Below are 53,474 nucleotides of genomic sequence, written 5' to 3'. Positions count from 1 at the left end.
GCGGTCCGATGACAGCCACACCACGTCGCGCTGGTGCGCCGCATCCTCGTCGAACGCTTCCAACAGGCGCGTGGCGGTGTCGTGCACTTCTTCCAGCTGGGAGCGCGCGAGCTTGCGTGCCGTCGCCTCGTCGACGTCCTCCTTGCGGTCCGACCCCAGCGCGCTGACGCAGGCGTGGGCCGCGTCGCGGATCGAGGTCACCGCCCCCGCAAGCGCTTTCGGCAGGGTGTCCATCCGGCCGGGCGGCAGGTCCTCGAGGATCATCGCGAGGCCTTCGCTCGACTCCTGCAGCCGGTCGGCGATGTCGGCGTCGATCAGCTTCCCGCAGCGGCGGACCGCGATCGCGACCATCGGCGCGGTGAGCTCCCCGGTGGCCACCGAGGTGACCCTGTCCACCAGTTCGTGCGCCTCGTCGACGATCACCAGGTCGTGCTCCGGGAGCACCTGGTAGCCCTGCAACGCGTCGATGGCCAGCAGGGCGTGGTTGGTGACCACCACGTCGGCCCGCCCGGCCTCGGCGCGGGCGCGCTCGGCGAAGCAGTCCGTGCCGACGGGGCAGCGGGCAGCGCCGAGACATTCCTTGGCGGTGACCGAAACCTGGCGCCACGCCTGCTCGGTGACCCCTGGCACCAGCTCGTCGCGATCCCCGGTCTCGGTGTCCGACGCCCACTCCCGCAGCCTGCCGACCTCCTTGCCGAGCCGCGACACCGCGAACGGGTCGAACAGGCCCGGATCCTCCGGCTCCTCGGGGGCGCCGCTGTCGAGCCGGTGCAGGCACAGGTAGTTGCGGCGGCCCTTGAGGATGGCGAACGTCGGCGTGCGGCCGAGCGGCTTCTTCAGCGCCTTGGTCAGCCGCGGCAGGTCCCGGTCGACCAGCTGCCGCTGCAGCGCGATGGTGGCCGTGGAGACGACGACCGTCTTGTCCTTGGCGACGGCGTGCCGGATCGCGGGCACCAGGTACGCCAGCGATTTCCCGGTGCCGGTGCCGGCCTGCACGGCCAGGTGCTCGCCGGTGCGCAGCGCCCGCCCGACGGCCTCGGCCATCCGCACCTGACCCGGCCGCTCGGCACCGCCGAGCGCCTCCACCGCGTGCGTGAGGAGTTCGTTGACACCGGGGAGGTCACGGGAGGACGGCACGGAGACCAACGGTACCGGGCGGCACCGACAACCTCCGCGCCCTCCTCGGCGTGCCATGTCTCCGAGATCCACTCGTAAGGGTGGTATCCGCCCGGGTGGCTCCAGCTCGGCGATCACCCGGCCGATGTCGAGGGCGGAATTCTGTTCGCGTCGAAGGGAGAACGCAGATGGGCAGGTCGACGCGGATAGCGGCGATCGCACTGTGCCTGGCGGCCGTGCCCGCCACGGCGAGCGCGGACCAGATCTCGGGCAGCGGTGCGGGATCGATCGGTGCGGTGGACATCGCCGTCGGGCAGCAGACGGCACACCAGGACCCGATCGCGCCGTGCGCGGTGGGCTCGACGGCCGACAACCGCAACGACCCGGTCACGGTCGGCACCACCACGAAGTTCGGGCTGGGCACCACCAGCTGCAAACGCAACGACGACGGCACGGTGAGCGTGCAGGTGTCCGGGAACCGGTTCGAGACCACGATCCTGAAGCAGTTCGGCGGTCCGGCGATCACCGCGCGTACGTTCAAGTCGGGCTGCAACAGCACCGCGAACGGCAGCAACGGCTCGATGGAACTCGGCGCCGTCACCGGGTTCACGGTGCCGTCCAGCATCCCGCCGAACTACACGGTGACCATCCCGGGCGCGAACGGTGCGCCCCCGCTGGCCGACATCGTGCTCAACGAGCTGGTCGTGCCGAGCCCGGCCGACGGCAGTCTCGTCACGCACGCGATGCACATCAAGCTGTTCCCGCAGGGTGGCCCGGCCTCCGGCGACATCCTCGTCGGCACCGCGGCCTGCGCGCCCTACGGCGGCTGACCCACCAGTGCGGGGCCCTCGGGCCCCGCACTGGTCAGGCGAACTTCGCGGCGAGCGCGGCCAGTTGCGAGGCGCGGTGGTCCAGCTTGTCCAGCCTGCCGCCGCTGAGGGAATCCCCGACCAGTGAGCAGCCCGCGCCGACGGCGAAGGCGCCGGCGCCAAGGTAGGCGTCCACCTCGTCCAGTTCGATCCCGCACGCGGGCACCAGCGGGATCTCGGGCAGCAGCCCGTGCACCGCGCGCAGGTACCCCACCCCGCCGATCGCGCCGACCGGCAGCACCTTCACCACGGCGGCGCCGTGGCGCCAGGCCGAGTCCACCTCCGTCGGCGTCATCGCCCCGCAGGCGACGGGCAGCCCGTAGAGCTGTGCCCGGTCCAGCACGTCGGCCGAAAACGTCGGCGTGGCAACGAAGTCCACCCCGGCCGCGGCGCAATTGTCCACATCGGACACTGTCCGGACGGCGCCCGCGCCGATCATCGTGTCCGCCCCGAGCTCGACCTGCAGCAACCCGATCGCGTCCAGCGCGCCCGGGGTGGCCAGCGAGACCTCGATCATCCGCAGCCCGCAGTCGTGGAGCACGTGCGCCACGTCGGGCAGGAACTCGGTGTCCTCGCCGCGCACCAGCACGATCACCCGGCCGGCGGCCAGCCGCTCGCGGAAGCGGATGTTCTGCTTCTTCAACGCCGGCCGCATCAGCCGACCCGCGGGTTTCCGGTGAGCTCCACGCCCGCCTCGCGCAAGTCGCCGAGCGCCTTGTCCACGGTCTCCCGCGCGACGCCCGCCGTCAGGTCCAGCAACACCCGCACGGTGAAGCCGGCCTTGACCGCGTCCAGCGCGGTGGCGCGGACGCAGTGGTCGGTGGCGATGCCGACGACGTCGATCGTTCGCACGTCGTGCTCGCGCAGCCACCGTGCGAGCTCCGCGCCCGACTCCGTATGCCCCTCGAAGCCGGAATAGCCGTCGCTGTACTGGCCTTTCGAGAACACCGTCGAGATCGGCCCGACGTCCAGCGCGGGGTGGAAGGACGCGCCCGGCTTGCCCGCTTCGCAATGCCTGGGCCATGAGCGCACGTAGTCCGGGTTGTCGCTGAAATGCGCGCCCGGATCGATGTGGTAGTCGCGGGTGGCCAGCACGTGCTCGTACCCGCCGCGCGCGAGCAGCCCGGTGATGTCGGCGGCCACCTGCGCGCCGCCGGTAACCGCGAGGGAACCGCCCTCGCAGAAGTCGTTCTGCACGTCGACGACGATCAGTGCGTTGGTCATTTCCGCTCCTCGATGAAGACGGTGGGGATCGCGGGTTCGCCGTGGGACAGCTTCAGCCCCTCCCACGGCAGGCTCACCAGGCCCTGACGCAGCCGCTGGCGTCCGTCGTCCAGGGTGGGCAGGTCCGGCACCGGTTGTCCACCCGTCATCAGCGGGATCTGCAGCCGGCGGTCGTGCTCACCCGGCTCGGGCGCTTCGCCGTACGGGTACACGACTTCCTCGATCGCGGTGCCCGTCGGTTTGTGGCGGCGCAGCGCACCCTTGCGCCCGCCGCGGGAAGCCTTGTTCTCACTGCGTTTCGCGACCGGGCGGCCGTCCACCTCGACGAGCTTGTAGACCATGCCCGCGGTGGGTGCGCCGGAACCGGTGACCACCGAGGTGCCCACGCCGTAGGCGTCCACCGGTTCGGCGCGCAGCGCGGCGATCGCGTGCTCGTCGAGATCGCCGGAGACGACGATCCGGGTGTCCTTGGCGCCCAAGGAGTCCAGCTGCTCGCGGGCCTTGCGGGCGAGCACGCCGACATCGCCGGAGTCGATCCGGATGGCACCGAGCTCGGGGCCCGCGACGCGCACCGCGGTCTCGATCCCGGCGGTGATGTCGTAGGTGTCCACGAGCAACGTGGTGTCCGTGCCCATCTTCTCCACCTGCGCGGCGAAAGCTGCTGCCTCGCTGTCGTGCAGCAGCATGAACGCGTGCGCGACCGTGCCGCGGGTCGGGATGCCGTAGCGGCGCCCGGCCTCCAGGTTCGAGGTGGTCGCGAACCCGGCGAGGTAGCTCGCGCGGGCGGCGGCCACGGCGGCCCACTCGTGCGTGCGGCGGCCGCCCATCTCGATTATCGGCCTGCCGTGCGCGGCGCCCGCCATCCGCGCCGCCGCCGACGCGATCGCGCTGTCGTGGTTGAGGACCGACAGCAGCAGCGTCTCCAGCACGACGGCTTCGGAGAAGCTCGCGCGCACCGTCAGCACCGGGGAGCCGGGGAAGTACAGCTCGCCCTCGGGGTAACCCTCGATGTCCCCGGAGAACTCGTAGTCGGCCAGCCACGCCAGGGTGGCGTCGTCCACCACCGCGGTCGAGGACAGCTGCGTGAGCTCGGCGTCGGTGAACCGGAAGTCGGCGATCGCGTCGAGCACGCGCGCGGTGCCCGCGACGACGCCATAGCGCCGCCCGTCCGGCAGCCGGCGCGCGAAGACCTCGAACACGCACGGCCGGTCACCGGTGCCGTCGGCCAGCGCGCTGGCGAGCATCGTCAGCTCGTAGTGGTCGGTCAGCAGGGCCGTGCTGCCCTGTGTCTCGGGGAAACCCATGCGGGAAATCTAACCGCCGCGCCCGGCGTCACCGTTGCGGGTGGTCACGGGCGGTCGATAGGGCGATCAGGTGGTTCTTCCCGGACCGGCGTCACCCGAACGGCGGTGACCACCGGCTCACCCGGTACCGGTTCCGTGACAACATGGTGTCTATGACCACGCCTGTCGAATCCGCGCAGACGCAGGCCGAGGCCGCCGGGGCCGAGCAGGGCACTGGGGACAAACCGTGGCAGACCATCGTCTGGAATGACCCGGTCAACCTGATGTCCTACGTGACGTATGTGTTCCAGAAGCTGTTCGGTTACAGCCGGGACCACGCCACGAAGCTGATGCTCGACGTGCACCACAAGGGGCGGGCGATCGTGACTTCCGGTTCGAAGGAGAAGGTCGAGGCGGACGTGACGAAACTGCACGCGGCCGGGCTGTGGGCGACGATGGAGCAGTCGTGAAGAACTGGACGCGCAAGGGCGAGCGGGTGCTCGCCGGGTTCGAGCAGCAGGAGGCCGCGGTGCTGCGCGGTCTGGTCAGCCAGCTCGAAGACATGCTTCGCGCGCGCGGCGAGGAAACCCCGCAGGACGAGTTGTCGGAGCTGACCGGCATCCGGACCGGCCCTTCGGAATCGCCGAACGACCCGGTGCTCTCGCGGCTGCTGCCGGACTACCACCGGCTCGACCCGGACAACCCGACCCGCGAGGCTCTCGACTCCGCGGCGGCGCTGCGTTCGCTGCACGAGCCGGAGCTGCTCGACGCGAAGGTCGGAGTGGCCACGGTGGTGATGGAGACGCTGCCGCGCGATGGCGGGAACGTGCGGCTCACCCTCGAGCAGGCCGACGCCTGGCTCGCGGCGCTCAACGACGTCCGGCTGGCGCTGGGCACGGCCTTGGACGTCACCGAGGACATGCCCGACGAACTGCCCGAGGACGACCCGCGGTCCCCGCATCTCGGCGTGTACCACTGGCTGACCTGGGTGCAGGAAACCCTGGTCGAAGCCATGACCGCATGATCACCGACGTGCCGGGCGTGCTCGTCGGCCGGTTCGAGCGGATCGGCTCCGGCTGGGCGAGCGGGACGACGGTGGTGCTGACGCCGGCGGGTGCCACGGGAGCGGTCGACCAGCGCGGTGGCGCACCGGGCACGCGGGAGACGAACCTGCTGGAGCCGGAGAACCTGGTGCGGCGGGTGAACGGGATCTGCCTGTCCGGTGGAAGCGCTTACGGGCTGGCGGCGGCCGACGGGGTGATGCGCTGGCTCGGCGAGCGGGGACACGGGTTCCGCGTGGGCGCGCAGCCGCACGAGGTCGTGCCGATCGTGCCGTCGGCGGTGATCTTCGATCTGCCGCACAGCGAGTGGGGCAACCGTCCGGACGCGTCTTTCGGTTATGCCGCTTGCGAAGCAGCGAACGATGGCCCGGTGGCCCAGGGCTGCGTCGGTGCCGGGGCCGGCGCCACCGTGGGCTCGCTGAAGGGTGGCGTCGGCAGCGCCAGCGAGGTGGTCGGCGGCTACACCGTCGGCGGGCTCGCGGTGGTGAACGCCTCCGGTGAGGCGGTCAACGTGGAGACCGGGCTGCCGTTCGCGGCGGATCACGAGGTGGCGGGGGAGTTCGGGGTGCGCTGGCCCGATCGTCCCGGGGAGCTGTCCGTCGCGCCGAAGAAGCTGAACACGACGATCGGCGTGATCGCCGTGGACGCGGATCTGTCCAAGGCGGAATGCCGCAGGCTGACGGTCGCCGCGCAGGACGGGCTGGCGCGGGCGGTCCGGCCGGCGCACACGATGTTCGACGGGGACACGGTTTTCGGCCTGGCGACGGGAGAACGCGAGCTGCCCGCGGACGAACCGCAGCGCGTGGCGGTGCTGGATTCGCTGTGCTCGGCCGCGGCGCGGGTGTTCGCGCGGTCGGTCGTGCACGGAGTGCTGACCGCGGAGACCGTTGCCGGAGTGCCGGCATATCGCGATGTGTGGCCGGAAGCCTTTCCGGCGTAACACTTCGGGCGAAGTCGTAGATCAAGAGGCATGCGAAGCAAGGGGTCGTGGGCCGTGCTGCTGCACGCCGACGACGTGCACACCGACACGGCTGTGGCGTATGCCGTCCGAGAGGTCTGTGCCCTCCCGGCTGAGCGCTGTCTCGATTTGGCGCGGGAACTCGGCGAGTCGAGGACGGCCGAGCTGACCACGATCCCGGACCGGCGCCACGCCGAGGAAGTGGTGCGGCGGTTGCAGATCTTCGGGCTGCGGGCCACCCTGCGGCAGGCCGCCGATGTATGACTCGGTGCAGGCAGGCCCGGCCGGCGACTCGGTGCGGCTGGTCATGTCCGAGCCGGCGGCGCGGCGGTTCCGGGTGCTGATCATGGGTTTCCTGGCCTCGCTCGACTCGGTCAAGGACCGGCGGCTGTTCCCGGATGCCTTCGCGGACAAGGGAAACAGCAGTGGCTTCCGGGCCGCGCACGGTGCGGGTATGCGGGAGGAGCTGGCAGGCGCGGCGCGGCGGGTGCTCGCGGCGTGGCCGGACGCACCCGACGTGACGCTGCCGCCGGAGCTGGTGCGGGACTGGCTGATCGTGCTGAGCCACGCGCAGACGAAGTACCTCGGCCGGCGCCGGCACAAGCGTCGTCGGCTGGGCACTGGCGCGGAGTACGCGGACGTGCTGTGGCTGCGCGCCGCGCACGACCGCGTCGCGGCCGCCGCGCTCGGCGTGCGGCGGCCGCCGTTCAGCGGCCACTGGGCGGAGGCATTCGTGTCGACGACAGCAGCACCTTCGCGAACGTGATCTACGGAGCTGGCGATGGAGGTGCACACCCGCGGTGCCTGACGCGGCCCGCTGGCCGAGACGATCGAGCGGGCGCTCGCCACCGCCACCCTCGCGTGCTGAGTCTCACTCTGTGAACCCCGGGTGTCCGCAACGTAAGATGTCGGGCGTGCTTCGGATCCGCCGTGAACTCGTGGACGAGATCGTCGCGCACGCTCGCCGGGACCACCCGGACGAGGCGTGCGGGGTGATCGCGGGACCCGAGGGCTCTGACTCGCCCGAGCGGTACATTCCCATGCTCAACGCGGCCCGGTCGCCGACGTTCTACGAGTTCGACTCCGGCGACCTGCTCAAGCTCTACCGCGAGATGGCTGCCAACGACGAGGTCCCCGTCGTGATCTACCACTCGCACACGGCCACCGAGGCGTACCCGTCGCGCACGGATGTGTCCTACGCCTCCGAGCCGGACGCGCACTACGTGCTGGTCTCCACCCGCGACCCCGAAGAGCACGAGTTCCGCTCCTACCGCATCGTGGACGGTGTGGTCACCGAGGAGCCCGTCGAGGTCGTCGGCGGCACGGAATAAACCCGGCCGTCCCGAACGTCTGTCACTGAAGAGAGCAAGCGGAGGTAAACAAGCATGGCCGTGACCGTGTCCATCCCGACCATCCTGCGTACGCACACCGGCGGCGAGAAGTCCGTCGAGGCGTCCGGCAAGACCGTGCTGGAGGTCATCGACGACATCGAATCCCGCCACGGCGGCCTCAAGGCCCGCCTGGTCAAGGAGGAGAAGCTGCACCGGTTCGTGAACGTCTACGTCAACGACGAGGACGTCCGTTTCGCCGGTGGGCTGGACGCCGAGGTCAAGGACGGCGACACGGTGACGATCCTGCCCGCGGTCGCCGGCGGCGCGCGCTGAGCTGATGGCGCGCTACGAATCCCTGCTCGACGCGCTCGGCGGCACCCCGCTGGTGGGTCTGCCCCGCCTGTCCCCGACCGACAACGTGCGGTTGTGGGCCAAGCTCGAGGATCGCAACCCGACCGGTTCGATCAAGGACCGGCCAGCGCTGGCGATGATCGAGGCCGCGGAGCGTGAAGGCAGGCTGCGCCGGGGCTCGACGATCCTCGAGCCCACCTCCGGCAACACCGGGATCTCGCTGGCGATGGCCGCGAAGCTCAAGGGCTACGGCCTGGTCTGCGTGATGCCGGAGAACACCTCCGCCGAGCGCAAGCAGCTGCTGCAGGCCTACGGCGCGCGCATCGTGTTCTCGCCCGCGGCGGGCGGATCCAACGAGGCGGTGCGACGGGCCAAGGAACTGGCCGAGAAGAACCCGGACTGGGTGATGCTCTACCAGTACGGCAACCCGGCGAACCCGGAGTCGCACTACCGCGGCACCGGCCCGGAGCTGCTCAAGGATCTGCCGACGATCACGCATTTCGTCGGCGGGCTGGGCACCACCGGCACGCTCGTCGGCGTCGGCCGGTATCTCCACGAGCAGAAGCCGGACGTGCAGATCATCGCCGCCGAGCCGCGGTATGGCGAGCTGGTGTATGGGTTGCGCAACCTCGACGAGGGCTTCGTGCCGGAGTTGTACGACGCGGAGGTCCTCAACGGCCGCTACTCGGTGGGCGCGTACGACGCGTTGCGCCGCACCCGGGAGCTGCTGGAGCACGAAGGCATCTTCGCCGGGATTTCCACCGGGGCCGTGCTGCACGCGGCGCTGGCTGTCGCGGAAAAGGCCGCCGCTCGCGGCGAGCCGGCGGATGTCGCGTTCGTGGTGGCCGACGCCGGCTGGAAGTACCTGTCCACCGGCGCGTACAGCGGCACGCTCGACGAAGCGGCCGCGGCCCTCGACGGGCAGCTCTGGGCTTGAGACGACGAAGCCCCTCGCTCCGCGGAGCGAGGGGCTTTCTCGTGCTCAGACGCCGGTGGAAACGATCTCCTTCGACAGCGGGGCGACGGCGCTGATGATCGCGTCGACGATGTCCTGCGGCACCCCGGCGGCCTGCAGCGATTCGGTGAGATGCTTGGCGACCAGGTCGAACTCGTGCTGCCCGATGCCGCGGCCGCGATGCACCTCCTTCATCGAACGCCCGCTGTACTCCGGCGGCCCGCCCAGCGCGGCGGCGAAGAATTCGACCTGCATGCCCTTGAGCCGGGGCAGGTTGGTGCCCTCGAAGAACCCGGCCAGTCCGGGGTCGGCGAGCACCCGGACGTAGAAGTCGTCGACGACGGCGATCAGCGCTTCCTGGCCGCCGATCTGCTCGTAGATGCTGGTCACGGTTGTCCTCCGGCGTGTGGTGGGTTCCACACCAGCCAACCGCCGCGGTGTTTCCGCCGCGTTAGACCGGGATCAACGCCAGGCAATCGGGAGCTCACCGGGAGCTATTTGGCTTGCCGGGCGAGGTGTTGCTCGTGTTGGGTGCGGGCCGCGTCCCACAGCTTCGCCCACTCCGGTTCCGCGTAGACCCTCGGTTCGATGCCGAATACGTCGGCGACGGCGGCGCGCCAGTCCTTTTCGTTCTCCAGCAAGGTCTTCGACACTCCCGCGGCGTCCCGCCTGGTCAGCGTGAGCGCGCGCAGGATGTCGATCGCGTCGGCGTCACGACGCTGCACGGTGCACACTCGCACGAAGCCGGAATCGGGGGAGTGGGACAGGTGCTGGTGCTGTTCGGCGAAGACGTCCATCTCCACCTCCTCGGGCCCGAAATCCAGGGTGTTGAAGCTGCCCTGCCGGTCGTGTCCGAACTGCCAGCCGCCGGGCGCCACGACGGAACGCCGCAGCGTGAAATGGAACGGCCCCTGCTGGTACGCGCCTTCGGCGAGCGGGATCGGGGCGAACAGTCCGTCGCCGAGCCCGGCGTCCACCATCCAGCCGTCGTCGCCGAGACCGCTGACGGTGAGTGCCAGGTGGCCCCCGCGCACGTTCGGCGGCTCGTCGTCGCTCATGCTCGCGCCGCCCTTGTGCCGGGTGACCCGGTAGCCGAGCGCGGTGAGCAGGGCGGAGAACGCGCCGTTGAGGTGGTAGCAGTAGCCCGCGCGCGAATCCCGCACCACGCGCCGAGCCGAGCCGGCCGGATCGAGCGACGCCGGTTTGCCGAGCTGGATGTCCAGCGAGTCGTACGGGACCCGGGCGATATGCGCGGTGTGCAGGCGCCACAAGGCCTCCGCGCTCGGCGGCTCCCGCTCTGGAATGCCCAGCTGGCGCAGGTAGCCGTCCACGTCGATCATTTCCACCCGCCGAGACTACCGAGGCCGCGCAAGGCGAAATCAGGGTTTTTTCCCGAGGCCGGCGCTCCACCGGCGCCGTACCGTCGAGGTATGAGCACGTTGCCAACGCCACCCGCGCCGGTGGACCGGTCGAAGCGGATCCTGCCCGCCGCACCGAAATCGGCCGGTCTCGTCATGGTCGGCTTCACCGTGCTGCTCTACCTCGTCGAGCTGGTGGACGTGCTGCTGCACGGCACGCTCGACAGAGAAGGCATCGTGCCGCGCACGCTCGGCGGGCTGGACGGCGTCGTGTGGGCGCCGCTGCTGCACGGCAGCTGGGCGCACCTGTTCGCGAACACGATCCCGGTGCTGGTGTTCGGGTTTCTCGCGATGGCGGGCGGAATCGTCCGCTGGGTCGCGGTGACCGTGCTGATCTGGGCCGTCAGCGGCTTGGGCGTGTGGCTGACCGGCGACACGAACACCGTCACGATCGGCGCCTCCGGGCTGGCCTTCGGCTGGCTCGCGTACCTGCTGGTGCGCGGCCTGTTCAACCGCTCCCTGGGCCAGTTGACGGTGGCCGCGGTACTGCTCGTGATCTGGGGTGGCACGCTGTGGGGGCTGCTGCCCGGCCAGTCCGGAATTTCCTGGCAGGCACACCTTTTCGGCGCCATCGGCGGCATCGTCGCCGCATGGCTGGCCTCGCGGGCGGAGGGGTCCAAGCTGAAAAAGACGCCAGGTAATCTCGCGGTGTGATCACGCGAGAGTCCCCGATCGGTGTTTTCGATTCCGGCGTCGGGGGTTTGACCGTCGCGCGCGCCATTCTCGATCAGCTTCCCCGTGAACAGCTCCGCTACGTCGGCGACACCGCGCACAATCCGTACGGCCCGTTGCCCATCGCGCGAGCGCGAGAACTCGCGCTCGCCGCCCTCGACGAGCTCGTCGAGGGCGGAGTGAAGGCGTTGGTCATCGCGTGCAACACCGCCTCGGCCGCATGCCTGCGCGACGCGCGTGAGCGCTACGACGTGCCGGTGATCGAGGTCGTGCTCCCCGCCGTACGCCGCGCCGTCGCGGCAACCCACACCGGACGCATCGGCGTGATCGGCACCGAAGGCACGGTGCGTTCCCGCGCCTACGACGACGCGTTCAACGCGGCCCGCGACGTGCGGGTCACCAGCATCGCCTGCCCACGCTTCGTGGACTTCGTCGAGCGCGGCATCACCTCCGGCCGCCAGGTGCTCGGGCTGGCGCAGGGCTACCTGGAACCGTTGCTGCGCGCGGAGGTCGACACGCTCGTCCTCGGCTGCACGCACTATCCGCTGCTCACCGGCGTCCTGCAGATCGTGATGGGTCCGGATGTGACACTGGTGTCCAGCGCGGAGGAAACGGCGAAGGATCTGTTCCGCGTCCTCACCGAAGGCGACCTGCTCGCCGAGCGGGAGGACGAGCCGGCACACGAGTTCATCGCCACCGGATCACCCGAGCCGTTCGCCCGGCTCGCGCAGCGGTTCATGGGTTTCGCCCCCGGAGTCCTTTCGCCCGTGACCCGCTGACGTGGCAGGGTGGCGCACGTGCGACTGACGATCCTCGGCTGTTCCGGCAGCATTCCGGGCCCGGGCACCGCCGCCTCGGGCTACCTGCTCGAAGCCGACGGCTTCCTGCTCGCCGTGGAACTGGGCAACGGCACGTTCGCGCAACTGCAGGCGCGGCACGACCCGTTCGACCTGGACGCACTCGCCTTCACCCACCTGCATCCCGATCACTGCGCCGACTTCACCGCATTGACCGTGCTGCGTCGCTACCACCCGGCCCCGCCCTACGACGTGCACGAAAAGCGGCTGCCGGTGTACGGGCCGGAAAACGCGCCGCAGCGGCTGGCCAAGGCGTACGCGCCGAACGACACCGAGCTGGCCGAGACCGATCTGTCCGACGTGTACGAGTTCCACCCGATCGGCCGGTCCGCGAAGATCGGCCCGTTCGAGCTGAGCGCCGTGCCGGTGGACCATCCCACGGAAGCCTTCGGGCTACGGGTGCGCCACGGTGACCGGACGCTCGCTTATACCGGGGACACCGGGCCGTGCGCGGCTTTGGACGAGCTGGCCCGCGGCGCCGACGTCCTGTTGTGCGAGGCCAGCTGGACCGATGCCCCGGAACGACCCGATGGCGTGCACCTCTCCGGCAGGCAGGCCGGCGAACTCGCGCGGCGTGCGGGCGTGGGGCGGCTCCTGCTCACGCACATCGCCCCGTGGAGTGACCGCGGCGCCATCCTCGCCGAGGCCCGTGCCGAGTTCCCCGGTGCCGTGCTCGTCGAGCAGGGCACCGGATACGACCTTTGAGCCGGCGCGCAGCAGCAGCCAGCACACCAGGCCGACCGGGATGATCAGCCAGCACGACAGCATCCGGTAGACCAGCACGGCCGCCGCGCCCGCGGTGTCGGCCGCGCCCGCGGACACCAGCCCGGTCAGCAGGCTCACCTCGATCACGCCGATCCCGCCCGGGGTGAGCGGCACCTGCCGCACGATCTGCACCGCGAGGTAGATCGTCGCGAGCTGGAGCAAACCCACCTCGATGCCGAACCCGCGTGCGGCGGCGATCAGGCAGACCAGGTCGGTGAGCCAGTTGAGCACGGCCGCGCCGAGCGCGAGGGTCCAGTGCCGGGGCGCCACCGAATGGGCGGCTTGGACGGCTTCGGCGAGCGGACGCAGCAACCGCGAGCGCGGCATGGCGTGGGTGCGCGGTGAGTGCCGGCCGCGAAGCAGCCAGACGATCCCGCCCAGCAACACGGCGGCCGCGCCCAGCGTGATGAGCACCGGATGCGTGTGCCAGACCGCGGCGAGCGCACCCGTGGTGTACAGCAAAACCAGGCCCAGCATGGAAAGCAGGCCCGAGAGCACCATCACCGTCGTCGCCGCGACCCGGCTGGCGCCGCCCGCGCGGAACTGCCGGAAGGCGTAACCGGCGGACACCGCGGAGCCGGCGGGCAGGCTGATCGAGATCGCGGATCGACTGTAGGAAAGGGCGAGCGCGCGGCGGCGGGGCATCGTCACGCCGAACGCGATCAGCAGCCGTCGTTGCTGGCGGCCGAACATCGCCATCGAGATGAACTCGGCGACGGCAGCGACGATCAGCCAGCGCGGTTCCGCGTCGCGGAGCGCGGTGAGCATGTCGCCCGGCTGCGGCAGGCGGTCGCGCAGTGTGAACACCACGACCGCCAAGACGGCGGCTGTCCCCAGGATTCGTGCGAGACGCTTCATCGCGCACCCCCTTTTTCACCCTACGATGAATTATCCGCCGGGGCGGCGCGATGTCAACGTGCGTTGAATTACAGGGCCGCCAGGTAGTCCGCCCTCAGGTAGTCGCCGTAAGCGGCGGCCACCGCGATCAGATCCACCGCACCGGCCGGGGCGTCGAACAGGCCGGCGTCGTACGCGAGCGCGCCGCCCTTGCGCGTGGGTACGTCGTTGGTGACGTCGGTGAACCAGTCGAGGAAGGTCAGCTGCTTGCCACCGCGCACCGGCGGGGAAAGGAAGTCCAGCACCGCGGGACGGCTGCGCAGCACCCACCGGTAGAAGTCGGAGAACTGGTAGAAACGCTCCTCCGCCGCGCTCGGCCGCAGCCCGTGGACCTGTTCGGCGAGCACCACTCCGTGCTCCGTCGACGCCTGCTCGGCCTGGCTCCACGCGAGGTCGTGCGCGGAACGTCCGGACAGCCGCCCCGCCGCCAGCCGCGTCAGATAGCTCGCCCACAGCTCGGCGCCGGGGTTGCCGAACGTCTCGCTGCCGCGCCCGGAGGCGATCGCGATCCCGCGCTCGATGCCTTCCAGAATCCCGGCGTCCACGTAGGACACCCAGCTGCTGGGCGCGCCCATGTCGCGGTCGGTGAAGAACTCGATGATCCCCTCGATGTTGCCCCAGCGCGGCGCGTAGCCGGGGATGACTTCCGCCGCCGCCCCGGCGGAAAGCTCGCGGACGAAGTTCAGCCGGCCGGGCATCGACATCGTGTTGATGTCCTCCGCCGTGCAGTTCAGCGTGTCCGCGCAGGTGGCGATGCCGGCCTGGGCCGAGGAGGCGAGCGTGGCGCAGAGCAGGGCGGTCAGAAAGGTGACGAAGGCGGCGCGCATGAGAGGGCACACTAGCGGCGTTCTACGCTGCACGCGTGGCACGTAAAGATGGCAGGAACGACGACCAGCTCCGCGAAGTGAAGATCACTCGTGGGTTCCAGGACTGGCCGGCGGGCTCGGTGCTGATCGAGTTCGGCCGGACCCGGGTGCTCTGCGCCGCGAGCGTCACCGAAGGAGTGCCGCGCTGGCGGACCGGCTCCGGGCTGGGCTGGGTGACAGCCGAGTACGCGATGCTTCCCTCGGCCACCCACGACCGTAGTGACCGCGAGTCCGTCAAGGGCCGCATCGGCGGGCGCACGCACGAGATCAGCAGGCTCATCGGCCGCTCCCTGCGCGCGTGCATCGACCTGTCCGCGCTGGGGGAGAACACCATTCACCTCGACTGCGACGTGATCCAGGCCGACGGCGGCACCCGCACCGCGGCGATCACCGGCGGTTACGTGGCACTGGCCGACGCGGTCACCTGGCTCGCGGCAGCGAACCGGCTCGCCGACCCGAAACCGTTGTCGGCGATGGTGTCCGCGATCAGCGTCGGCGTGGTCGACGGCCGGGTCCGGCTGGACCTGCCGTACGAGGAGGACTCGCGCGCGGAGGTGGACCTGAACGTGGTCGCCACCGACGCCGGCGCCCTCATCGAGGTGCAGGGCACCGGTGAAGGCGCCACCTTCACCCGGTCCACTTTGGACCAGATGCTGGACATGGCGGCCGCGGGTTGCGAGGAGCTGACCCGCAAGCAGACGGCCGCGCTGGCCGAGCCGTACCCGGGTGAGCTGCCGGAGCCGCAGCCGGGCAAGAAGTCGAAAGGCTCGAAGTGACCAAGGTTCTGCTGGCCACCCGCAACGCGAAGAAGCTCGGCGAGCTGCGCCGGATCCTGGCGGCCGAGAACGTCTCCGGCATCGAGGTGCTCGGGCTCGCCGACGTCGACGAGTTCGAGGAGGCGCCGGAGACCGGTGCCACCTTCGAGGAGAACGCGCTCGCCAAGGCGCGCGACGCGGCGGCGGCCACCGGACTCCCTTCGGTGGCCGACGATTCCGGCATCGCGGTGGACGCGCTCAACGGTATGCCGGGGGTGCTCTCGGCGCGCTGGGCCGGCGGGCACGGGGACGACCAGGCCAACCTGGAACTGGTGCTGGCCCAGACCGGCGACGTTCCCGACGAGCGGCGCGGCGCGGCGTTCGTCTGCGCGGCGGCGCTCGTCGTCCCCGGCGGCCAGGAGCACGTGGTGCGCGGGGAGTGGCGGGGCACCCTGCTGCGGGAATCGCGTGGTACCAACGGTTTCGGCTACGACCCGATCTTCCGGCCGGAGGGTGAGCAGCGGTCCTCCGCGGAGCTTTCCCCGGCGGAGAAGGACGCGGCCTCGCACCGGGGCCGCGCCCTGCGCGCGCTGCTGCCGTACTTGCGTGCGCTCGCCTGACCGGTTTCGTCGCGGTCAGGTAGCCGGCACCGTCCGCTGCACCACCCGGAACGTCATCGCCTGGCCCGGACACGCCTGTGCGACAACCGGAAGGTCTTCGCTCACCACCACGGCTATCACCGGGTAGCCACCGGTGACGGGGTGGTCGGCCAGGAACAGCACCGGCAACCCGGACGGTGGGACCTGGATCGCGCCGATCACCATGCCTTCGCTCGGCAGTTCCTCCTGCCGGTCCCAAGTCAACTTCGGCCCGTCCAGCCGCACGCCCACCCGATTGCTCTCCGACGTCACGGTGTACCGCGAATTCCCCAGGACCTGCAGCGCGCCTGGAGTGAACCAGTCGTCGCGCGGTCCGGGCAGTACGCGTACCGATAGTCCGGTACGGGGCGGGTCGGCGACGGGCGCCACCGAAACGGCGGGCAGCGGGCCGGTGATCGCGCCGCCGACGGGCAGCACGTCGCCCGCGGACAGGGCGGGCGGGCCCAGCCCGGAAAGCAGGTCGGTGGCCCGTGATTCCAGTGTCGGCTCCACGCCGATCCCGCCGCGCACCGCGACGTACGTGCGCAGGCCGGAAGACGGCGGGCCGAGCACCACGTCCTCGCCGGGCCCGACGGTGAACGGCGCGTTCATCGCCTCGCCCCGGCCGTTGCGCGTGATCGGGCAGGGTGCCCCGGTGATCGCCACGTGCGTGCGATGCCGGAACCTCAGTGCCAGCCCGCCGAAGGTCGACTCCAGACAGGCCGCGCCGTCGGGGTTGCCGACGAGCCGGTTGGCCAGCGAGGCCGAGCGGCGGTCCGCCGCGCCCGAAGCGCCGACGCCCAGCGCGGCCAGCCCCGGTCTGCCCATGTCCTGCACGGTGGTCAGCGGTCCCGGCCGCAACACCTCGATCTCGTTCACGCCGCCACCGCCTCGAAGCGCACCTTGGTCCCCGGCGCGAGCAGTGCCGGGGGTCGTCTTTCCGTGTCCCACAACGGAATTTCCGTGCGGCCGAGCAACTGCCAGCCGCCGGGGGACGAGCGCGGGTAGACCCCGGTGTACTCGCCGGCGATCGCCACCGAGCCCACCGGCACCTTGGTGCGCGGCACCGAACGCCGCGGCAGGTGCAACCGGGGATCAAGCCCGGTCAGGTAACCGAACCCCGGGGCGAAACCGCCGAAGGCCACGATGTACTGGGTCGCGGTGTGCGCCGCGATCACCCCGGCCACCCCGAGCCCGGTGGAATCGCCCACCTCACCGAGGTCGGGGCCGTCGTAGATCACCGGCACCACCACCTCGCCGCCGCGAAGCGACTGCGCGGGCACCGGTTCGATGCCCGCCAGCCGCGCCGCGAGGGTTTCCGGGTCGGTCACCCGGGGGTCGAACCGGACCAGCAGGGTCGTCGCGGCGGGCACCATCTCCGTGATGCCCGCCGGCAGGGACTCCGCCAGCGCGGCGTACAGACCGAGGACGGCGTCGATCCCGTCGACCTCGGCCAGCAGCGCCTGGTCCCCGAAGGGCCTTACCCTCATGCGAAACTCCGCAACTCCACGCCGGCCTCCCGCAACGCGGTGCGGGCCGCACCGGCCAGTGCGACCGCGCCGGGGGTGTCGCTGTGCACGCACAGCGAACCCGCCCGCAACTCGACGACACTGCCGTCGACGGCCACCACTTCTCCTTCTGTCACCAGCCGCACGCACCGCTTCGCGACCTCCTCGGGATCGGTCAGTACCGCGCCCGGCATGTTCCGGGGCAGCAGCCGCCCGTCCGGGCTGTAGCCGCGGTCGGCGAACGCCTCCGCCACCGTGGTCAGCCCGGCCTCCCTGGCGTGTGCGAACAGCCGCGACCCCGGCTGCCCGAGGATGGGCAGCTGCGGGTCGTACTGCCACACTGCTTCCACCACCGCGCCGGCATGGCCGTCGTGGGTGGCGATCGCGTTGTAGAGCGCGCCGTGGGGTTTGACGTAACGGACCTCGCCACCCGCGGAACCGGCGATCGCGTCGAGTGCGCCGAGCTGGTAGAGCAGATCGTCCACCAGCTCGCCCGGGGCCACGTCGAGGAACCGGCGGCCGAACCCGGCCAGGTCCCGGTACCCGACGTGGGCCCCGATGGTGACTTCGTGCTTGACCGCCGATTCGCAGACCTCCCGCATGGTCCGCGGGTCCCCGGCATGGAACCCGCAGGCCACGTTGGCGGCGGTCACGACGCCGAGCAGCGCCTCGTCGTCCGCGATCCGCCAGGCGCCGAAGCCCTCGCCGACATCGCAGTTGAGGTCGATCGTCGTGACCATGCCCATCGTCGTCATGGCTACACTTCCGCCGTGGCGACCGCGAGGGTCTCGATCTGCTCTTCCTCGGGGTGCGGGGTCTTGCGGGCGAGGAGCACACCGACGAGGGTCAGCACCGCGGTGAAGGTCACGTACAGTGCGACGACGACCCAGCTGTTGAAGCCGGACAGCAGCGCGGTGAAGATCAGCGGCGCCACGGCGCCACCGAAGATCCCGGCCATGGTGTAGGCCAGCGAGCTACCGGTGAAGCGCAGCCGCGGCGAGAACTGCTCGGTGATCATCGCGGCCTGCGGGCCGTAGAGCAGTGCGTGGATGGCCAGCGCGACGACCACGCCGACGATGATCGCGAAGAACGACTTCGTCGAGGCCAGCGGGAAGAACAGGAACGGCCAGACGGCGGCGAGGATGGCGCCGGCCAGGTACATCGTGCGGCGGTTGAACCGGTCGGACAGCGCGCCGAAGGCCGGCATCAGGAACAGCTGGAAGCCCGAGCCGATCATCACCGCGATGGTGCCCTGGCTCTTGGGCATGTGCAGCTTGGTGGTCATGTAGGTCAGCACGAACACGGTGAACAGCGAGTAGAGCACGTCCGGGGCGATGCGGATCAGGATGCCGGTGATCAGCGCGCGCGGCTCCTTGGTGAAAACCTCCTTGAGCGGGGCCTTCGGCTTCTCGCCCTTCGCCTGCAGCTCCTTGAAGACCGGGGTCTCTTCGAGCTTCATCCGCAGCCACAGACCGAACAGCACCATCACGGCGGAGAGCAGGAACGCGATGCGCCAGCCCCAGGACTCGAACTGCGCGGTGGTGAGGATGGCGGCCAGCAGGGTCAGCACGCCGTTGGCGAGCAGGGTGCCGGCGGGCGGGCCGATCTGTGCCGCCGAGGCCCAGAACCCTCGTTTCTTCGGATCGCCGAACTCGCTGGACAGCAGTACCGCGCCGCCCCATTCGCCACCGACACCGACACCCTGGGCGAATCGCAGGATCACCAGCAGCACCGCGGCCATTCCGCCCATCGCCGCGTGCGTGGGCAGCACGCCGATCAGGAAGGTGGAGATACCGGTCAGCAGCAGGGTGGCCACCAGGACCTGCTTGCGGCCGATGATGTCGCCGAGGCGGCCGAAGATGAACCCGCCCAGCGGGCGCGCGGCGTAACCGACCGCGTAGGTGGAGAACGCCAGCATCGTGCTCGCGAGCTCATCCGAGGACGGGAAGAACAGCTTCCCGAGGATGGTCGCCGAGGCCACCGAGTAGACGGCGAAGTCGTAGTACTCGAGCGTCGTGCCGGACAGGCTGGCCGCGAAGGCGCGTGCCAGCGACTTCTTGTCCGGCGCCTGAGCCGTGGTGGTTTCGGTCATCGGGGGGATCCGATCTTTCAGGGGCTTGTGATGTGAGTCTCGAAGATAAGGATTGTTGAACGATAGGTCAATACTTTTGCGTGACGAGACTTCAAATCGTCATGCGACACGTTGAACCTGCGCCGGATAGGCTGGTTAACTGGGTGTTACAAGCACCAGCTGTCAACCCTGGGGAGGGCGCGTTGAGCACGGACGCCATGTCCATCGATGCCATCGCTGGATTGGAGTCGGACCGCCTCCTGCTCGGCCGGACCAGCACGGCCGAGCGGCTGGCCGACGTGCTGCGCAGCCGCATCACCGAGGGCTATTTCGAGCCCGGCACCCGGCTGTCGGAGGAGGCGATCGGCGGCGCGCTGGGCGTCTCGCGGAACACCCTCCGGGAGGCCTTCCGGCTGCTCACGCACGAGCGGCTGATCGTGCACGAGCTCAACCGCGGGGTCTTCGTGCGCATGTTGAGCGTGCAGGACGTCGAGGACCTGTACCGGGTGCGGAAGCTGATCGAATGCGCCACGGTCCGCGCGGTGACCGAGCCGCCGGGGGAGCGCCTAGCCCCGCTAGTGGCGGCGGTCGAAGCGGGGGAGGACGCGGCCCTGCGCCGGTCCTGGCGTGAGCTGGGCACCGCGGACATCCGCTTCCACCAGGCGCTCGTCACGCTCGCCGGCAGTCCGCGGACCGACGAGGTGATGCGCGGGCTGCTGGCGGAGCTGCGGCTGGTCTTCTACGTGATGGTCGAACCGGAGCCGTTCCACGAGCCGTACCTGACCCGTAACAAGGAGATCCTGGCCGCGTTGCGCAATGGTGACGGCCGCGGCGCGGAGCTCCTGCTCGAGTCCTATTTGGACGATGCGGAGCGGCAGCTCACCGCGGCCTACAAAGCGCGTGCCCGGTAAGGGAAATCGCGCTAACGGGCGGCGCCGAGATAGGTGAGCACGGCCCGGACCCGGCGGTTGGTGTCGTCGTCGGCGGCGAGGCCCAGCTTGGCGAAGATCGTGGTGGTGTACTTGCTGATGGCGCCCTCGCTGAGGAAGAGCCGGGCGGCGATGGCGGCGTTGGAAAAGCCTTCGGCCATCAGCGCGAGCACGGAAAGTTCCCGCTCGGTCAGCGTGCCGAGCGGGTCGGTATGCCTTGGCCTGCCGAGGAGTTTCGCCACCACCGTCGGATCGAGCGCCGTGCCGCCGCCGGCCACCCGCTCGACGGCGCCCATGAACTGAGCGGCGTCCAGCACGCGATCCTTGAGCTGGTAACCGACCCCGCCGTGCCCGTCGGCGAGAAGTTCGCGCGCGTAAAGCTGTTCCACGTGCTGCGAGAGGATGAGCACGGGCAGCCCGGGCACTTCCCGGCGGGCGGCGAGCGCGGCCTGCAACCCTTCGTCCGAGAACGTCGGCGGCAGCCGCACGTCGACCACGGCGACATCAAGTTTGTTGCCCAGCAACGCTTCGAGCGCGCCCGGTCCATTGTCGACGGCCGCGACCACCGAATGCCCGTGCGCCTCGATGAGGCGGACCAGCCCCTCGCGGAGCAGGAAGAGATCCTCGGCTACGACAACGCGCATGGCACCGCCACAGTGACTCGAGTCGGGCCGCCGGCCGGACTGTCGATTTCCAGTTTTCCGCCGAACGCCGCCATCCGGCGTTCGACCCCGTGGAGCCCCGAGCCCGCCGACGCGGTCGCGCCGCCGATCCCGTCGTCGGACACGACAGCGGTCAGGATCCCCGCTGTGTAACCGAGTTCGATCATCACGCCGGTGGCGTGCGCATGCTTGGCCACGTTCGTCAGCAGTTCCGCGACGGCGAAGTAGACCGCCGCCTCCACCGGATGTTCGGGCCGCGAAGGCACCGTACTGCGGACGGTGGTCTCGACCGCGGCGTCGAGCGCCAGCGCCCGGACGGCGTCCACCAGTCCGCGTTCGGTGAGCACGGGCGGGTTGATGCCGCGCACCAGCGAACGCAACTCGGCCAGCGCGGCGGCCGACGAGGCGCGGGCCTCGGCGAGCAATGCTTTAGCGGCTTCGGGGTCGGCGTCGACGAGTTGCTCGGCGGCGCCCATGGACATCCCCATCGCGACCAGGCGAGCCTGCGCCCCGTCGTGCAGGCCCCGCTCGATCCGCTCCAGTTCGGCCGACTGGGCCTGCGTCAGGTCCGCGCGGATCTCTTCCAGCTCCGCCACCCGCGAGCGCGGAGCGGGCGCGAGGAACGGGGCTGCCACCGGCCGGAAAACGCGCCACGCGAAGGGTGCGGCGGCGAGCCCTGCGACGATCAACGCGATCCCGATCCCGAGCAGACCCTGTTGCGGCGTCAGGTAAATCCCGCCGGCGAGCGCGAGTAACGGGAGAAGTGAAACCGGCAGCACGGTCACCCCCGCGACCAGCGCCCACAGGCCGTCCCAGTGCAGTTGCGGGTCATGGAACCGGGCGTGCACCTTCGCACGACGGCGGGCTTCCCGCTCGGACTTGTGGTACTCCGCGCCGTCCCACCAGTAGCCCGTGGCCATCCGGGTGACCGCCGGAACGGCACGGTAGGTCACCTCGATCCGCAACCCGAACCAGCGCTGCGCGAGCCGGCGCGCGGCCCGGCTGAGCGCGCGGCTGGTGAATGGGTGGACGATCCAGAGCGCCGCCGCGACCCACACCGCCACCAGCAACGTCTCGCCGACCGTCGCGAGCAACCGGACGATCGTGGGCGCGACCAGTCTGCCGGACCAGGAGTAGGCGAACCTGGCGCCGCCCCACCCGACAGCCACGCCGACCGCCGGCAGCGGGCAGGTCAGCAAGGCGAGCATCGCGGACCGGTACAGCCCTCGCGCGATCTCGGCGGGCCAGCGAGCCGGCTTCGTCATCTCTGCTCCGATCCCAGGCGTTTTCCGTCCGACATCGGAAAAGCTATGGCCGACGGGCCGTGCCTGGTATCCCGCTGCGCCCCGTGCGGGGTGGGCCCAGCCCCACCGCGCGGCTACGCGCTCAGCGACAGGTCCTTGAGCAGCTTCGCGACGTGCCCGGTGGCGCGCACGTTGTACAGCGCCTTCTCGATCTTGCCCTCCGGGTCGATGACGAACGTCGAGCGGATCACGCCCTGCACGATCCGGCCGTAGTTCTTCTTCTCCCCGAACGCGCCCCATTCGGCGAGCACGGTCTTGTCCGGGTCGGACAGCAGCGGGAAGGTCAGCTCCTCCGCGGCGGCGAACTTGGCCAGCTTCTCGGGCTTGCCCGGCGAAACGCCGAGCACCTGGTACCCGGCGTCGTTGAGCTGGGCGAGGTTGTCGCGGAAGTCGCAGGCCTGCTTGGTGCAGCCGGGGGTGCCCGCGGCGGGGTAGAAGTACACGACCACGTGCCGGCCACGGAAGTCCGAGAGGGAGACCTTGTTCCCCTCGCTGTCGGACAGGGTGAACTCGGGGGCCGTATCGCCAGGGGAAAGTCGCTCGCTCATGCGGCCTCCTCGGCGGACGCGGCGCGCCGCGGCAGTACCACTACGTCGGCCGGCATGGTGCCGGATGATTCACTCGCAAGCTCGCTCATGCCGCCCAGGGTATTACGCGGAACCGCAGTACACCGCGACGACCGAGCTGGTCGCGTTGGGGCGCAGCGAAAGGCGCATCGCAGACGGCGGCTCCGGCACCGCGAACGCGAGCGTCACCTGCACGTCGCGCCCCGGGGGCACGTCCTTGCCCGCGTCGACGATCCCGCTGTAGCCCTGCGTCGAGTCGACTACCTGCTTGGCGGCCGTCCCGGCGGCGGTGGCCGAAACCGACAGCGCGGACAGCCGGTACGGCTGGTCACCGTCGTTGTGGATGGCGATCTCGAACGCGACCGCGCGAGCGCTGCGGGGGTAGGCGCTGGTGCTGGGGCGGAACGATTTCGGGGCCGACACGAGCACCGTGACCCCATCGGCGAAGTGGTACTGCGCGCCGAAGTCCACTGTCTGCTGCACCGGCGACGCCGCCTGCACCGCGGGACTGCCGCCTACGGCAGGAGCACCGCTGTTCACCTGGGCCTGGCCACCACACGCGGTCAGGCTCAGCAGGGCGGCCACCAGCGCGACACGGGCCGGGGTGCGCACAGCGGCTACTTCCTTTACTCGGTTCGACGGTCCCCGGCTGGGCCGTTCGGGGTAGGCACTTCTGCCGGGGACTGCTCCACTGTGGCCGTTGACGCGCGCGGGTGCGAGGCGCGGCAGGGGGTTGACGCGGACCTGGTGTGAGGCTGTGGCCGATCCGTGATCGGAAGGGTACCGGCGGTGACAGCCGTCACGCGCTCACGTGGCCATCGCGAACAGCAGGATGAACCCGCCGACGCCGATCACCCACACCACGATGAGCCAGCCGAAGTCCCGCCACGGGTCGATCGTGTGGTTCTCCTCGCCGGGCACGTAGACGCCCCGCTGTTCGAACCAGTCGGCCCAGCCGAGTATCCGGCGGAACGGGTGTCGATCCGGCATGGCTTGCACCTCCGGATGTCACATTACGGCCGTCTTCGGTGTCCGTGTCCGCTACCTGGCCATTACGCAGGGTCGAAAGTTGGCTCATTCGGCTGTGAGCCCTGGCACTATCATGGCAACGAACTGGTAACGGCGGTTAAGTATGTCGCGGACGGTGACGAACGGAAGGGCTGTGAGCGTGCCGAGTGACGAGGTGAATTCCCGGCCGGGTGCGGAGGGTAGACGGTTGACCGTTGCCGAACTCCTTGCCCGCGAAGGAATGACGCACGAGTTCCCTGTCGTGCAGGAGCCCTTGGACGACACCCCGACCGATCGCATCCCGGTGGTCGAGCTGTTGCGCCGCGAGGGCAAATGGGATCGCCGCAAGGCGAGCAAGGTCGGTGCGCTGGCCGCGGGTGTGGTCGCGCTGGCCGGGATAGCGGCCACAGCGCTGAGCGCCGGCCAGTTGCACGACACCGCCGCGGCCGGTGGCGCCGGCGGCCCGTCCATCGGGCCGACGACGAGCGAGGCGCAGGTCCCGCCGCAGCTGGTGTCCACGGAGAGCTCGACGCCGTCGGGTACCGTCTCCAAGCCCGGCAGCGCGCCCGTGCAGCAGGGTTCGACGTCGAGCCAGAGCAACGGTTCGCATTCCAGTAGCGGCACCACTCAGCGCGCGCAGACCGACGCCGCGGCGCCGACCACCGAGCAACAGTCCAGCAGCGACAGCCCGGTGTCCAACCAGGCGACCCAGGCCCCGGCGCCCACGACCACCACCACGACGACGCGTGAAGACTCGTCTTCGGCGGCGAAGCCCGCGCCGACCACCTCGCAGCAGCCGCAGAGCGGTGGGCTGCTCGGCGCGGTCGGCGGCACCCTCGGCGGGTTGCTGGGCGGCATCCTCGGCCACTGAGCCTCAGCGCGGCAGGCGGCGCCACACGAACCGCGGCAACAGCCGCATGAGGAAGAAGACGGGGCGGAGCACGGCGGGCACCCACACCTCGCCGCGCCCGCGCCGCAGCGCCGCCACCGTTGCGTCCGCGACCTGATCCGGGGTGCTGGAGAACGGGGCCGGGGACATCCCTTCGGTCATCCGCCCGACCACGAACCCGGGCCGGACCAGTAGTAAACGCACCTTGCTCTCGTGGAGCGCGTCGGCCAGCCCGCTGGCGAACCCGTCGAGCCCGGCCTTCGCCGAGCCGTACACGTAGTTCGCCCGCCGCACCCGGACGCCGGCTACGGACGAGAAGACGACCAGGGTGCCTTTTTCCTGTTGCCGCAACAGGTTGGTCAGCTCGGTCAGAATGTGGACGTGCGCCACGTAGTCGGTGTGCACGATGGAAACCGCGTGTGCCGCTTCGCGTTCGGCGCGGTCTTGATCGCCGAGCAGCCCGAACGCGACTACCACGATGTCGAGTGGCCCGTGCTCGGCGACGATCTTGTCCAGCACGGGCCGGTGCCTGGCCAGGTCGTCGGCGTCGAACTCGACGCGCGCGACCTCGGCGCCCGCCTCGCGCAGGATGGCTTCCTGCGCGTCCAGATCCTTGCTTCGCCTTGCGGCCAGGATGACTTTGCCGCCGGGCTTGTCGTGCCCGGTTGGGTTGTCGCGTCCGGCCAGCCGCCGGGCCACGGCCAGGCCGATCTCGCTGCGGCCGCCGAGCACCAGAATCGTTCCGCTCACGGCCAGCAGTGTGCCCGACCGGCTCGGTTCGCCTTGGCTCGGAGCCCGTCAGGCTCGGTTTCGCCACGCAGGGGCCGCGGATTCGTTGTGCGGACAGCAGCGTGCCCGGCGGGTCGTGTGCCCCGCCGGGCCGATTTCGCTGCGTTGTCGCCGGGCGCCCCGGGGCGTCTCAGCCGGTTCAGTGTGCCGTGGTCCGGCGACCCAGCCGTGGCAACCGGTGCTGCTTCGGCGTCTCGACCGGCTCGGTCGGGGTCGCGTCGGCACCATCGACGGGCTTACGGGTCGAGTCGACCGGTGGCATCGTCTGCGTCGCCGCCGCAGTGTTCGTATCGGCCGTCGCGCTCGCGGGGGAACTCACGTGCACGACCTTGCGCGCCGGCATGACCGCGAGCAGCAGCCCGACGACCGCGGTGGCTATGTGCAGCCAGTTGTCCGCGGCGTTGAGGTTGAGCGGGTTACCGAGGCTGGACACGGGATTCCGCGAGATCACGCCGGTGATCATCAGACCCCAGATCGAGACCACCCCGAAACCGAGGAACAGCAGCCAGCCGAAGATCCGGGCCGTCGCCGACGAACTCGCGAGCACGATGCCGAGCACCCCGACCACCACGTGCACCAGGTTGAGCAACGGGTTGATCATGAATCCGAGCAACATCACCTGCTGGTTCCCGGCGAAGTTGCCGAATCCCGTGCGGGCGAACCCCACGATGCCGAACACCAGGTACACCAGGCCGATCAGGCCGACCAGCACCTGCACCGGCTGAATCCCGCTGACCCGGATGTGTGCGTCTTCCGAACGAGCCATGATCTCGTCCCCTTTTATCAGTGTGTGCCGTGTGCTGTAGCACTGTGCGCAAGGGGATACCCGCGTCCGGAAAACGACAAACTTACCGGGCCAGTCTCCCGAGAAGGGCCGACGCGACGGCGATGGCTGCCGCGGCTGCGCCGATCAGCACGCCGAAGTCCAGCCACAGGTGCGCCGGGGTGCCGATGAGCAGCCCGCGCAACGCGTCGACCTCGTAGCTGAGCGGGTTGATGTGGTTGAGCACCAGCAGCCAGCCCGGCATCAGGTCCACCGGGTAGAGCGCGTTGGAGGCGAAGAAGAGCGGCATGGTGATGGCCTGTCCGATGCCCATCAGCCGTTCGCGGGACAACACCAGTCCGGCGATCACGATGGAGAGACAGCAGAAGAACGCCGATCCGAGCACGAGCGCGAGCGCCGTGCCGAGCAGTTTGAACGGGTTGAGTGTCATCGACACCCCGAGGATCGCGGCGAGCACCACCACGATCAGCCCTTGCACGAGCGCACGGATCCCGGCTGCGAAAGCCTTTCCCGCCACCAGCGCCGCTCGCGGCGTCGGCGTGACGAGGAGTTTGGCCAGAACCCCGGCGTCGCGTTCCCAGATGATCTGGATGCCGTAGAAGATTGCGATGAACAGGGCGGACTGGGCGAGAATGCCCGGCGCCAGGTAGTCGAGATATGGCGTGTTCCCGGTGGGGATCGCATGCAGCCTGGTGAACGTCTCGCCGAAGATCAGCAGCCAGAGCGCGGGCTGGATGCCCCTGGTGATGAGTTCGGATCGGTCGCGGCGGAGCTTTTGCAGCTCTACCAAGCACATTGTGCCGACCCGGGAAAGCAGTTGGCGGAACCGGCCCAGCGGGCCGGGTTCAGCCCAGGCGACGGGCGGTGCGACGAGCGGCACGGACATCGCGGATACCTCCTCCTTCGAGCTGATCACCGGTCACGGCGCGGAACACATCGTCCAAAGTGGACCCGGCGCCGAGGTCCGCCTCGAGTTCTGCGGGGCTGCCCTCGGCCCGGATCCGGCCGCGGTGCATCAGCGCGATTCGTTCGCAGTACTGTTCGGCTTCGTCCATGTAGTGTGTGGTGACCAGCACGGTCATGCCGGTTTCCAGCCGGATCTGCTCGATGCGTTCCCACACGCTGGCGCGTGCGATCGGGTCGAGTCCGATTGTCGGTTCGTCGAGTATCAGCAGGCGTGGCGAGCTGACCAACGCCTGCGCGAGTTCCAGCCGGCGGATCATGCCGCCCGAGTAGCCCGAAGCCTGGCGCTCGGCCTCGTCGAGCAGCCCGACGGCTTCCAGTGCGGAGTCGACCTGTTGTGCCCGGGTGCGGCGCGGCACGTCGAACAGGCGGGCGAACAAGGCCACGTTCTCCCGTCCGCTGAGTGTGCCGTCGGCTGAAAGCTGTTGCGGCACATAGCCGATCGACCGCCGGACGGACATTCGCCGCCGGGTCACGTCCAGCCCGAAGACTTCCACCGAGCCGGACTTCACGGGTAACAGGGTGGTGATCATCCGGATCGCGGTGGTTTTTCCGGCGCCGTTCGGGCCGAGTAACCCGAATATCCGGCCCGCCGTGATTTCGAGATCGAGCCCGTCGACGGCGACGGTCTCGCCGAACATCTGTCGCAGGCCGGTGCAGCGCACCGCGGGGGGAGAGGTCATGCGTCCTCCTGGATGATGGCCAGCAGTTTGCCCAGCGCGGGAAGCGCTTCGGCGATCTTCTCAGTGTCCTCTTCGGACAGTTCGTGGAGTTTTCGTGCCACGTAGTCGGTTCTGATGCGCTGCCACGTATCCAGTCGCTCCCGCGTGGCGGCCGTGACCTCCAGCCGGACCGCGCGGCGGTCGGCCGGGTCTACTTTGCGTTCGAGCATTCCCGCCGACACGAGCTGGTTGACCAGTGTGCTGACGGAGTTGCCGGCCAGATGCAGCGCGCGCGCGGCCGCGGCCACGCCGATTCCCGGGTTGCGTTTCACCTCGCGCAGCAACTCAAGCTGGGCGCCGGTCAGCTCACTGCGTCCGGGCAGCTCGGCGCGAACCTGACGGCGAACGAGCCGCCGCAACCCGGCGACGGTCCTCATCAGACTCTCGGCGAGAGCAGTTCGATTCTGGGGCACGCAGCCAAGATAGCTCCTATTGAGAGCTATTAGCAAGGCTTAGTTTTCGACTGCCAGGGCGTCGGGGTCGGAGCCGGGTCGGAGGGGGTCGGCGTCGGAGGGGGGTGTGGCGCTGGAGTCGGGGTGGCGCCGGGTCGGCGCGGGGGGTGGCGCTGGAGTGGGGTGGCGCATGGGTGGGGGTGGCTCAGAGGTGGGGCGGCGCTGGAGCGGGGGTGTTGCTGGAGTTGGGGGTGGGGCGGCTCTCGAGTGGGCGTGGCGCTGGAGCGGGGGTGGCGCTGGAGTGGGGTGTTGCTGGAGCGGAGGTGGCGCCGGGTCGGCGCGGGGTCGACTCGGGTTGGCGGCGGGGTCGGCGTCGCGGGCGGCGTTGCTGGGTGACGGCATCGGGTAGCGGTGAACGTGGCGCTGTGGGAGGCGTTGTAGGGCGAAGCAGGTGAGCCGGGCCGTTGGCGGGGCAACCGTTCGGCTCCGGCGCCTGTCCAGCTCAGACAACCGGCGGACCGATCCGATGCGGCTGCCCTGCTCGCGTTTGCCTGCTCGGTCCAGGCCGACTCGGTCCAGGCCGGCGCTCGGCTCGCGGGCGGCGTTGCTCCGGGGCGACTATTTGGCCGGAGGCGACTGTTCGGTGCCCGGATGACTGTTCGGTTCGTGGGTGGCCGCCCCGTTCGGAGTGTCCGTTCGGCCGACGGGTGTCCGTTCGGTCCTGGGCGGCTGTCCGGTTTGAGGTAGGCGGGCGTGGTCGCTGCTGGTCGGGCGACCTTCGGCCCGGCAGGGCTGCCTGGCCGGGCAGGCGTCCGACTCAGGCCGGTGGGCCTACCCCGGAGCGGGGCCTGTGGGCGGACTTCCCGCTGCCGGTGGCCTGGTCCAGGCTGGCGACCTTCGTCTCCGCTTGCTGCAGCTCGCGTCGGCTCCACCCGGCGAGGCGGCCTCGGTCAGCGTAGGTCAAACCCGTCAGGCCAAGCTGCACGGCACCATTCGCCAGGCGTAGACGGCGGAGGAACTGTTGCCGTCTAACGGGTTCAATGCTACCGCCGATTCAGCGGTGGCGCGGCTGAGGAGTCGACGTATAGCGAATCCATGTCAGCGAAGCTCTTCCCAGGAGGCCGGGTCGCGGCGGAACCCCACGTCCGCGAAGTAGTCGGACCCGCCGGAGCGCCGGGGTTGTCGAAGCATCCCGGAACCGCTGCAGCAGCCGGGCTTGTCGAAGCACCCGAGTTGCCGTCCGCGCCAGACTTGGCGTGTTCGAACAGGATCCGGCACCACAACACGCCGAATGCCTGATCCAGTGCGAGGTCATCGTCTTTCGTTTGTGCGCCGCGTTCGCGTGCCCGAAAGAGAATCTCCGCCATTGCGGAGCGACGGCTCACCGTGAACTCCTGCAGCACTTTCGCCGCACCCTCAGCGCGAATTGCCTCTGCCATCGCATTGCGCAGCAACTATTCGGTCGCGGCGGCAGCACGAAAGGTCGCGGTGAGGAACAACCTGAGATCCTGCTCGAGTGAGCCGGCGTCCGGGACCGGCACACTGATCTCGGCTTGCGCCACCGCCGCTTCCCGCAGAACCGCACCTTTCGATGGCCACCAGCAGAGATCGTCTGCTTGCCGACACCTGTGGCCGCGGCAATGGTGTCGACACTGACCGAGGTCGCGCCTTCTGCGAGCAGTCCTGCCGCCGCAGCACGGATGGTCTCGCTCGCGGCCTCATTCCGGCGGCGCCCCGTGCGCGGTCGTCGGATAGTAGTCATGCCGGTTGCGTACCCGTTGTCGAAACCTTTGGTCTCGGTAATTGTCGGCGACCGTGCTCTATTGTCAGTACCCCCTTTGTCCGTGCTGATAATTGCGCGTCTGACTCCGGTGCGGAGAGTCGGTGATCCTGGGTTGACTCGCATCCGAGGTGGGCTCGGGCGAGTTTCGGGGCCATGCCATCGGTCTTGGTATGGCGCGGCGGGTGAATGTCTGGCCCGGCGATCTTTCCAGTCTTCCTCAGCCTGCTGGTTTCACTTCCTCGAGATAGTCGATGAGACGTTCTGCCAGCTCTTCAGGCTGACTCAGGGCGACCAGATGGCCTCCGGGCATCTGGTCGATCTCGATCCCGAGCCGGTCGCGGACGACGCGGTGTTGAAAACCAAGCGGGAAGAATCGATCGTCCACGCCTTGCAGAAATCTTGTCGGCACATCGGGCCATTTCGACAATGGCCATGGCTCGGAGAACGGCGTATCCGACTGCGGCGTCTCACCTTCGGCCATCGCTTGCGCGATGATGTCCGGTGGCACGTCATGGAAGAAGTCGCGAATCACGTCGAAGTCCTGGTATGGCCGGGAATGATGGGTGTTGCGCCACCAGTCTCCGGGAGACTCCGCCGGGGCCGGCACCATCGCGTTGAGCATGACCAGCAAATCGACCGGGATACGTTCGCAGACCAGAGGTGCGGTGAACCCGCCCATCGACTGCGCGACCAGCACCACTCCGGATCGATCGCCGATGGCATCGACCACTGTATCCGCGTATTCGGCGAGGCCAGCGGAATCGTCGGCCGCCGGGAGCTCGATGGCGAGTGCTTCGTGTCCGCGCTCGGTTAGTTCCGGCACCAGCCGGTGCCAGTACCAGGCCTGGCCGCCTGCGCCGGGTATCAGTGCGAAGGTCGTCACGCGTCGCTCCCTCGCGCCGCAAACTGCTCTGCGGTGCTGCCACCCGGGAAACGGTTGACGAAGTCCAGGACTCCGACCCAGGTCGGGCGTACCGCGATGCGAGCCATCCGCAACCCTGGACGATCGATCTCCGCGACAGCGGCCGCGCCGTGCTCCGGGCCGGCGTAGCGGCGCTGAGCCAGCGCGTATTCCGGCACGACGCCGTTCACATCGGTGACTTCCGCCGGCCCACGCGCAAGAAGTACCTCCGGTGGCGGGCCTCCGTGATCGATCGTGATCGCCACCTCGGGTCTCGCTCGCAGCGCCGAGATCTTGCGACTCCCGGCGAACGTGGCGAAGACGATTTCCTCACCGTTCCAGTGGAATAACATGGGAAACACCCGTGGCGTGCCGTCCGTCGCGACGTAGGCCAGGCGTGCCAGTTCGGTTGAGTTGAGCAGGCGCTGGGCGACTTCGGCCTCGAGGAGGCGGGTATCGCCCTGGGGTATGGTGACTGTGGTCATGCTCCTAATTTAGTAGTGACAGGTCCTGAAAAGCAAGCTAAACTTCGGGACATGCGAAGTTACGACGATCCGTGTGGGGTGGCTCGGGCCCTGGATGTGATCGGGGAGCGGTGGGCGCTCCTGGTGGTCCGCGAACTGCTGTTCGGCGCCAAGCGGTTCAGCGACCTGGCGCGTGGGCTGACGGGGATCAGTCAGAATGTTCTGTCGCAACGGTTACGTGAGCTGGAGCAGTCCGGAATCGTCCGTGTTCGCCGGCTTGGCCCGCCCGCGAGTGTGAAGGTTTATGAGCTGACGCAACGTGGCGCCGACCTGGAACCGGTGCTCATCGAACTCGGGCGATGGGGAAGCCGTGAGGTTCTCGGGTCTGCGTCTGAAATGAGTGTGGATGCACTGATTCTGGCTTTGAAGACGACGTTCGACCCTGACAGGGCGGCGGGATTGGCCGGTCGCTTCGACCTGCAGTTCAACAACGATGCGTTCGAGATTGAGATCGAGGAAGGATACTTTCACGCACGGCGGGGAACCGCGGACACTCCCGATGCTGTGCTGGAAGCGGATGTGGTGACTTTGCGTGGGGTCGTCTTCGGCGGGCGCCCGTTCTCAGACTTGCGCATTCACGGAGACCGGGAGTCGGCTCGGCGTTTCTCGAGGTGCTTCCCGCGGCCGGTTTCGGCGGACGCTTGAGATGAGTCTGCTTGGCAGAGATTGCTTATCAAAGATGAGGAAGGAGGAGTTTCAGATCCAGTAAGTGGTCGAAGATGATCTGATCCACTGGGGAGACACGATCACGATCGGCGTGGGTCAGCCATTGCACTTCGGCAATCTCGCTCCGGGCGCTGATGATCCCCGCGTAATCGGCGGTGTAACAGGCCATTCGCACCAGGACGCCATCCTGGTGTCCATGTGCCTGGGCTTCGAACGTGCCGAAATGCCGGGCGCTGCTTGGGGCGACCGTGACGCTCAGCTCTTCGTCGATTTCCCGGATCAGTGTCTCGACGTCGGATTCGCCGGGTTCGCGTTTCCCGCCGGGCAGGTAGAAGACGTCCTTGCCGTGCGAACGGGTGCTCAGGATGGTGCCTTGTTCGAGGTGGATCCAGGCGATCTTGTCTATGAGGCGCACGATCGGATCATAAGCCGACGAGATGACACGCGGCGTCGGGTGCGCGAGCGATGGTTGTAGGAGTGCTTGTCCGGTTCGGACCGTGGTTCGCGGGATGGCCTGGTCCCGGGAGCCGGTTCCTTTGCGGACTGTCTGAGGGGAACGACAAGGGGTTTCTGTTGTGTTGTAACGAACTCGGTAGCCGGTCGCGGCCATTTGCCGTGCCGTACTTGTTGATGAGTTGTCTGGGGGTGTGAGGATGATTCCTGTGGGATGGAAGGAAAGGAGCGACGCGCGCTGACTGTGATTGGAGCGGACTAGCAGTGGCAGTGGCCGGGTGCGGCGGCTGCGACCGTTCGGCGAGTCTCGTGTGCTACCTGGTGTTCGCCGCACGTACACCACATCACGGCCACAACTGGCGAATCGCCGGCCTGGGCTGACCGCGGCATAGTGTGTGTGCTGGTTGTCCACGCCGGATGGTGCGCAGCCGATCGTGCCGACGGTGAACTGATTTCGGCGCCGCGCTAGGGTTCTGGGGGTGACCTCCCAGATCTCCGCCTTGGCCGGCCGGGGGTTGTCGCACGCGGTGAAGCTGACTCGCTGGGTCGGGGAGGGTAAACCCGTTACGGCCAAAGGGGTTCTACGTCCGTCCGAATTGCCTGCGGCCGCTGCCGCACTCGGCGTGCAGGTGCCGGCGAAGGTGCGGACCGCCGCTGACGTCACGCCGATCCACTGGCCGTGGGTGGCAGCCGCGGGTGCCGGGCTGATCGAGGTCGGTGCCGCCAAGGCGGTCGCACGCAGGGTCGACGACGATCCTGCGGAGCTGTGGCTGAAAGGGCTGGACGCGGTGCTGCGCACCGAGTCGCACGACCGGCACCGGCGAGGTGCGGTCACACTGTGCCGCGCCGTGCTGAGAGCGCTTTCCGAGCGGAGCGGTGCTTCCGAGCGGAACGGCCTTTCCGAGCGGGGCGGTCGCTCCGAACGGAGCCTGCACTCCAAGCGAAGCGGTCACCCCGAGCGGGGCGGTCCCTCCGAACAAAGCGGTCCCTCTGAGCGGAACGGCCGTCCCGATCAGGCCGAAGGCCTGATCCCGAAGGTGCGGGCGATCCTGGCGGACTATGAGGACGCCGAGGCGGTTGCGAGTTCGTTCCGGCAGAACGAGGACCTTCCGGTGGCGGACGCCGTGGCGCTGTTGCGGAGTTTTCGGGCGTTGGACAAGGACTCCCGGCTGACGCCGCTGGGGGAGTGGGCGTACCGGCGGTTCGAGCAGCGGGCGCCCGAGGCGGTCACGCCGGACCTGCCAGCGGCCGATCTACTCGCCAGGCTCGCCTCGCTCCCGGAGGACGAGGCGTGGCGGCAGGCGTTGCGCTGGTTCGGTGACCGTCGTCCGGTTTTCGGTGCCGCGCAACTGTTGTACGCCGCGGAGTTCGCGACGCCGGTCGAGCGGGTCGCCGCAGTCGAGGTGGTCGCGGGCTTTGGTGACGAGGTGTTGACCGCTTGGCGGAATTCGTTGCGATATAAGAATTTGCGGGCGCATGCGATGGCCGCGTTGGCTGATTGGGGTGAGGGACGAGGCGTGGACGGGCCGCATTGGCGTTGGCTCGTCGCGGAATATGCGCTGTCCGCGCGGGCGCGGGGTGGTGTCGAGGCTGCCTTCCACTATGTCCGCGACAGCGGCGGCCTGGAGCTGCTCGCCGAGAGTGAGCACACAGGCGCGGCCGACCTACACCGGGAGCTGCTCAAGGCGGACATCCGGGTGCGCGTGCACCAGCTCAAGGTCACACCGGCGGTGGGCGAGCCGCGGCGTGTGCTTGTGCCGGCCGGGGTCACACTTGGCGTGCTGCACGAGATCCTGCGTGTCCTGTTCGGACACGCTGACGGCCACCGTGACCCTGACCGCCACCGTGACGACGAGCCGCACGAGTTCGATGTGGACGGAGTGCCCTACGCCGATCCGTTCGCTGGACTCGTCGACCGCGGCGACGAGCACGAGATCCGGCTTTCCACGGTGTTCCCACGGCCCGGCAACGGGCTGACCTACGTGCGGGCCGTGCGAACCGTGCGGGCCGGCGAGTACAAGATCACCTGCGAGAAGATCGCCGACCCGGATCCCGAACTGACCTACCCGGTCTGCCGGGCAGGCGACGAACGGCTCAACCGGCGGCTTGCCGCGCTTCGGCTTCCGCAGCCCTGACCTGGTAGTCGTTGACCGAATCGGTCAGCCGACGCAGGGTTTCCCGCAGCTCATCGAGCCCGGCCTGGTCCAGGCCCATCGCGTCGCCGACCACGACCGGCAGCGGGATCGCCTTCCTGCTCAGTGCCGAACCTTCCTCGGTGAGCGTGATACTCACCGAGCGTTCGTCCTCGCTGCGGCGTTCGCGGCGGATCAGGCCGGACTTCTCCAGCCGCTTGAGCAACGGCGACAGCGTGCCGGAGTCGAGGCTCAACGCCGTACCGAGGTCCTTCACCTGGCTGCTGCCCTGTTCCCAAAGCACCAGCATCACCAGGTACTGCGGGTAGGTCAGGCCCAGTTCATCGAGCAGCGGCCGGTACAGCGAGGTGACCGCGCGCGAAGCCGCATACAGCGCAAAGCACACCTGATCGTTGAGCTTCGGTGCGGTTGCCATCCCCTCATTCTGCCGTTCGATCTCCACGAGGGCCCTCCGAGGTGTCCCAAATCTCATTGAGTCCAATTCAGTTGTGCACAACTTAATTGGGTACTACCTTCAGTGTCAGCCGGTTAGACGCCGCATACCCCGAGGAGATCGACATGACAGCCAACCCGCGGAACCTCGCACTGGAACCCGCCGCACAGGCCTTCGCCGAGGCCACGGCGAACCCGCCCTATCTCTACGACCTCGGCCCGGTCGACGGCCGCAAGACGGTGGACGAGGTGCAGTCGGGCGAGATCGAGAAGCCGGATGTCGACATCGAGGACACCACGGTCGCCGACGTGCCGGTACGGATCCTGCGCCCGAAGGGTGCGACCGGCGCGCTGCCCGTGATCGTCTACATCCACGGCGCCGGCTGGGTGTTCGGCAACGAGCACACCCACGACCGGCTCGTCCGCGAGCTGGCTGTCGGCGTCGGCGCCGCCGTCGTGTTCCCGAAGTACAGCCTCTCACCCGAGGCGCGATACCCGGTCGCGATCGAGCAGAACTACGCCATCGCGAAGTGGGTTGCCGAGCACGGCGAGGAGAAGAACCTCGACACCGGCCGCATCGCGATCGCCGGGGATTCCGTTGGGGGCAACATGACCGCCGCGGCCACGATCTTGGCCAAGCAGCGCGGCGACGTCCACTTCGCCCAGCAGGTGCTGTTCTACCCGGTGACCGACGCGAACTTCGACACCGGCTCGTACGAGGAGTTCGCCGACGGCTACTTCCTCAGCCGCACCGGCATGAAGTGGTTCTGGGACCAGTACACGACCGACGAGAAACAGCGCGCGGAGATCACGGCTTCCCCGTTGCGCGCTTCGCTGGAGGAGCTGGCGGGGCTACCGCCGGCGCTCGTGATCACCGGCGAGGCCGACGTCCTTCGCGACGAAGGTGAGGCGTACGCGGCGAAGCTGCGTCAAGCGGGCGTTGCGGTCACGGCGGTGCGGTACCAGGGAATCATCCACGACTTCGTGATGCTCAACGCCCTGCGCGAGACCCACGCCGCCGAGGCGGCGATCACCCAGGCGATCGGCGTGCTCCGCGGCGCGCTGTCCGCCTGAGTCACAGTCGTGGGCCCGGATCGCAGGGGTATCCGGGCCCACGACTTTCAGCGGGCCAGCCGCCCGAGCACGAACTCACCGAGCGCGTCCACATCGGTGTCCACGGCCACTTCGACCGTGCCGGGGGCGACGCCGCCTTCGCCCTCGCCGCGCATCGCCGGCCGCCGCCGGTCCACGAGGGTGGCCCCGCGGCCGGGGCCGAACGAGCATTCGACCTCGACGGGATAAGCCTCGGTCTCGAGGATGCCCGGACTGATCGCCTCCGCGACCGCCACCGCGTCATGCAGGACGATCCCGTCCCAGCCCAGCGAACGGCGGTACGAAGCCAGATAGTCCGGGGTCAGCGCGTCGAGCGCGGCGCCGATCGGGGAGGCGGCCGCGAGCTTGGCCAGCCAGGCGGTGTCCACAGCGCATTTGTACGTCAGGTCGAGCGGCACCATCACGCACGGCACGTTCTCCTCGACGAGCACGCGCCGCGCGGCCTCGGGGTCGCTCCAGATGTTGAACTCCGCCGCCGACGTGCTGTTGCCGCGGTCGACCCCGCCGCCCATCAGCACGATCCGGCCGATCTTCTCCCGCACGTCCGGGTACGCGGCCAGCAGCAGCGCGATGTTGGTGAGCGGGCCGATCGGGGCGATGGTGACCGGTTCGTCGGCCGCTTCCAGCAGCGAAACCAGCAACCGCACCGCGCCCCCCGGTTCGAGCTCGCGTTCGGGGTCCGGCAGCGCCGCCGACCGGCCGGACAGCCCGTCGGACCCGTGCACGTGCCCGGCGCGCGCCGGCTGCGGATGGACCAGCGGCCGAGCCGCGCCTGCCGCCACCGGCACATCGGAGCGGCCGCACAGCTCCAGCACCCGAAGCGCGTTGCGCGTGGTGGCATCGAGCCCGACGTTGCCGAACACCGTCGTGACCCCGAGCAGTTCGACGTCTTCGCTCAAGGCCGCCAGCGCGATCGCGAAGGCGTCGTCCACGCCGGGATCGGTGTCGATGATCAGCTTCGTCCCCATGCTTCTCCTTCGCCGGTTGCTCGGTACCGTCAACCTATGACATCGATGTGGGGAGCGCCGCTGGTTTCCCGGGCGGCAGCGTGGCGGCGCGCGCGGCGGGACCCTCGGCAGGCGCGTTTCCTGACCGCCGATTCGCTGCGCTGGGTACTGCGCAACCGCGCGTACACGCCCTGGTATCTCGTCCGGTACTGGCGGCTGCTGAAGTTCCGGGTCGCCAACCCGCACATCATCCTGCGGGGCATGGTGTTCCTGGGCAAGGACGTCGAGATCCACTGCCGCCCCGGCTACGGCCGGCTGGAGATCGGCCGCTGGGTGCACATCGGCGACGGCAACGCCATCCGCTGCCACGAGGGTTCGCTACGCATCGGCGACAAGGCGGTGTTCGGCAGGCAGAACGTGGTCAACGGCTACCTGGACATCGAGCTGGGCGCGGCCACGCTCGTCGCGGACTGGGTCTACATCTGCGACTTCGACCACGTCACCAGCGACATCAACCTGCCGATCAAGGACCAGGGCATCGTCAAGTCGCCGGTGCGGATCGGGCCGGACACGTGGATCGGCACGAAGGTCTCGGTGCTCAAGGGCACCCGCGTCGGCCGGGGCTGCGTGCTGGGCGCGCACGCCGTGGTGCGCGGCGACATCCCGGACTACGCGATCGCGGTCGGCTCGCCGGCGCGCGTGGTGCGCGACCGCAAGGCCGACTACGAGGCCGACGCCGAACGCCGTGAAGCGATCAAGGACATGGCCCGTAAGGCGAACAAGGCGTTGCAGAAGACGTTGGAGCAGGGCTAGGACGGGTCCGTGACCGAGCCGATCGTTCGCGTGTACACCCGGTTCGCCGAGGTCGAGGCTCCGCCGAAGTCCCGGGTGTACGCCGACGTGGCGGCGCGCGTCGCGGACGACCCACGGATGCTCGGGTTCCTCGCCGAGCTGCCGCCGCAGAAGTGGCAGCCGAACCTGTTTTTCAGTGCGGTGCAGTATTTGTGCGGGCCGGTTCCGGACTGGCCCTGGTTCCGCACCCGGTTCGCCGAGCGTACGGACGAGATCCGCGAAGTGATGCTCGCACGCCGGACGCAGACGAACGAGCCCGCCCGTTGCGCGACACTGCTCCCCGCGCTCGCGCAGCTGCCGCAACCCTTGGCGCTGCTGGAAGTCGGCGCCTCGGCCGGGCTGTGTCTGCAGCCCGACCGGTACGGCTACGACTACGGCCGCGTCACCATTCCCGGCCCGCTCACGCTGCGCTGCCACGCCAACGACGCGACGCCGCTGCCGTCCCGCACGCCCGAAGTGGTCTGGCGGGCGGGTCTTGACCTCAACCCCGTCGACGTGACGAACGCCGACGACTGCGCCTGGCTGGAGGCGCTGATCTGGCCTGGCGAGGAGGAACGGCTGCCGAGGCTCCGGGCCGCGCTGGAGCTGGCCAAGCAGGATCCGCCGCCGGTGCGCCGGGGCGACCTGCGCGCGGATTTCGCTTCACTGGCAAGGGAAGCGCCGCGCGACGCCACGCTCGTGGTGTTCCACACCGCCGTGCTCATCTACGTCCGTGAGGCCGCGGAGCGAGTGGCCTTCGCCGAATCCGTGCGTGCCGCGGGCGCGGTGTGGCTGGCCAACGAGGCGAGCCCGGTGATCCCCGGCGTCGAGATCGAAGACCATCCGGCCGATTTCCTGCTGGCCCGCGACGGGCGCCCACTGGGGTGGACGGATTCGCACGGCACCTGGATCAACTGGCTTTAGCCAGCGTGGCCACCGCCGCGGCGATCGCCTCGCGCGCCGCCGGGTCCTGTACGAGGCCGTCTTCGCCGAGCGACGTGCGGCCGACGGGGATGTGCACGCAGGCGTCCTCGACGATCCGCACGTTCAGGTAGCCCAGGACGATCCGCAACGACGCGTGCGCGTTGGCCGCGCCGGTGGCCGCCCACGAGGCGTTGATCCACCCGACCGGCTTGTCCTGCATTGTTTCCGCGCCGACCGACCAGTCGAGCAGGTTCTTGAACGAGCCCGGCAATGCGCCCGCATACTCCGGCGTGCAGATCAGCACGGCATCCGCCGCGGTGAGGCGGGCGCGCAAGTCGGCCACCGCGGGGTGCAGCGGCTCGTGGTCGTCGTCGGGGTTGAAAGGCGGGAGTTCGCCAAGCTTCGTGTAGGCGTCGATGTCCTCCTGTGCCAGCGCTTTCGCCGTCCGCAACACCGCGGCGTTGGTCGAGCCGTCCCGCAGACTCCCGCACACACTGAGGATCACGAATCCAACCCTACCCACCCGTCGCCCACCACCACCTTCAACGGAGACGCTTCGCGCCGCTTGCCTAGCCTTTGGGGACGGCCGGGTAGGGCACGAACGTCGACGTGTTCTCGTCCACCGTCAGCTGTTTGCCGATCGTCGGGAACGCGCGCTGCGGGCAGGCAGGCCGGTCGCACACCTTGCAGCCCATGCCGATCGGCGTGGCCGCGGCGCGGTCGTCGAGATCCAGGCCCTGCGAATACACCAGCCGCCGCGCGTGCCGGAGTTCGCAGCCGAGCCCGACGCTGAACATCTTGCCCGGGCTGCCGTAGCCGCCGATGTTGCGCTGGATCGTGCGCGCGACCCAGAAGTAGCTCTTGCCGTCCGGCAGCGTCGCGATCTGCGTGATGATCTTGCCCGGCGCGGTGAACGCCTCGTAGATGTTCCACAGCGGGCAGGCACCGCCGACCCGCGAGAAGTGGAAACCGGCGGCGGACTGCCGTTTCGACATGTTGCCTGCCCGGTCCACCCGCACGAACGAGAACGGCACCCCGCGCATTTTGGGGCGCTGCAAGGTGGACAGCCGGTGGCAGACCGTCTCGAACCCGACGCCGAAATGATCGCAGAGCCGCTCGATGTCGTAGCGGCACTGCTCGGCCGTGGACAGGAACGGGCCGTACGGGAGGATCAGCGCGCCCGCGAAGTAGTTCGCCAGCCCCACCCTGGCCAGTGAGCGCGCGGCCGGTCCGGAGAACGCCCACGAGTCGGCGAGTTCGGTGATCAGGTCGTCGTACTCCAGCAACGCGATCTGCGAAGCCATCCGGAACGCCCGCTGCCCGATGCGCAGGCTCGGCGCCATCCGCAGGATGCGCGACCCGGGTTCGTACTTGTGCTGCTGGCCGCGCGCCTCGTCGATGCCTTCGCTGGTGACCTGCACGCCGTAGTGGTCGGTCAGGCGATCCTGCAGGGTCCGGTGCACCCCGCCACGGCGAAGATCGATGTCACCCGCCATCTTTTCGGCGCGCTCGTCCAGCTCGGCCACGTAGTTCTCGCGCTCGTAGAAGAAGTCCCGGACCTCCTCGTGCGGCAGCGGAGCGGCGGCGCTGCCATGCATGCCCATGCCGTTCTCGGTGACCAGCGCGGCCGTGGCCTCGACGGTGTTGCGGTAGTTGCGATGCAGCTTCACCAGCGCCTGCGCGATGCCCGGCAGGTTCGTCGCCAGCTCGTTGAGCTCGCTGGTGGTGGCCTCCACCCCGACGGTCTCGTCCAGCAGCGCTTCCTTCACGTCGGCGACCAGCCGCGCGGCGTCGTTGTTGGCGAAGAACTCGGTGTCCACACCGAACGCTTCGGTGATGCGAAGTAGCACTGGAACGGTCAAGGGCCGGGCGTTGTGTTCGATCTGGTTGAGGTAGCTGGGGCTGATTTCCAGCAAACGTGCCGCGTCCGCCTGGCTCATCGAGCGGCTCTCGCGGAGATGGCGCAGCTTCGCGCCGGCGAAAGTCTTGTCTGCCATCGGCCCTCCCGTCGGAGATCTTTCAGCCCGTACCGATCAAGAAACCGGTTCAGTCGTCAAGATTTCGTCGCGCTGCGAACCCCGTGTTCGCAACCTTCACAACATGCTACGGGAAATTTTACAGAAATTGGCAAATTGGAGCTGTGGCGATGTTTCCGCAGGCCATGTCATGGTCATTGGCAGACAGCGAGTCGTCGCAAAGTTCGCAAAGGTGGAGACATCTCATGGCAGAGAACCTCGAGCAGGCAGCCGCAGAGCTGGCCAGGCAGTGGGAGACCGACCCCCGGTGGAAGGGTGTCAACCGGACCTACAGCGCGGCCGACGTGATCAAGCTGCGTGGCAGTGTGGTCGAGGAGCACACGCTGGCGCGCCGTGGCGCGGAGCGGCTGTGGCAGCTGCTGCACAGTGAGGACTACGTCCACGCGCTGGGTGCGCTCACCGGTAACCAGGCGGTGCAGCAGGTCCGCGCCGGCCTCAAGGCGATCTACCTGTCCGGCTGGCAGGTCGCGGCCGACGCCAACCTCTCCGGCCAGACCTACCCGGACCAGAGCCTCTACCCGGCCAACTCGGTGCCCGCCGTGGTCCGCCGCATCAACAACGCGCTCGGCCGCGCCGACCAGATCAACTGGGCCGAGGGCAACAGCGACATCGACTGGTACGCCCCGATCGTCGCCGACGCCGAGGCCGGTTTCGGTGGCCCGCTCAACGCTTTCGAGCTGATGAAGGGCATGATCGCCGCCGGCGCCGCGGGTGTGCACTGGGAGGACCAGCTCGCGTCCGAGAAGAAGTGCGGTCACCTCGGTGGCAAGGTGCTGATCCCGACCAAGCAGCACGAGCGCACCCTCAACGCCGCGCGCCTCGCCGCGGACGTGCTGAACGTGCCGACCCTGGTGGTCGCCCGCACCGACGCGCAGGCCGCGACGCTGCTGACCAGCGACGTCGACGAACGGGACCGCAAGTTCCTGACCGGTGGCCGCACCTCGGAGGGCTTCTACGAGGTCACCAACGGCATCGAGCCGTGCATCGACCGCGGGCTGGCCTACGCCGAGTACGCCGACCTGCTGTGGATGGAGACCTCCGAGCCCGACCTCGAGGTGGCCCGCCGCTACGCCGAAGCGATCAAGGCGAAGTACCCGGACCAGATGCTGGCCTACAACTGCTCGCCGTCGTTCAACTGGAAGAAGCACCTGGACGACGCGACGATCGCCAAGTTCCAGCGCGAGCTGGGGCACATGGGCTACAAGTTCCAGTTCATCACGCTGGCCGGTTTCCACGCGCTGAACTACTCGATGTTCGACCTGGCGCACGGCTACGCCCGCGAGGGCATGACCGCCTACGTCGACCTGCAGGAGCGCGAGTTCGCTTCGGAGGAGCGGGGCTACACCGCCACGAAGCACCAGCGCGAGGTCGGCACCGGCTGGTTCGACCTGGTTTCCACCGCGCTGAACCCGGAGAGCTCGACCACCGCGCTCAAGGGTTCCACCGAGGAAGCCCAGTTCTGAGGTAGCGAACGGCCGGCGTCTCCACGTTGGAGGCGCCGGCCGCACCGCCCGCCGCGCAAGCCGAAGAGAGGTAGTCATGTTCACGTCCCGGATCGACGTCGCCGGTCCCCGCGGGGAGCGGTTCGACGAAATTCTCACCCCGGCCGCGGTGGACTTCATCGCCAAGCTGGACAACGCTTTCGCCGGCCGCCGCCGCGAACTGCTGGACGCGCGGCGCCGTCGCCGGGAGGAGCTCGCCTCGGGTGAGCGGCCGCTGGACTTCCTGCCCGAGACCCGCTGGATCCGCAACGATCCCTCGTGGCAGATCGCCCCGCCCGCGCCCGGTCTGGAGGACCGCCGGGTGGAGATCACCGGCCCCACCGACCGGAAGATGACGGTGAACGCGCTGAACTCGGGCGCCCGCGTGTGGCTGGCCGACTTCGAGGACGCGACCTCACCGACGTGGCAGAACATCATCGGCGGTCAGCTGAACCTGTTCGACGCGATCCGCCGCAACATCGACTTCGAGTCGAACGGCAAGCGTTACGCCATCGGCGACGCCCCGGCGACCATCGTCGCCCGCCCGCGCGGCTGGCACCTGGTGGAGAAGCACATCCGCATCGACGGCCGCCCGGTTTCGGCGAGCCTGGTCGACTTCGGGCTGTACTTCTTCCACAACGCCCGCCAGCTGCTGGCGCGGGGCAGCGGACCGTACTTCTACCTGCCCAAGTTGGAAAGCCACCTCGAAGCCCGGCTGTGGAACGACGTTTTCCGGCTGGCGCAACAGGAACTGGGCATTCCGCAGGGCACCGTCCGGGCCACCGTGCTGATCGAGACGATCACCGCCGCGTTCGAGATGGACGAGATCCTCTACGAGCTGCGCGAGCACGCCGCCGGGCTGAACGCGGGCCGCTGGGACTACATCTTCTCGATCATCAAGAACTTCGCCGACCACGGTGCGGACTTCGTGCTGCCGGACCGCGCGCAGGTGACCATGACGGTGCCGTTCATGCGCGCGTACACCGAGTTGCTCGTGAGCACCTGCCACAAGCGTGGGGCGCACGCGATCGGCGGGATGGCGGCGTTCATTCCGAGCAAGGACCCGGAGGTCAACGCCAACGCGCTGGAGAAGGTGCGTCAGGACAAGGAACGCGAGGCCGGCGACGGGTTCGACGGTTCCTGGGTCGCGCACCCCGGGCTGGTCCCGGTGTGCGAGAGCGTGTTCACCGAAACCCTCGGCGGCTGGCCGAACCAGCTCGGCCGGCTGCGCGACGATGTCGAGGTGACCGCCGAAGACCTGCTGAACGTGGCGAGCGCCGGTGGTGAGGTGACGGAGAAGGGCTTGCGCGCCAACATCAACGTCGGCCTGCGCTACGTCGACTCGTGGCTGCGGGGCACCGGTGCCGCGGCCATCGCCAACCTCATGGAGGACGCCGCGACGGCCGAGATCGCCCGTTGCCAGGTCTGGCAGTGGATCCGCAACGGCACGAAGCTCGAGGACGGTACGGCTGTCACCGCGGAGCTCGTGCACGGGTGGCTGGACGAGGAGCTGGCCGAAGTCCGGGCGGACCTGGGAGAAGGCAACCGGCTCGACGACGCCAGGGCGATCTTCGTGGAGACCGCGCTCGGTGAGAAGCTGCCCGGCTTCCTCACCACGGGTGCGTACGCGCGGTACCTGACCGATTTGCACTGACCCCGTTTTCCCTCCCTCCTGACAGGGAAAACGGCTCGCGCTGATCTCTGGCCGGACAGCGCGCGGAAGGCCCGGTGGGAACCCCCAACTTCCCACCGGGCTGTTTTCGTGCTGGCGCGGAGAACGTTGGTTCTCTACGATGGCGGAGAACCCACGTTCTCTTGGAGGTCCGCGATGAGCCGCCCGCCTTTTCCGCCGTTCGACGAGACGACCGCCGCGCAGAAGGTGCAGGCGGCGGAGGATGCCTGGAACACCCGCGACCCGGAGAAGGTCGCGCTCGCGTACACGGAGGATTCCGTGTGGCGCAACAGGGACCAGCACGTCGTCGGTCGCGCGGCCATCGTACGGTTTCTGACGGCGAAGTGGGAGCGAGAGCTGGATTACGCGCTGCGCAAGGAACTCTGGGGCTTTCGCCGGAACCGCATCGCGGTGCGCTTCCAGTACGAGTGTCATGACGCGTCCGGGCAGTGGTACCGCAGTTATGGGAACGAGCTGTGGGAGTTCTCGGAGGACGGGTTGATGCGCCGTCGTGAGGCGAGCATCAACGACGTCCGCATCGAGGCCGGCGAACGGCGGATTTTCGGGCCTCGCCCGGAGGGGGAGCGGGGTGCGGTGTTGCCGGTGTTTTGAGGGTCGGTGCGCACCGCGCACCGACCCCGGAGTGGATGACACCCCACTCCTTCCCAGTCATGCTGGGACCGGCGGCTGAGCCACGGGCCCTTGTCATCCTGGAGCCTGCCCTCTCCGGCGAGCAGTTTTTTCCTTGCGTGGCAATGGTTGCGCTGCGATAGCAACGACACGTCGACCGCGGCGGGCGCTAAGGATCTGTTCGGTGGCGGGGTGACGGTGTGGGTTGCGTTGCCGGGCGGCGTGCGCGTGGGCCTTAGGGCTTGAAGGCGTTCCCCGTCGGGATCTTCGGTCTGGCCAGTTCGCCGTGGTCTGCGGCCCGGGCGCGGCGGTAGACCTCGGCGGTGGCTTCGGCGATGCGGGCCCAGTCGAAGTCCACCGACAGGCGGGCGCGGGCGGTGCGGGCGCGGCGGCGGGCGGATTTTCGGTCCCGTAGCACGGAATCCACCGCCGTCTGCAGTCCCGCGACGTCACCGGGGGCGAAAGCCAGCCCGGTGATCCCGTCGATCACCACCTCGCCGAGCCCACCCGCGGTGGAGGCGATCAGCGGAGCCTCGGAGGCAGCCGCCTCCAATGCGACGATGCCGAAGGGTTCGTAGCGGCTTGGCAGTACGACGGCATCGGCGGCGGCGAGCGCGGCCCGGAGTTCCCTGTCCGGCAGGTGCCCGGCGAAATGCACGGCGCGGCGGATACGGAGTTTCCGCGCCTGCTCGACGAGCGGCTCCAGATGCCGTCCGCGCCCGGCGACGACGACCCGGGCGCCCGGGTGTTCGCGGCGGATCTGGGGGAGGGCGGCCAGCAGGTCCTGCACCCCTTTTTCCCATTCCAGACGGCCGAAATACAACAACAACGGCTCGCCCTTCGGGCTGTACCGGGCGCGGGCGGCGGTGATCTCGGCCTGTGGCACCCGCCAGCCGCGTTCCTCGATGCCGTTGTGGATGACGGTGACCGCCTCGGGCTCCAGGTCGAACAGGCCGGCGACCTCGGTGCGCATCGCCTGTGAACAGGTGATCAGCTCGTCGGCGCGGTTCGCCAGCCACCATTCCGCGGAGTGCACCTGCTGGTTGAGCGGATGCGACAACCAGCCCGAATGCCGGCCGGCCTCGGTCGCGTGGATGGTGCCGACCAGTGGCTTCCCGCTGGTCTCGGCGAGCGCGATCGCGGGGTGGGCGACCAGCCAGTCGTGCGCGTGCACCACGTCCGGCTGCCAGGTGCGGAACAGGTTCAGCCCGGCGCGCACCATCGCGTGCCCCATCGCCAGTGTCCAGGCGACCAGGTCCTGCTCGAACGTCACGTGCATCGGGTCCTCGGCGACCCGGATGACCCGCACCCCGTCGACCATCCGGTCGGTGGTGGGGTGGGTGTGCGCGTCCGTGCCCGAGACGTGCCGGCACAGCACGACGACCTCGTGCCCGTCCTTCGCCAGGTGTCGGGCCAGGGCGTGCACGTGGCGGGCGAGCCCGCCCACCACGACCGGTGGGTACTCCCAGGAGACCATCAGCACGCGCATGAGCGAAGGTTACTCACTAGTCAACTTCGCCGGGCAATGGCCGAGGGACACGAATCCGGGGATCGTGACCCAGGTCACCCTTACAGCACGAGCAACCCGAACACGCTCGAATAGGCGGAGGCGTACACGGCGGTTTCCGGGTGGTACACGCGCAAGGTCAGCTGCGCCGAGACGCTGAAGCTCAGATTGATACTGAACAGCCCGTTGGGGCGGCACGAGCCGGTGCTCAGATCGACCCAGACCCCGGCCTGCAGGCTCTGCACGATCACCGGCTCGGCCCCGCCGTCCATTCGGGAGGCGGCGGACTCGTCCAGTCCACCACTGATCTTCACCTTCTCGCCGACGCGCACCCGGTCCTTGTCGGCCTTGGCGTGCACGTGGATTTTCGACTTGGGCGCCGCCGGGGTCGCGGTGGCGGCGGGTGCGGCGGCCAGCATCGTGCAGCCGACCAGCAGCGCCACCAGCAACCTGCGAAAGCTCGATCCGTTCATGGACGAAGTGGAGCATCCCAGCGCCGTGGCGGCGCCGGAATGCGCTCGATAGAAGAGGTACTGGCACCTGCGTGGGTGACGCCGCACGGAACCCGTTTCTGTCGGTGGTCGCCGCTACCGTGGACGGGTTCCGGGCTTCCGTTCTTACAGCAGCCGGGCGTCCAGGTGGCCGAACAACCGGTCCCCGCCGAAGGAACGCGCGCGCCCGGCGGCCAGGGCGTCGAACCGCTCGGTGTGCACGCTCGCGCGGCGCCGGGCGTAGTCGGCGGCGGAATCCTTGGTCACCATGAAGGCCCAGTCGCTGGAGAGCGCGAGCATCGCTTCGGTGACAGCCATGTCGCGCACGGGGTCCCGCAGCTCCGACCGTGGCAGGGCGAGCAGGCGTTGCTGCAGCGAAGCGTTGTCGGCGACCATGTCGGCGACCTGCTCGCCGTCCCACACCCGCCAGTCCTTGCCCGAGCCCCAGGACGAAGCCGGCAGGTCGACGGGCGAGCCCAGGTGCCCAGCCGCCAGCGCGCCTTCCAGCGTCGTGACGCGCACACCCGCCTCGGGCAGCGCGCGCAGGATGCCTTCCAGCCACGCCGGCCCTTCGTGCCACCAGTGCCCGAACAGCTCGGTGTCGTAGGCCGCGACGACGAGGCCTTCCCGCCCGTTCCGCTCCCGCAGCGAGCGCAGTCGGGAGACCACGGTCTCCACGAAATCCTTGACGTGCAAGGAAAGTGTGTCCGCGGCCAGCGCCGGGTCGTAAGGCGCCTTGTCCTGCGGCGCGACCGTTTTCCCGGTCACCCGCGAGGGTTTCAGCCCCACCTCGTGCGCCCAGGTGTGGAAGTCGCGGTAGTTCGCATGCCCCGGATAACCAGCCTTCGGTGACCAGACCCGGTACGTCACTTCGAGGTCCCGGCCGAAACAGACCACGTCGGAGCTGCCGATGGTGCGCGCCGCCGAGGTGTCCCCGCGCAGCGACGGGCCGTCCACCAGGAACCGTTGCACGCCGGCGGCCGCGTAGCCGTCCTCCATACCCGGCTCGTAGCCGCATTCCGGGGCCCAGATGCCCGCCGGGCGGCGGCCGATCCGCAGTTCGGTGTCGTCCAGGCCACCGCGCAACGCGAACGCGCGGATTCTCGGATCCAGCAGCGGCTGGAACGGGTGCGTCAGCGGGCCGCCGAGCAACTCGATCGTCCCACTGTCCACAAGGGACCGGAGAATGGGGGAGAACCCGTGGCGCCAGCGGGTTTCGAAGTCCTCGGTGGCGCGCATCGCGGTGCGGTGTTCGAGCGCGCCCAGGTCGCCGAGACCGGACAGGGTGCTCGCCTGCATCGCCCGCAGCTGCCAGTGCCCGAGCCATTCGTGGAAGGTCCGCAGCGCGTACGGGTCGTCCAGTTGCGCGGCCAGCACCGGCGTGACGCCGAGGGTCAGCACATCCCGCCTGCCCTCGTCGGCGAACCGGCGCAGCAGGTCGACCACCGGCAGATACGAGTGCGCCCACGCCTGGTAAAGCCATTCCTCGCCGACCGGCCACGAGCCGTGGTGCGGCAGCCAGGGCAGATGGCTGTGCAGTACAAGGCAAAACGTGCCTTCGGTCATGGGCGCACCGCCACGGCAACGAGATCCAGGCTTTCGGCCAGCCGCTCACCGTGGATCTCGAAGTCCCCGGCGCGGACGGCGGCGACGTCGGTGAGCAGCGGCTCCGGCCAGGTGGCCTGGCCCGGCAGCTGTCCCATGACCACGTCCAGCTGCGCCTCGATGATCGAACCGCCGTAGCGCTCGTCCAGCACCCGTAGGCCCGGCCCGTGGTGCAGCCCGTGCAGCAACTGCACCTCGAACCCGGCTCCGCGCAGTAGTTCGTCCAATTCGGACGGTGCGAGTTCCCTGGTGTGGTAAGGATTCAGTGGGGTGTCACTGTCCGGAGTGAACGTGAGCCTGTTCGGCGTGGTGACCACGAGCCGCCCTCCGGGCCGCAGTATGCGATGGCATTCGGCGAGGAACCCGCCCTGGTCCCACAGGTGTTCGATCACCTGGAAGTTCGCTACGGCGTCCACAGTGGACGAACGCACCGGCAGCCAGGCCAGGTTCGCCCGCGCCACGGCCAGTTCCGGATAGCGCCGCGCGACGTGCGCGACCGTCGGCTCGTCGTAGTCCAGCGCCAGTACGCGCTCGGCGTGCCCGGCGATCAGCGCGGCCCCGTAGCCCTCACCGCAGCCCGCCTCCAGCACGGTGCCACCCGAAACGTGCGGGAGCAGCGCCAGATAGGCCGCCTCGTGGCGCCGAAACCAGTACGTCTCCTCCGGGATGCCCGGTACGGTTCGTTCCCCGGTGAGATGCAGCGCTTCGGCGCGCGCGGATGAGGTGCTCACGGCCCCGACCCTACTTGCCGGTACTCACGGCCATTTGCGCAAGATGACCGACCACGAACGCTCCTCGATCCGGAACTCCGGCACCGGGCTGCCCGCCCGCGCCATCGCCGAGCGGATGCGCCAGATACCGCGCCCGAACCGGTTCACGTATCCCAGCGCCTTCATCGCCCTGGCCAGCCCGGGATTGCGGTAGTCGTTGACCCGGTCGAAGTTGTCCGGCCGGACCTGCCCGAACGGGCCGCCGGGGTTGGTCACCTCGATCCGGTCGTCGAACCAGGCGATGCGCACCGGCGCGTGGGACCGCTCGTAGTCGCGGTGCATGATCGCGTTCATGCAAGTCTCGCGCAGCGCCTCCAGCGGGTAGTCCGGCAGCTGCTCCTCGCGGAACAGGCCTTCGCCCTCGGCCAGCCTGGTGCGCAGATGTCCGGTCAGCAGCGCGCTCAGCCGGGCCGCCGTGCCGACGATGTTGCCGCGCAGCTCGTGCTGGTCCACCACCGGCGCGTCGAGGTCGAGGCCCTGGTAGCGGATGAACTGCAGGTAGGCGCCGGGTACGTGCGCGGCGGGGTCCTTGCCCACCGACAGCAGGCCGAGCGCGGTCGGGGTGCCGCCGGGCGTGGTGAGCCGCAGCCACGCGAGATCGGCTTCGACCGGGCGCTGGTTCTCCTCCAGCGATTCGGCGGCGACGAACGAGGGCAGGTACGTGGTGCTGAACAGCCGCACGTCCAGGTCGTTCCCGTCGGCCGTCTGCACCGGTCTGGCGTCGAAGGGGGCGGTCGAGAATCTTCTCAGTTCGGCCAGCAGGCGCTCTTCATCGCTGGTCGCGTCACGAGTCGTAGTCCCCGTTTGCACTCAGCTGCTCCTTCGGCTAGTGCGGCTGGGGGGCCACCCTATCGGGTGAAGATCAGGGAACGTTACAGGTCTGGTCGAAATTCTCCGGATCACTGCGGATCTCGTGGGGCTGTTGCGGTCTTGCGGTCAGACGGGAGAAACGGTGATGCTCATGGAACCCGGCCCGACGTGCGCGCCGACGACGCTGCTGGCCTCGACGACGGTCAGGTCCCGCACGTTCGGGATCCGCTCGCGCAGCTGGTGGACCAGGTTCATTTCCCGGTCCGAGCGACGGAACGTCGACACCGCCAGCTCGGTGGGATGGTTGCCGGCACGCTGCGCGGCGATGTCGAGCAGCTTGTTCATCGCACGGCGGGCGCCCGGAATCCGGGTCAGTGGCGCGACTTCGCCGCGTTTCACGGTCAGCAACGGCTTGATCGACAACGCGGTGCCGAGCAACGCGGACGCGGCGCCGATCCGGCCGCCGCGGCGCAGGTATTCGAGTGTGTCCACGAAGAGCAGCTCGGAGCTGCTCGTGAACCTGCGTTCGGCTGCCTCGACGACCCGGTTGACCTGCGCGCCGGCGGCGGCCGCGCGGGCCGCGGACAGCACCGCGAAACCGAGGCTCATCCCGACCGTCGCGCTGTCGAGCACGTACACCGGGATGCGAACCTGTTCGGCGGCCTGACGGGCGGCGTGCACGGTGGCCGACATGCGCCCGGAGATGTGCACGCTGACCACCGCGCTGGCGCCCGCGCTGGCCGCGTCCTGGTACGTCCAGAAGAACGCGCCTGGATCGGGTGGGGAGGTGGCGACCGGGAGACCCGCCTCCAGCGAGTCGACGAGCTGGCCCCGGTCGAACCGGGATTCGTCGTCGATCCGGTCCGCCACCTGCAGTTGGAGCTGGATGACCTTGATGCCCCACTGTCTGACCAACTGGTCGGGCAGCGAGGCGGTCGAATCGGTTACTACCGCTACGTGAGTGGACACGGTGTGTGAGGTTAACCCGAAAGGTCTACGAGGTGTAGTCCGTCCGCCAGGGAATCCACCCGGAGTAGCGTTCCTGCATCGCTCAGAAATTGGGACCATGGTCCCGGTAAATTGCGAATCCAGGTGAATGCCGTCACCTCGGCGCGCCAGGACGGCGAATCCTCCATACGCTACCGGCAAGTAGCGCAGGTTAGAGGAGGTCGAAGGGGACCCATGACGAACATTGTCGTCCTGGTCAAGCAGGTGCCAGACACCTATTCGGAGCGGAAACTCTCCGACGCTGACCACACGCTGGACCGCGAGTCCGCCGATGCGGTGCTCGACGAGATCAACGAGAAGGCCGTCGAAGAGGCCCTCAAGATCAAGGAAGCCGCCGACGGCGAGGTCACCGTGATCTCGGTCGGACCGGACCGCGCCACCGACGCCATCCGCAAGGCACTGTCGATGGGCGCGGACAAGGCCATCCACGTCTCCGACGAGGCGCTGCACGGCTCCGACGTGATCGCCACGGCGAAGGTGCTGGCCGCGGCGATCGGCAAGGTCGAGGGCTACGACCTGATCATCGCCGGCAACGAGGCCTCCGACGGCCGCGCCGGTGCCGTGCCCGCGATCCTGGCCGAGCTGCTGGGCCTGCCGCAGCTGACCTTCGTACGTGAGCTGACCGTCGACGGCTCGAGCGTCAAGGCCGACCGCGAGACCGAGGACGGGCTGACCCACCTCGAGGCGAGCCTGCCCGCGCTGGTGAGCGTGAGCGAGAAGATCAACGAGCCGCGATACCCGTCCTTCAAGGGCATCATGGCCGCCAAGAAGAAGCCGGTCGAGACCCTCACGATCGCCGACCTCGGCATCGACGCGGGTGCGGTCGGCCTCGCCAACGCGCAGTCCGCGGTCACCGAAGCGGCCCCGAAGCCGCCGCGGACCGCCGGTCAGCGTGTCGAGGACGAGGGTGACGGCGGTGCGAAGATCGCCGAGTACCTGGTCGGCCAGAAGCTCATCTGAGAGGAGTAACGAGACATGGCTGAGGTTCTGGTCCTCGTCGACCACATCAATGGCGAGCTGAAGAAGCTGACTTTCGAACTGCTGACCGCCGCGCGCGAGCTCGGTGAGCCGTCCGCCGTCGTCGTCGGTGCTCCGGGCACCGCCGGCAAGTTCAAGGAGCAGCTGGGCGCCTACGGCGCGCAGAAGGTGTACGTCGCCGAGTCCGACGACGCCGTGGGTTACCTGGTGACGCCGAAGGTGGACGTGCTGGCCGCGCTGGCCGAGCGGGTATCCCCGGCGGCCGTGGTGGCCGCCGCGACCGGTGAGGGCAAGGAGGTCACCGGCAGGCTCGCCGTGCGGCTCGGTGGCGCGCTGCTCTACGACGTGGTCGCGGTCAACTCCGACGGCACCGTCGAGCAGTCGATCTTCGGTGGCGCGTACACCGTGAAGTCCAAGGCTGCCAGCGGTTTGCCGGTCATCACGGTCCGTCCCGGCGCGGTCGAGGCGAGCGAGGCCGATGGCGCGGCCGCGGAGGAGACCGTCGAGGTCCCCGCGACCGACGCGGCCAAGTCCGCCAAGATCACCGGTGTCGAGCCGGTCGTCGGTGGCGACCGCCCCGAGCTGACCGAGGCCTCGATCGTGGTCTCCGGTGGCCGTGGTGTCGGTTCGGCCGAGAAGTTCGAGGTCGTGGAGAAGCTCGCCGACTCGCTCGGCGCCGCCGTGGGTGCCTCGCGTGCCGCGGTGGACTCCGGCTACTACCCGGCGCAGTTCCAGGTCGGCCAGACCGGTAAGACGGTCTCCCCGCAGCTGTACGTCGCGCTGGGCATTTCCGGTGCGATCCAGCACCGCGCGGGCATGCAGACCTCGAAGACGATCGTCGCGGTGAACAAGGACGCCGAGGCGCCGATCTTCGAGATCGCCGACTTCGGTGTCGTCGGCGACCTGTTCAACGTCGCCCCGCAGCTCACCGACGAGGTCAGCAAGCGTAAGGGCTGAGGTCCGCGGAAGCCGAAGGGCGCTCCCGTGCACACGGGGGCGCCCTTCTTCGTGTTTGGTTCACGTAAAGTGCACAAACTCGACACGCTTTGGGGGTCCTGGTGGTTTCCCCACCCCGGGTACACCTTGGGGTATGACGCGGTCACAGCTACTCGTCAGTGCCGAAGCCGCCGAAGGCGCTCGCCACTACTCCCTGCTC

The 53,474-nt window shown here is 69.1% G+C and carries 62 protein-coding genes and 1 pseudogene (2 of these 63 cut by a window edge); 27 read left to right on the top strand and 36 right to left on the bottom strand.

Annotated elements, in window-relative coordinates:
* Positions 1-1,137, bottom strand: partial view of an ATP-dependent DNA helicase gene (locus VHD82_RS11955; protein WP_325701171.1) — the 5' portion only. Its footprint begins 912 nt before the window's first position; the window shows 1,137 of its 2,049 coding nt (coding positions 1-1,137); the start codon lies at positions 1,135-1,137; the stop codon falls past the left edge of the window.
* A 167-nt stretch (positions 1,138-1,304) separates the two neighbouring features.
* Here VHD82_RS11955 and VHD82_RS11950 point away from each other — a divergent pair, with 167 nt between their 5' ends.
* Positions 1,305-1,946 carry a choice-of-anchor P family protein gene (locus VHD82_RS11950; protein WP_325701168.1) on the top strand — a complete coding sequence of 214 codons (642 nt, stop codon included), beginning with the start codon at positions 1,305-1,307 and terminating at the stop codon, positions 1,944-1,946.
* Between the two features lie 34 nt (positions 1,947-1,980).
* Here the strand turns inward: VHD82_RS11950 and VHD82_RS11945 are convergent, their stop codons facing one another.
* The 3 genes from VHD82_RS11945 to VHD82_RS11935 are packed head-to-tail and all read right to left on the bottom strand — an operon-like array spanning position 1,981 to position 4,513.
* Positions 1,981-2,640 (bottom strand): bifunctional 4-hydroxy-2-oxoglutarate aldolase/2-dehydro-3-deoxy-phosphogluconate aldolase, encoded by a 660-nt coding sequence (locus tag VHD82_RS11945; protein ID WP_325701164.1) that lies wholly within the window; start codon positions 2,638-2,640, stop codon positions 1,981-1,983.
* Positions 2,640-3,209: a nicotinamidase gene (locus tag VHD82_RS11940; RefSeq protein WP_325701161.1), complete on the bottom strand. Its 570-nt coding sequence runs from the start codon at positions 3,207-3,209 to the stop codon at positions 2,640-2,642. The genes VHD82_RS11945 and VHD82_RS11940 overlap by 1 nt, the downstream gene beginning before the upstream one ends.
* Positions 3,206-4,513: a nicotinate phosphoribosyltransferase gene (locus VHD82_RS11935; protein WP_325701158.1), complete on the bottom strand. Its 1,308-nt coding sequence runs from the start codon at positions 4,511-4,513 to the stop codon at positions 3,206-3,208. The genes VHD82_RS11940 and VHD82_RS11935 overlap by 4 nt, the downstream gene beginning before the upstream one ends.
* Before the next feature lie 152 nt (positions 4,514-4,665).
* On the opposite strand from VHD82_RS11935, the gene clpS reads away from it, so the two are divergent.
* The 8 genes from clpS (at position 4,666) to VHD82_RS11895 (ending at position 9,130) form a co-directional block, all read left to right on the top strand.
* Entirely contained in the window at positions 4,666-4,962 is a 297-nt protein-coding gene (gene clpS / locus VHD82_RS11930) for an ATP-dependent Clp protease adapter ClpS (RefSeq protein WP_325701155.1), read from the top strand.
* Positions 4,959-5,516, top strand: coding sequence for a DUF2017 domain-containing protein (locus tag VHD82_RS11925; protein WP_325701153.1), 558 nt, complete (start codon positions 4,959-4,961; stop codon positions 5,514-5,516). Before clpS ends, VHD82_RS11925 begins: the two co-directional genes overlap by 4 nt.
* Positions 5,513-6,493 carry a P1 family peptidase gene (locus VHD82_RS11920; RefSeq protein WP_325701151.1) on the top strand — a complete coding sequence of 327 codons (981 nt, stop codon included), beginning with the start codon at positions 5,513-5,515 and terminating at the stop codon, positions 6,491-6,493. The genes VHD82_RS11925 and VHD82_RS11920 overlap by 4 nt, the downstream gene beginning before the upstream one ends.
* A 30-nt stretch (positions 6,494-6,523) precedes the next feature.
* Positions 6,524-6,775, top strand: a complete 252-nt coding sequence (locus VHD82_RS11915) for a Clp protease ClpS (protein ID WP_325701148.1) — start codon at positions 6,524-6,526, stop codon at positions 6,773-6,775.
* On the top strand, positions 6,768-7,277 hold the full coding sequence (locus VHD82_RS11910; RefSeq protein WP_325701145.1) for a DUF2017 family protein: 510 nt from the start codon (positions 6,768-6,770) through the stop codon (positions 7,275-7,277). The genes VHD82_RS11915 and VHD82_RS11910 overlap by 8 nt, the downstream gene beginning before the upstream one ends.
* Before the next feature lie 139 nt (positions 7,278-7,416).
* Positions 7,417-7,842 carry a M67 family metallopeptidase gene (locus VHD82_RS11905; protein ID WP_325701142.1) on the top strand — a complete coding sequence of 142 codons (426 nt, stop codon included), beginning with the start codon at positions 7,417-7,419 and terminating at the stop codon, positions 7,840-7,842.
* A gap of 54 nt (positions 7,843-7,896) precedes the next feature.
* Complete coding sequence (locus tag VHD82_RS11900; protein ID WP_325701139.1) at positions 7,897-8,175, top strand: MoaD/ThiS family protein; 279 nt, start codon at positions 7,897-7,899, stop codon at positions 8,173-8,175.
* 4 nt (positions 8,176-8,179) lie between these two features.
* Positions 8,180-9,130: a cysteine synthase gene (locus VHD82_RS11895; RefSeq protein WP_325701136.1), complete on the top strand. Its 951-nt coding sequence runs from the start codon at positions 8,180-8,182 to the stop codon at positions 9,128-9,130.
* A gap of 45 nt (positions 9,131-9,175) precedes the next feature.
* Here the strand turns inward: VHD82_RS11895 and VHD82_RS11890 are convergent, their stop codons facing one another.
* Positions 9,176-9,538, bottom strand: a complete 363-nt coding sequence (locus VHD82_RS11890; RefSeq protein ID WP_325701133.1) for a group 1 truncated hemoglobin — start codon at positions 9,536-9,538, stop codon at positions 9,176-9,178.
* 104 nt (positions 9,539-9,642) lie between these two features.
* Positions 9,643-10,488 carry an arylamine N-acetyltransferase family protein gene (locus VHD82_RS11885; RefSeq protein WP_325701268.1) on the bottom strand — a complete coding sequence of 282 codons (846 nt, stop codon included), beginning with the start codon at positions 10,486-10,488 and terminating at the stop codon, positions 9,643-9,645.
* 90 nt (positions 10,489-10,578) lie between these two features.
* On the opposite strand from VHD82_RS11885, the gene VHD82_RS11880 reads away from it, so the two are divergent.
* The 3 genes from VHD82_RS11880 to VHD82_RS11870 are packed head-to-tail and all read left to right on the top strand — an operon-like array spanning position 10,579 to position 12,800.
* Positions 10,579-11,220: a rhomboid family intramembrane serine protease gene (locus VHD82_RS11880; RefSeq protein ID WP_325701130.1), complete on the top strand. Its 642-nt coding sequence runs from the start codon at positions 10,579-10,581 to the stop codon at positions 11,218-11,220.
* A complete protein-coding gene (gene murI / locus VHD82_RS11875; protein WP_325701127.1) occupies positions 11,217-12,017 on the top strand; it encodes a glutamate racemase in 801 nt (266 codons plus the stop codon). The genes VHD82_RS11880 and murI overlap by 4 nt, the downstream gene beginning before the upstream one ends.
* Positions 12,018-12,035: 18 nt before the next feature.
* Positions 12,036-12,800 (top strand): MBL fold metallo-hydrolase, encoded by a 765-nt coding sequence (locus tag VHD82_RS11870; RefSeq protein WP_325701124.1) that lies wholly within the window; start codon positions 12,036-12,038, stop codon positions 12,798-12,800.
* Between the two features lie 42 nt (positions 12,801-12,842).
* Here the strand turns inward: VHD82_RS11870 and VHD82_RS11865 are convergent.
* Positions 12,843-13,718: pseudogene (locus VHD82_RS11865) on the bottom strand (lysylphosphatidylglycerol synthase transmembrane domain-containing protein); the annotation flags it as partial.
* Positions 13,719-13,786: 68 nt separating this feature from the next.
* On the bottom strand, positions 13,787-14,584 hold the full coding sequence (locus VHD82_RS11860; protein ID WP_325701121.1) for a hypothetical protein: 798 nt from the start codon (positions 14,582-14,584) through the stop codon (positions 13,787-13,789).
* A 35-nt stretch (positions 14,585-14,619) separates the two neighbouring features.
* Between VHD82_RS11860 and rph the strand changes: the two genes are divergently transcribed.
* Together rph and rdgB are read left to right on the top strand one after the other, a co-directional pair.
* The gene (gene rph / locus VHD82_RS11855; protein ID WP_325701118.1) at positions 14,620-15,399 is read left to right on the top strand and encodes a ribonuclease PH; all 780 of its coding nucleotides are present in this window, start codon (positions 14,620-14,622) and stop codon (positions 15,397-15,399) included.
* Positions 15,396-15,998 carry an RdgB/HAM1 family non-canonical purine NTP pyrophosphatase gene (rdgB, locus tag VHD82_RS11850; protein ID WP_325701115.1) on the top strand — a complete coding sequence of 201 codons (603 nt, stop codon included), beginning with the start codon at positions 15,396-15,398 and terminating at the stop codon, positions 15,996-15,998. The genes rph and rdgB overlap by 4 nt, the downstream gene beginning before the upstream one ends.
* A 15-nt stretch (positions 15,999-16,013) precedes the next feature.
* Here the strand turns inward: rdgB and VHD82_RS11845 are convergent, their stop codons facing one another.
* From VHD82_RS11845 to VHD82_RS11830, 4 genes are read right to left on the bottom strand one after another with little or no spacing between them, the layout of a single operon-like run.
* Entirely contained in the window at positions 16,014-16,895 is an 882-nt protein-coding gene (locus VHD82_RS11845) for a biotin-dependent carboxyltransferase family protein (RefSeq protein ID WP_325701112.1), read from the bottom strand.
* Positions 16,892-17,506 carry an allophanate hydrolase subunit 1 gene (locus tag VHD82_RS11840; RefSeq protein WP_325701108.1) on the bottom strand — a complete coding sequence of 205 codons (615 nt, stop codon included), beginning with the start codon at positions 17,504-17,506 and terminating at the stop codon, positions 16,892-16,894. Before VHD82_RS11840 ends, VHD82_RS11845 begins: the two co-directional genes overlap by 4 nt.
* Complete coding sequence (locus VHD82_RS11835; protein WP_325701104.1) at positions 17,503-18,279, bottom strand: 5-oxoprolinase subunit PxpA; 777 nt, start codon at positions 18,277-18,279, stop codon at positions 17,503-17,505. The genes VHD82_RS11840 and VHD82_RS11835 overlap by 4 nt, the downstream gene beginning before the upstream one ends.
* A 2-nt stretch (positions 18,280-18,281) precedes the next feature.
* Positions 18,282-19,616, bottom strand: a complete 1,335-nt coding sequence (locus tag VHD82_RS11830; RefSeq protein ID WP_325701101.1) for an MFS transporter — start codon at positions 19,614-19,616, stop codon at positions 18,282-18,284.
* A 182-nt stretch (positions 19,617-19,798) separates the two neighbouring features.
* Here VHD82_RS11830 and VHD82_RS11825 point away from each other — a divergent pair, with 182 nt between their 5' ends.
* Complete coding sequence (locus VHD82_RS11825; protein WP_414637488.1) at positions 19,799-20,506, top strand: GntR family transcriptional regulator; 708 nt, start codon at positions 19,799-19,801, stop codon at positions 20,504-20,506.
* 11 nt (positions 20,507-20,517) lie between these two features.
* Here the strand turns inward: VHD82_RS11825 and VHD82_RS11820 are convergent, their stop codons facing one another.
* The 5 genes from VHD82_RS11820 to VHD82_RS11800 form a co-directional block, all read right to left on the bottom strand.
* Entirely contained in the window at positions 20,518-21,168 is a 651-nt protein-coding gene (locus VHD82_RS11820; RefSeq protein ID WP_325701098.1) for a response regulator transcription factor, read from the bottom strand.
* On the bottom strand, positions 21,153-22,451 hold the full coding sequence (locus tag VHD82_RS11815; protein WP_325701089.1) for a sensor histidine kinase: 1,299 nt from the start codon (positions 22,449-22,451) through the stop codon (positions 21,153-21,155). The genes VHD82_RS11820 and VHD82_RS11815 overlap by 16 nt, the downstream gene beginning before the upstream one ends.
* A gap of 113 nt (positions 22,452-22,564) precedes the next feature.
* Positions 22,565-23,038 (bottom strand): thioredoxin-dependent thiol peroxidase, encoded by a 474-nt coding sequence (gene bcp / locus VHD82_RS11810; protein WP_325701086.1) that lies wholly within the window; start codon positions 23,036-23,038, stop codon positions 22,565-22,567.
* Positions 23,039-23,140: 102 nt separating this feature from the next.
* On the bottom strand, positions 23,141-23,668 hold the full coding sequence (locus tag VHD82_RS11805) for a hypothetical protein (protein ID WP_325701083.1): 528 nt from the start codon (positions 23,666-23,668) through the stop codon (positions 23,141-23,143).
* 195 nt (positions 23,669-23,863) lie between these two features.
* Positions 23,864-24,046, bottom strand: a complete 183-nt coding sequence (locus VHD82_RS11800) for a hypothetical protein (protein ID WP_325701080.1) — start codon at positions 24,044-24,046, stop codon at positions 23,864-23,866.
* A 172-nt stretch (positions 24,047-24,218) separates the two neighbouring features.
* Between VHD82_RS11800 and VHD82_RS11795 the strand changes: the two genes are divergently transcribed.
* Positions 24,219-24,935 carry a hypothetical protein gene (locus tag VHD82_RS11795; RefSeq protein ID WP_325701077.1) on the top strand — a complete coding sequence of 239 codons (717 nt, stop codon included), beginning with the start codon at positions 24,219-24,221 and terminating at the stop codon, positions 24,933-24,935.
* Positions 24,936-24,938: 3 nt separating this feature from the next.
* Here the strand turns inward: VHD82_RS11795 and VHD82_RS11790 are convergent, their stop codons facing one another.
* The 8 genes from VHD82_RS11790 to VHD82_RS11755 form a co-directional block, all read right to left on the bottom strand.
* Positions 24,939-25,703, bottom strand: coding sequence for an SDR family NAD(P)-dependent oxidoreductase (locus VHD82_RS11790; protein WP_325701074.1), 765 nt, complete (start codon positions 25,701-25,703; stop codon positions 24,939-24,941).
* A 178-nt stretch (positions 25,704-25,881) separates the two neighbouring features.
* Entirely contained in the window at positions 25,882-26,508 is a 627-nt protein-coding gene (locus VHD82_RS11785) for a DUF4383 domain-containing protein (protein WP_325701071.1), read from the bottom strand.
* Positions 26,509-26,590: 82 nt separating this feature from the next.
* On the bottom strand, positions 26,591-27,412 hold the full coding sequence (locus tag VHD82_RS11780; protein WP_325701068.1) for an ABC transporter permease: 822 nt from the start codon (positions 27,410-27,412) through the stop codon (positions 26,591-26,593).
* The gene (locus VHD82_RS11775; RefSeq protein ID WP_325701065.1) at positions 27,372-28,172 is read right to left on the bottom strand and encodes an ABC transporter ATP-binding protein; all 801 of its coding nucleotides are present in this window, start codon (positions 28,170-28,172) and stop codon (positions 27,372-27,374) included. Before VHD82_RS11775 ends, VHD82_RS11780 begins: the two co-directional genes overlap by 41 nt.
* A complete protein-coding gene (locus tag VHD82_RS11770; protein ID WP_325701062.1) occupies positions 28,169-28,588 on the bottom strand; it encodes a MarR family winged helix-turn-helix transcriptional regulator in 420 nt (139 codons plus the stop codon). The genes VHD82_RS11775 and VHD82_RS11770 overlap by 4 nt, the downstream gene beginning before the upstream one ends.
* 1,058 nt (positions 28,589-29,646) lie before the next feature.
* Positions 29,647-30,042: a TetR-like C-terminal domain-containing protein gene (locus VHD82_RS36775; RefSeq protein WP_414637487.1), complete on the bottom strand. Its 396-nt coding sequence runs from the start codon at positions 30,040-30,042 to the stop codon at positions 29,647-29,649.
* Positions 30,043-30,603: 561 nt separating this feature from the next.
* Positions 30,604-31,269: an alpha/beta hydrolase gene (locus tag VHD82_RS11760; RefSeq protein WP_325701056.1), complete on the bottom strand. Its 666-nt coding sequence runs from the start codon at positions 31,267-31,269 to the stop codon at positions 30,604-30,606.
* Complete coding sequence (locus VHD82_RS11755) at positions 31,266-31,772, bottom strand: pyridoxamine 5'-phosphate oxidase family protein (protein WP_325701054.1); 507 nt, start codon at positions 31,770-31,772, stop codon at positions 31,266-31,268. The genes VHD82_RS11760 and VHD82_RS11755 overlap by 4 nt, the downstream gene beginning before the upstream one ends.
* 51 nt (positions 31,773-31,823) lie before the next feature.
* On the opposite strand from VHD82_RS11755, the gene VHD82_RS11750 reads away from it, so the two are divergent.
* Complete coding sequence (locus VHD82_RS11750) at positions 31,824-32,456, top strand: winged helix-turn-helix transcriptional regulator (RefSeq protein WP_325701051.1); 633 nt, start codon at positions 31,824-31,826, stop codon at positions 32,454-32,456.
* A 28-nt stretch (positions 32,457-32,484) separates the two neighbouring features.
* On the opposite strand, the gene VHD82_RS11745 is transcribed toward VHD82_RS11750, so the two are convergent.
* On the bottom strand, positions 32,485-32,892 hold the full coding sequence (locus VHD82_RS11745) for an NUDIX domain-containing protein (RefSeq protein WP_325701048.1): 408 nt from the start codon (positions 32,890-32,892) through the stop codon (positions 32,485-32,487).
* A gap of 634 nt (positions 32,893-33,526) precedes the next feature.
* On the opposite strand from VHD82_RS11745, the gene VHD82_RS11740 reads away from it, so the two are divergent.
* Positions 33,527-35,065, top strand: coding sequence for an IS1096 element passenger TnpR family protein (locus VHD82_RS11740; protein ID WP_325701045.1), 1,539 nt, complete (start codon positions 33,527-33,529; stop codon positions 35,063-35,065).
* Here the strand turns inward: VHD82_RS11740 and VHD82_RS11735 are convergent.
* Positions 35,025-35,498, bottom strand: a complete 474-nt coding sequence (locus tag VHD82_RS11735; RefSeq protein WP_325701042.1) for a MarR family winged helix-turn-helix transcriptional regulator — start codon at positions 35,496-35,498, stop codon at positions 35,025-35,027. The two genes, VHD82_RS11740 and VHD82_RS11735, sit on opposite strands and share 41 nt — an antisense overlap.
* Before the next feature lie 143 nt (positions 35,499-35,641).
* On the opposite strand from VHD82_RS11735, the gene VHD82_RS11730 reads away from it, so the two are divergent.
* On the top strand, positions 35,642-36,589 hold the full coding sequence (locus tag VHD82_RS11730; RefSeq protein WP_325701038.1) for an alpha/beta hydrolase: 948 nt from the start codon (positions 35,642-35,644) through the stop codon (positions 36,587-36,589).
* A 47-nt stretch (positions 36,590-36,636) separates the two neighbouring features.
* On the opposite strand, the gene VHD82_RS11725 is transcribed toward VHD82_RS11730, so the two are convergent.
* Positions 36,637-37,596 carry a nucleoside hydrolase gene (locus VHD82_RS11725; RefSeq protein WP_325701035.1) on the bottom strand — a complete coding sequence of 320 codons (960 nt, stop codon included), beginning with the start codon at positions 37,594-37,596 and terminating at the stop codon, positions 36,637-36,639.
* A 36-nt stretch (positions 37,597-37,632) separates the two neighbouring features.
* Here VHD82_RS11725 and VHD82_RS11720 point away from each other — a divergent pair, with 36 nt between their 5' ends.
* Together VHD82_RS11720 and VHD82_RS11715 are read left to right on the top strand one after the other, a co-directional pair.
* Complete coding sequence (locus VHD82_RS11720) at positions 37,633-38,388, top strand: acyltransferase (RefSeq protein ID WP_325701032.1); 756 nt, start codon at positions 37,633-37,635, stop codon at positions 38,386-38,388.
* Positions 38,389-38,397: 9 nt separating this feature from the next.
* Positions 38,398-39,330 carry a DUF2332 domain-containing protein gene (locus tag VHD82_RS11715; RefSeq protein ID WP_325701030.1) on the top strand — a complete coding sequence of 311 codons (933 nt, stop codon included), beginning with the start codon at positions 38,398-38,400 and terminating at the stop codon, positions 39,328-39,330.
* Here VHD82_RS11715 and VHD82_RS11710 read toward each other — a convergent pair.
* Entirely contained in the window at positions 39,317-39,835 is a 519-nt protein-coding gene (locus tag VHD82_RS11710) for an NADPH-dependent FMN reductase (protein WP_325701028.1), read from the bottom strand. The two genes, VHD82_RS11715 and VHD82_RS11710, sit on opposite strands and share 14 nt — an antisense overlap.
* A 64-nt stretch (positions 39,836-39,899) precedes the next feature.
* On the bottom strand, positions 39,900-41,327 hold the full coding sequence (locus VHD82_RS11705) for a short-chain fatty acyl-CoA regulator family protein (protein ID WP_325701024.1): 1,428 nt from the start codon (positions 41,325-41,327) through the stop codon (positions 39,900-39,902).
* A 224-nt stretch (positions 41,328-41,551) separates the two neighbouring features.
* Between VHD82_RS11705 and aceA the strand changes: the two genes are divergently transcribed.
* The 3 genes from aceA (at position 41,552) to VHD82_RS11690 (ending at position 45,131) form a co-directional block, all read left to right on the top strand.
* Positions 41,552-42,829, top strand: a complete 1,278-nt coding sequence (gene aceA / locus VHD82_RS11700; RefSeq protein WP_325701021.1) for an isocitrate lyase — start codon at positions 41,552-41,554, stop codon at positions 42,827-42,829.
* A 76-nt stretch (positions 42,830-42,905) separates the two neighbouring features.
* Positions 42,906-44,501, top strand: a complete 1,596-nt coding sequence (aceB, locus tag VHD82_RS11695; protein WP_325701018.1) for a malate synthase A — start codon at positions 42,906-42,908, stop codon at positions 44,499-44,501.
* 174 nt (positions 44,502-44,675) lie between these two features.
* Complete coding sequence (locus VHD82_RS11690) at positions 44,676-45,131, top strand: nuclear transport factor 2 family protein (RefSeq protein WP_325701015.1); 456 nt, start codon at positions 44,676-44,678, stop codon at positions 45,129-45,131.
* A gap of 253 nt (positions 45,132-45,384) precedes the next feature.
* Here VHD82_RS11690 and VHD82_RS11685 read toward each other — a convergent pair whose 3' ends face one another.
* The 6 genes from VHD82_RS11685 to VHD82_RS11660 form a co-directional block, all read right to left on the bottom strand.
* A complete protein-coding gene (locus VHD82_RS11685) occupies positions 45,385-46,638 on the bottom strand; it encodes a glycosyltransferase family 4 protein (RefSeq protein ID WP_325701012.1) in 1,254 nt (417 codons plus the stop codon).
* Positions 46,639-46,718: 80 nt separating this feature from the next.
* Entirely contained in the window at positions 46,719-47,129 is a 411-nt protein-coding gene (locus VHD82_RS11680; RefSeq protein ID WP_325701009.1) for a hypothetical protein, read from the bottom strand.
* 144 nt (positions 47,130-47,273) lie between these two features.
* Complete coding sequence (locus VHD82_RS11675; protein WP_325701006.1) at positions 47,274-48,713, bottom strand: glycoside hydrolase family 57 protein; 1,440 nt, start codon at positions 48,711-48,713, stop codon at positions 47,274-47,276.
* A complete protein-coding gene (locus VHD82_RS11670) occupies positions 48,710-49,483 on the bottom strand; it encodes a class I SAM-dependent methyltransferase (protein ID WP_325701003.1) in 774 nt (257 codons plus the stop codon). The genes VHD82_RS11675 and VHD82_RS11670 overlap by 4 nt, the downstream gene beginning before the upstream one ends.
* Positions 49,484-49,507: 24 nt before the next feature.
* A complete protein-coding gene (locus VHD82_RS11665; protein ID WP_325701000.1) occupies positions 49,508-50,332 on the bottom strand; it encodes an ATP-binding protein in 825 nt (274 codons plus the stop codon).
* 126 nt (positions 50,333-50,458) lie between these two features.
* On the bottom strand, positions 50,459-51,301 hold the full coding sequence (locus VHD82_RS11660; protein WP_325700997.1) for a DegV family protein: 843 nt from the start codon (positions 51,299-51,301) through the stop codon (positions 50,459-50,461).
* Positions 51,302-51,514: 213 nt separating this feature from the next.
* On the opposite strand from VHD82_RS11660, the gene VHD82_RS11655 reads away from it, so the two are divergent.
* The 3 genes from VHD82_RS11655 to VHD82_RS11645 form a co-directional block, all read left to right on the top strand.
* A complete protein-coding gene (locus tag VHD82_RS11655) occupies positions 51,515-52,300 on the top strand; it encodes an electron transfer flavoprotein subunit beta/FixA family protein (protein WP_325700994.1) in 786 nt (261 codons plus the stop codon).
* A 15-nt stretch (positions 52,301-52,315) separates the two neighbouring features.
* Complete coding sequence (locus VHD82_RS11650; protein WP_325700991.1) at positions 52,316-53,275, top strand: electron transfer flavoprotein subunit alpha/FixB family protein; 960 nt, start codon at positions 52,316-52,318, stop codon at positions 53,273-53,275.
* A gap of 133 nt (positions 53,276-53,408) precedes the next feature.
* Positions 53,409-53,474 carry the beginning of a GNAT family N-acetyltransferase gene (locus VHD82_RS11645; RefSeq protein WP_325700988.1) on the top strand. Its footprint extends 699 nt past the window's final position, so the window shows 66 of its 765 coding nt (coding positions 1-66); the start codon lies at positions 53,409-53,411; the stop codon falls past the right edge of the window.

The sequence above is a fragment of the Amycolatopsis sp. genome, assembly GCF_035546795.1.
Taxonomy (GTDB): Bacteria; Actinomycetota; Actinomycetes; order Mycobacteriales; family Pseudonocardiaceae; genus Amycolatopsis_E.
This window is presented reverse-complemented; position numbering and strand designations above follow the sequence as displayed.

Bases quoted from the DNA above. Each gene is read 5' to 3' on its own strand.
- VHD82_RS11720 (WP_325701032.1), top strand. From the start codon at position 37,633: ATGACATCGATGTGGGGAGCGCCGCTGGTTTCCCGGGCGGCAGCGTGG.
- VHD82_RS11915 (WP_325701148.1), top strand. From the start codon at position 6,524: ATGCGAAGCAAGGGGTCGTGGGCCGTGCTGCTGCACGCCGACGACGTG.
- VHD82_RS11815 (WP_325701089.1), bottom strand. From the start codon at position 22,451: ATGACGAAGCCGGCTCGCTGGCCCGCCGAGATCGCGCGAGGGCTGTAC.
- VHD82_RS11880 (WP_325701130.1), top strand. From the start codon at position 10,579: ATGAGCACGTTGCCAACGCCACCCGCGCCGGTGGACCGGTCGAAGCGG.
- VHD82_RS36775 (WP_414637487.1), bottom strand. From the start codon at position 30,042: ATGGCAGAGGCAATTCGCGCTGAGGGTGCGGCGAAAGTGCTGCAGGAG.
- aceA (WP_325701021.1), top strand. From the start codon at position 41,552: ATGGCAGAGAACCTCGAGCAGGCAGCCGCAGAGCTGGCCAGGCAGTGG.
- VHD82_RS11885 (WP_325701268.1), bottom strand. From the start codon at position 10,488: ATGATCGACGTGGACGGCTACCTGCGCCAGCTGGGCATTCCAGAGCGG.
- VHD82_RS11775 (WP_325701065.1), bottom strand. From the start codon at position 28,172: ATGACCTCTCCCCCCGCGGTGCGCTGCACCGGCCTGCGACAGATGTTC.
- VHD82_RS11895 (WP_325701136.1), top strand. From the start codon at position 8,180: ATGGCGCGCTACGAATCCCTGCTCGACGCGCTCGGCGGCACCCCGCTG.
- bcp (WP_325701086.1), bottom strand. From the start codon at position 23,038: ATGAGCGAGCGACTTTCCCCTGGCGATACGGCCCCCGAGTTCACCCTG.
- VHD82_RS11705 (WP_325701024.1), bottom strand. From the start codon at position 41,327: ATGGCAGACAAGACTTTCGCCGGCGCGAAGCTGCGCCATCTCCGCGAG.
- VHD82_RS11725 (WP_325701035.1), bottom strand. From the start codon at position 37,596: ATGGGGACGAAGCTGATCATCGACACCGATCCCGGCGTGGACGACGCC.
- VHD82_RS11785 (WP_325701071.1), bottom strand. From the start codon at position 26,508: ATGGCTCGTTCGGAAGACGCACACATCCGGGTCAGCGGGATTCAGCCG.
- VHD82_RS11750 (WP_325701051.1), top strand. From the start codon at position 31,824: ATGCGAAGTTACGACGATCCGTGTGGGGTGGCTCGGGCCCTGGATGTG.
- VHD82_RS11900 (WP_325701139.1), top strand. From the start codon at position 7,897: ATGGCCGTGACCGTGTCCATCCCGACCATCCTGCGTACGCACACCGGC.
- aceB (WP_325701018.1), top strand. From the start codon at position 42,906: ATGTTCACGTCCCGGATCGACGTCGCCGGTCCCCGCGGGGAGCGGTTC.
- VHD82_RS11935 (WP_325701158.1), bottom strand. From the start codon at position 4,513: ATGGGTTTCCCCGAGACACAGGGCAGCACGGCCCTGCTGACCGACCAC.
- VHD82_RS11755 (WP_325701054.1), bottom strand. From the start codon at position 31,772: ATGACCACAGTCACCATACCCCAGGGCGATACCCGCCTCCTCGAGGCC.
- VHD82_RS11675 (WP_325701006.1), bottom strand. From the start codon at position 48,713: ATGACCGAAGGCACGTTTTGCCTTGTACTGCACAGCCATCTGCCCTGG.
- VHD82_RS11650 (WP_325700991.1), top strand. From the start codon at position 52,316: ATGGCTGAGGTTCTGGTCCTCGTCGACCACATCAATGGCGAGCTGAAG.
- VHD82_RS11690 (WP_325701015.1), top strand. From the start codon at position 44,676: ATGAGCCGCCCGCCTTTTCCGCCGTTCGACGAGACGACCGCCGCGCAG.
- VHD82_RS11830 (WP_325701101.1), bottom strand. From the start codon at position 19,616: ATGACCGAAACCACCACGGCTCAGGCGCCGGACAAGAAGTCGCTGGCA.
- VHD82_RS11780 (WP_325701068.1), bottom strand. From the start codon at position 27,412: ATGTCCGTGCCGCTCGTCGCACCGCCCGTCGCCTGGGCTGAACCCGGC.
- VHD82_RS11860 (WP_325701121.1), bottom strand. From the start codon at position 14,584: ATGCGCGCCGCCTTCGTCACCTTTCTGACCGCCCTGCTCTGCGCCACG.
- VHD82_RS11680 (WP_325701009.1), bottom strand. From the start codon at position 47,129: ATGAACGGATCGAGCTTTCGCAGGTTGCTGGTGGCGCTGCTGGTCGGC.
- VHD82_RS11685 (WP_325701012.1), bottom strand. From the start codon at position 46,638: ATGCGCGTGCTGATGGTCTCCTGGGAGTACCCACCGGTCGTGGTGGGC.
- VHD82_RS11800 (WP_325701080.1), bottom strand. From the start codon at position 24,046: ATGCCGGATCGACACCCGTTCCGCCGGATACTCGGCTGGGCCGACTGG.
- VHD82_RS11835 (WP_325701104.1), bottom strand. From the start codon at position 18,279: ATGACGACGATGGGCATGGTCACGACGATCGACCTCAACTGCGATGTC.
- VHD82_RS11950 (WP_325701168.1), top strand. From the start codon at position 1,305: ATGGGCAGGTCGACGCGGATAGCGGCGATCGCACTGTGCCTGGCGGCC.
- VHD82_RS11840 (WP_325701108.1), bottom strand. From the start codon at position 17,506: ATGAGGGTAAGGCCCTTCGGGGACCAGGCGCTGCTGGCCGAGGTCGAC.
- VHD82_RS11940 (WP_325701161.1), bottom strand. From the start codon at position 3,209: ATGACCAACGCACTGATCGTCGTCGACGTGCAGAACGACTTCTGCGAG.
- VHD82_RS11920 (WP_325701151.1), top strand. From the start codon at position 5,513: ATGATCACCGACGTGCCGGGCGTGCTCGTCGGCCGGTTCGAGCGGATC.
- clpS (WP_325701155.1), top strand. From the start codon at position 4,666: ATGACCACGCCTGTCGAATCCGCGCAGACGCAGGCCGAGGCCGCCGGG.
- VHD82_RS11905 (WP_325701142.1), top strand. From the start codon at position 7,417: ATGTCGGGCGTGCTTCGGATCCGCCGTGAACTCGTGGACGAGATCGTC.
- VHD82_RS11945 (WP_325701164.1), bottom strand. From the start codon at position 2,640: ATGCGGCCGGCGTTGAAGAAGCAGAACATCCGCTTCCGCGAGCGGCTG.
- VHD82_RS11820 (WP_325701098.1), bottom strand. From the start codon at position 21,168: ATGCGCGTTGTCGTAGCCGAGGATCTCTTCCTGCTCCGCGAGGGGCTG.
- VHD82_RS11770 (WP_325701062.1), bottom strand. From the start codon at position 28,588: ATGAGGACCGTCGCCGGGTTGCGGCGGCTCGTTCGCCGTCAGGTTCGC.
- VHD82_RS11655 (WP_325700994.1), top strand. From the start codon at position 51,515: ATGACGAACATTGTCGTCCTGGTCAAGCAGGTGCCAGACACCTATTCG.
- VHD82_RS11730 (WP_325701038.1), top strand. From the start codon at position 35,642: ATGACAGCCAACCCGCGGAACCTCGCACTGGAACCCGCCGCACAGGCC.
- VHD82_RS11910 (WP_325701145.1), top strand. From the start codon at position 6,768: ATGTATGACTCGGTGCAGGCAGGCCCGGCCGGCGACTCGGTGCGGCTG.
- VHD82_RS11735 (WP_325701042.1), bottom strand. From the start codon at position 35,498: ATGGCAACCGCACCGAAGCTCAACGATCAGGTGTGCTTTGCGCTGTAT.